This is a genomic window from Spirosoma migulaei (genome assembly GCF_054776855.1).
On record NZ_BAAHBG010000002.1, the window covers coordinates 51,494 to 109,164 of the forward strand.

Annotated in this window: 48 protein-coding genes (1 of these 48 cut by a window edge); 15 read left to right on the forward strand and 33 right to left on the reverse strand. The window is 47.7% G+C overall.

The annotated features are described in order from the left end of the window. Positions 1 to 1,322 (forward strand): c-type cytochrome (locus tag ACYVGO_RS01345; protein WP_460966988.1); only part of this gene is annotated, 1,322 nt, incomplete at its 5' end. 89 nt (positions 1,323 to 1,411) lie between these two features. On the opposite strand, the gene ACYVGO_RS01350 is transcribed toward ACYVGO_RS01345, so the two are convergent. From ACYVGO_RS01350 to ACYVGO_RS01360, 3 genes are read right to left on the reverse strand one after another with little or no spacing between them, the layout of a single operon-like run. After that, positions 1,412 to 1,996: a peptidylprolyl isomerase gene (locus ACYVGO_RS01350; protein ID WP_460966990.1), complete on the reverse strand. Its 585-nt coding sequence runs from the start codon at positions 1,994 to 1,996 to the stop codon at positions 1,412 to 1,414. Between the two features lie 24 nt (positions 1,997 to 2,020). After that, positions 2,021 to 2,230: a hypothetical protein gene (locus ACYVGO_RS01355; protein WP_460966991.1), complete on the reverse strand. Its 210-nt coding sequence runs from the start codon at positions 2,228 to 2,230 to the stop codon at positions 2,021 to 2,023. Position 2,231: 1 nt separating this feature from the next. Further along, on the reverse strand, positions 2,232 to 2,711 hold the full coding sequence (locus tag ACYVGO_RS01360; protein ID WP_460966993.1) for a DUF6932 family protein: 480 nt from the start codon (positions 2,709 to 2,711) through the stop codon (positions 2,232 to 2,234). A 138-nt stretch (positions 2,712 to 2,849) separates the two neighbouring features. On the opposite strand from ACYVGO_RS01360, the gene ACYVGO_RS01365 reads away from it, so the two are divergent. Beyond that, positions 2,850 to 8,942: an alpha-2-macroglobulin family protein gene (locus ACYVGO_RS01365; RefSeq protein ID WP_460966994.1), complete on the forward strand. Its 6,093-nt coding sequence runs from the start codon at positions 2,850 to 2,852 to the stop codon at positions 8,940 to 8,942. A gap of 90 nt (positions 8,943 to 9,032) precedes the next feature. Here ACYVGO_RS01365 and ACYVGO_RS01370 read toward each other — a convergent pair whose 3' ends face one another. The 18 genes from ACYVGO_RS01370 to ACYVGO_RS01455 all read right to left on the reverse strand — a co-directional run bounded on the left by ACYVGO_RS01370 (position 9,033) and on the right by ACYVGO_RS01455 (position 26,948). Next, positions 9,033 to 10,286, reverse strand: a complete 1,254-nt coding sequence (locus tag ACYVGO_RS01370; protein WP_460966996.1) for an OmpA family protein — start codon at positions 10,284 to 10,286, stop codon at positions 9,033 to 9,035. A 136-nt stretch (positions 10,287 to 10,422) separates the two neighbouring features. Further along, positions 10,423 to 12,747: an ATP-binding protein gene (locus ACYVGO_RS01375; RefSeq protein ID WP_460966998.1), complete on the reverse strand. Its 2,325-nt coding sequence runs from the start codon at positions 12,745 to 12,747 to the stop codon at positions 10,423 to 10,425. Between the two features lie 85 nt (positions 12,748 to 12,832). After that, complete coding sequence (locus tag ACYVGO_RS01380) at positions 12,833 to 13,207, reverse strand: RidA family protein (RefSeq protein ID WP_460967000.1); 375 nt, start codon at positions 13,205 to 13,207, stop codon at positions 12,833 to 12,835. 45 nt (positions 13,208 to 13,252) lie between these two features. Then, positions 13,253 to 14,611, reverse strand: coding sequence for a flavin monoamine oxidase family protein (locus ACYVGO_RS01385; RefSeq protein ID WP_460967002.1), 1,359 nt, complete (start codon positions 14,609 to 14,611; stop codon positions 13,253 to 13,255). Between the two features lie 118 nt (positions 14,612 to 14,729). After that, positions 14,730 to 15,065: a phage holin family protein gene (locus ACYVGO_RS01390; RefSeq protein WP_142776512.1), complete on the reverse strand. Its 336-nt coding sequence runs from the start codon at positions 15,063 to 15,065 to the stop codon at positions 14,730 to 14,732. Positions 15,066 to 15,151: 86 nt separating this feature from the next. Continuing rightward, complete coding sequence (hisIE, locus tag ACYVGO_RS01395; protein ID WP_460967005.1) at positions 15,152 to 15,778, reverse strand: bifunctional phosphoribosyl-AMP cyclohydrolase/phosphoribosyl-ATP diphosphatase HisIE; 627 nt, start codon at positions 15,776 to 15,778, stop codon at positions 15,152 to 15,154. Between the two features lie 17 nt (positions 15,779 to 15,795). Beyond that, complete coding sequence (gene trpA / locus ACYVGO_RS01400; protein ID WP_460967007.1) at positions 15,796 to 16,602, reverse strand: tryptophan synthase subunit alpha; 807 nt, start codon at positions 16,600 to 16,602, stop codon at positions 15,796 to 15,798. Between the two features lie 92 nt (positions 16,603 to 16,694). Further along, positions 16,695 to 17,894, reverse strand: coding sequence for a tryptophan synthase subunit beta (gene trpB, locus ACYVGO_RS01405; RefSeq protein ID WP_460967008.1), 1,200 nt, complete (start codon positions 17,892 to 17,894; stop codon positions 16,695 to 16,697). 5 nt (positions 17,895 to 17,899) lie between these two features. Further along, a complete protein-coding gene (locus ACYVGO_RS01410) occupies positions 17,900 to 18,292 on the reverse strand; it encodes a type II toxin-antitoxin system VapC family toxin (protein WP_460967010.1) in 393 nt (130 codons plus the stop codon). Next, entirely contained in the window at positions 18,289 to 18,507 is a 219-nt protein-coding gene (locus tag ACYVGO_RS01415; protein ID WP_142776517.1) for a hypothetical protein, read from the reverse strand. Before ACYVGO_RS01415 ends, ACYVGO_RS01410 begins: the two co-directional genes overlap by 4 nt. A 56-nt stretch (positions 18,508 to 18,563) precedes the next feature. Then, entirely contained in the window at positions 18,564 to 19,208 is a 645-nt protein-coding gene (locus ACYVGO_RS01420) for a phosphoribosylanthranilate isomerase (RefSeq protein WP_460967012.1), read from the reverse strand. Then, the gene (gene trpC, locus ACYVGO_RS01425) at positions 19,205 to 20,029 is read right to left on the reverse strand and encodes an indole-3-glycerol phosphate synthase TrpC (RefSeq protein ID WP_460967014.1); all 825 of its coding nucleotides are present in this window, start codon (positions 20,027 to 20,029) and stop codon (positions 19,205 to 19,207) included. The genes ACYVGO_RS01420 and trpC overlap by 4 nt, the downstream gene beginning before the upstream one ends. A 111-nt stretch (positions 20,030 to 20,140) precedes the next feature. Further along, positions 20,141 to 21,127, reverse strand: a complete 987-nt coding sequence (trpD, locus tag ACYVGO_RS01430; protein WP_460967016.1) for an anthranilate phosphoribosyltransferase — start codon at positions 21,125 to 21,127, stop codon at positions 20,141 to 20,143. Positions 21,128 to 21,140: 13 nt separating this feature from the next. Then, complete coding sequence (locus ACYVGO_RS01435) at positions 21,141 to 21,872, reverse strand: SAM-dependent methyltransferase (protein WP_460967017.1); 732 nt, start codon at positions 21,870 to 21,872, stop codon at positions 21,141 to 21,143. Continuing rightward, entirely contained in the window at positions 21,869 to 22,435 is a 567-nt protein-coding gene (locus ACYVGO_RS01440) for an anthranilate synthase component II (protein WP_460967018.1), read from the reverse strand. Before ACYVGO_RS01440 ends, ACYVGO_RS01435 begins: the two co-directional genes overlap by 4 nt. A gap of 102 nt (positions 22,436 to 22,537) precedes the next feature. After that, entirely contained in the window at positions 22,538 to 23,977 is a 1,440-nt protein-coding gene (locus ACYVGO_RS01445) for an anthranilate synthase component I family protein (RefSeq protein ID WP_460967020.1), read from the reverse strand. Positions 23,978 to 24,366: 389 nt separating this feature from the next. Beyond that, positions 24,367 to 24,879 (reverse strand): DUF2141 domain-containing protein, encoded by a 513-nt coding sequence (locus ACYVGO_RS01450; protein WP_460967022.1) that lies wholly within the window; start codon positions 24,877 to 24,879, stop codon positions 24,367 to 24,369. A gap of 155 nt (positions 24,880 to 25,034) precedes the next feature. After that, entirely contained in the window at positions 25,035 to 26,948 is a 1,914-nt protein-coding gene (locus ACYVGO_RS01455) for a RecQ family ATP-dependent DNA helicase (RefSeq protein ID WP_460967024.1), read from the reverse strand. 203 nt (positions 26,949 to 27,151) lie between these two features. Here ACYVGO_RS01455 and msrB point away from each other — a divergent pair, with 203 nt between their 5' ends. The 4 genes from msrB (at position 27,152) to ACYVGO_RS01475 (ending at position 32,629) form a co-directional block, all read left to right on the forward strand. Continuing rightward, entirely contained in the window at positions 27,152 to 27,559 is a 408-nt protein-coding gene (gene msrB, locus ACYVGO_RS01460; RefSeq protein ID WP_460967026.1) for a peptide-methionine (R)-S-oxide reductase MsrB, read from the forward strand. 166 nt (positions 27,560 to 27,725) lie between these two features. After that, the gene (locus tag ACYVGO_RS01465; protein ID WP_460967028.1) at positions 27,726 to 30,371 is read left to right on the forward strand and encodes a T9SS type A sorting domain-containing protein; all 2,646 of its coding nucleotides are present in this window, start codon (positions 27,726 to 27,728) and stop codon (positions 30,369 to 30,371) included. A gap of 17 nt (positions 30,372 to 30,388) precedes the next feature. Beyond that, a complete protein-coding gene (locus tag ACYVGO_RS01470) occupies positions 30,389 to 31,669 on the forward strand; it encodes a D-alanyl-D-alanine carboxypeptidase/D-alanyl-D-alanine-endopeptidase (protein WP_460967029.1) in 1,281 nt (426 codons plus the stop codon). A 159-nt stretch (positions 31,670 to 31,828) separates the two neighbouring features. Beyond that, positions 31,829 to 32,629 carry a hypothetical protein gene (locus ACYVGO_RS01475; RefSeq protein WP_460967031.1) on the forward strand — a complete coding sequence of 267 codons (801 nt, stop codon included), beginning with the start codon at positions 31,829 to 31,831 and terminating at the stop codon, positions 32,627 to 32,629. A gap of 37 nt (positions 32,630 to 32,666) precedes the next feature. Here ACYVGO_RS01475 and ACYVGO_RS01480 read toward each other — a convergent pair whose 3' ends face one another. Beyond that, positions 32,667 to 34,544 carry a heparinase II/III domain-containing protein gene (locus tag ACYVGO_RS01480; RefSeq protein WP_460967033.1) on the reverse strand — a complete coding sequence of 626 codons (1,878 nt, stop codon included), beginning with the start codon at positions 34,542 to 34,544 and terminating at the stop codon, positions 32,667 to 32,669. Positions 34,545 to 34,623: 79 nt separating this feature from the next. Beyond that, on the reverse strand, positions 34,624 to 35,928 hold the full coding sequence (locus ACYVGO_RS01485) for an APC family permease (RefSeq protein ID WP_460967781.1): 1,305 nt from the start codon (positions 35,926 to 35,928) through the stop codon (positions 34,624 to 34,626). 188 nt (positions 35,929 to 36,116) lie between these two features. Between ACYVGO_RS01485 and crcB the strand changes: the two genes are divergently transcribed. Next, a complete protein-coding gene (gene crcB, locus ACYVGO_RS01490) occupies positions 36,117 to 36,506 on the forward strand; it encodes a fluoride efflux transporter CrcB (RefSeq protein WP_142776531.1) in 390 nt (129 codons plus the stop codon). 16 nt (positions 36,507 to 36,522) lie between these two features. Beyond that, entirely contained in the window at positions 36,523 to 37,968 is a 1,446-nt protein-coding gene (locus tag ACYVGO_RS01495; protein ID WP_460967035.1) for a M14 family zinc carboxypeptidase, read from the forward strand. Positions 37,969 to 38,279: 311 nt separating this feature from the next. On the opposite strand, the gene ACYVGO_RS01500 is transcribed toward ACYVGO_RS01495, so the two are convergent. Next, positions 38,280 to 41,546 carry a TonB-dependent receptor gene (locus ACYVGO_RS01500; RefSeq protein WP_460967037.1) on the reverse strand — a complete coding sequence of 1,089 codons (3,267 nt, stop codon included), beginning with the start codon at positions 41,544 to 41,546 and terminating at the stop codon, positions 38,280 to 38,282. Positions 41,547 to 42,009: 463 nt separating this feature from the next. Between ACYVGO_RS01500 and ACYVGO_RS01505 the strand changes: the two genes are divergently transcribed. Further along, the gene (locus ACYVGO_RS01505; RefSeq protein WP_460967039.1) at positions 42,010 to 42,504 is read left to right on the forward strand and encodes an RrF2 family transcriptional regulator; all 495 of its coding nucleotides are present in this window, start codon (positions 42,010 to 42,012) and stop codon (positions 42,502 to 42,504) included. Positions 42,505 to 42,613: 109 nt separating this feature from the next. On the opposite strand, the gene ACYVGO_RS01510 is transcribed toward ACYVGO_RS01505, so the two are convergent. Then, the gene (locus ACYVGO_RS01510) at positions 42,614 to 44,125 is read right to left on the reverse strand and encodes a DUF4301 family protein (protein WP_460967041.1); all 1,512 of its coding nucleotides are present in this window, start codon (positions 44,123 to 44,125) and stop codon (positions 42,614 to 42,616) included. 167 nt (positions 44,126 to 44,292) lie between these two features. On the opposite strand from ACYVGO_RS01510, the gene ACYVGO_RS01515 reads away from it, so the two are divergent. Next, entirely contained in the window at positions 44,293 to 44,973 is a 681-nt protein-coding gene (locus ACYVGO_RS01515; RefSeq protein ID WP_460967043.1) for an HAD family hydrolase, read from the forward strand. On the opposite strand, the gene ACYVGO_RS01520 is transcribed toward ACYVGO_RS01515, so the two are convergent. From ACYVGO_RS01520 to ACYVGO_RS01555, 8 genes are all read right to left on the reverse strand, one after another. Beyond that, on the reverse strand, positions 44,970 to 45,659 hold the full coding sequence (locus ACYVGO_RS01520) for a hypothetical protein (RefSeq protein WP_460967045.1): 690 nt from the start codon (positions 45,657 to 45,659) through the stop codon (positions 44,970 to 44,972). The two genes, ACYVGO_RS01515 and ACYVGO_RS01520, sit on opposite strands and share 4 nt — an antisense overlap. A gap of 128 nt (positions 45,660 to 45,787) precedes the next feature. Next, positions 45,788 to 46,570 (reverse strand): amidohydrolase, encoded by a 783-nt coding sequence (locus ACYVGO_RS01525; protein WP_460967047.1) that lies wholly within the window; start codon positions 46,568 to 46,570, stop codon positions 45,788 to 45,790. A gap of 110 nt (positions 46,571 to 46,680) precedes the next feature. Beyond that, a complete protein-coding gene (gene def, locus ACYVGO_RS01530; protein WP_460967049.1) occupies positions 46,681 to 47,253 on the reverse strand; it encodes a peptide deformylase in 573 nt (190 codons plus the stop codon). Between the two features lie 78 nt (positions 47,254 to 47,331). Further along, on the reverse strand, positions 47,332 to 47,745 hold the full coding sequence (ruvX, locus tag ACYVGO_RS01535; protein WP_460967050.1) for a Holliday junction resolvase RuvX: 414 nt from the start codon (positions 47,743 to 47,745) through the stop codon (positions 47,332 to 47,334). 88 nt (positions 47,746 to 47,833) lie between these two features. Then, on the reverse strand, positions 47,834 to 48,466 hold the full coding sequence (locus ACYVGO_RS01540) for a nucleotidyltransferase family protein (RefSeq protein WP_460967052.1): 633 nt from the start codon (positions 48,464 to 48,466) through the stop codon (positions 47,834 to 47,836). A gap of 2 nt (positions 48,467 to 48,468) precedes the next feature. After that, entirely contained in the window at positions 48,469 to 49,647 is a 1,179-nt protein-coding gene (locus ACYVGO_RS01545) for an XdhC family protein (RefSeq protein ID WP_460967054.1), read from the reverse strand. Positions 49,648 to 49,738: 91 nt separating this feature from the next. Further along, entirely contained in the window at positions 49,739 to 51,928 is a 2,190-nt protein-coding gene (locus ACYVGO_RS01550; protein ID WP_460967056.1) for a molybdopterin cofactor-binding domain-containing protein, read from the reverse strand. Further along, entirely contained in the window at positions 51,925 to 52,431 is a 507-nt protein-coding gene (locus tag ACYVGO_RS01555) for a (2Fe-2S)-binding protein (RefSeq protein ID WP_460967057.1), read from the reverse strand. Before ACYVGO_RS01555 ends, ACYVGO_RS01550 begins: the two co-directional genes overlap by 4 nt. A gap of 180 nt (positions 52,432 to 52,611) precedes the next feature. On the opposite strand from ACYVGO_RS01555, the gene ACYVGO_RS01560 reads away from it, so the two are divergent. The 5 genes from ACYVGO_RS01560 to ACYVGO_RS01580 form a co-directional block, all read left to right on the forward strand. After that, entirely contained in the window at positions 52,612 to 53,376 is a 765-nt protein-coding gene (locus tag ACYVGO_RS01560) for an NUDIX hydrolase (RefSeq protein ID WP_460967059.1), read from the forward strand. Between the two features lie 201 nt (positions 53,377 to 53,577). Beyond that, the gene (locus ACYVGO_RS01565) at positions 53,578 to 53,979 is read left to right on the forward strand and encodes a nuclear transport factor 2 family protein (protein WP_460967060.1); all 402 of its coding nucleotides are present in this window, start codon (positions 53,578 to 53,580) and stop codon (positions 53,977 to 53,979) included. Between the two features lie 148 nt (positions 53,980 to 54,127). Continuing rightward, positions 54,128 to 54,739 carry a GNAT family N-acetyltransferase gene (locus tag ACYVGO_RS01570; protein ID WP_460967062.1) on the forward strand — a complete coding sequence of 204 codons (612 nt, stop codon included), beginning with the start codon at positions 54,128 to 54,130 and terminating at the stop codon, positions 54,737 to 54,739. Positions 54,740 to 54,826: 87 nt separating this feature from the next. Further along, positions 54,827 to 55,969, forward strand: coding sequence for a Gfo/Idh/MocA family protein (locus tag ACYVGO_RS01575; protein WP_460967064.1), 1,143 nt, complete (start codon positions 54,827 to 54,829; stop codon positions 55,967 to 55,969). Positions 55,970 to 56,097: 128 nt separating this feature from the next. After that, positions 56,098 to 57,671, forward strand: the 5' portion of a protein-coding gene (locus tag ACYVGO_RS01580; RefSeq protein WP_460967066.1) for a glucosamine-6-phosphate deaminase. Its footprint extends 400 nt past the window's final position; the window shows 1,574 of its 1,974 coding nt (coding positions 1-1,574); its start codon is at positions 56,098 to 56,100; its stop codon lies beyond the right edge, outside the window.

Genomic DNA, 57,671 nt, shown 5'->3' on the forward strand with positions numbered 1-57,671 from the left:
CAACTCCTTGGCTCACAGAACGACATGGCTACGATCCGACTTGTGCGGCTGTTCGGCGGGAGGTGGCGGTTGCCCTCCGTGACGTTCCGTATGAGGACTGCCGATTCATGTTGCTGAATTTAGTAAAAGGGTACGATGGACAGGATCGCTGGTATCTGAACGCACTAGGTGAGGCAGCCGATGGCAAAGAAGAAGCCCTGTTTTTCGACATTCGCCAAACCTTGCCCGAGAACCCCGCCGACTGGGACGCTCGAACGGCCAATCTTATCTGGGAACTGCACCCACCGTCGGCGGTACCGATGCTAAAGAAACGGGCTGAAGCAGCATCCCTTACAGCCGATGCCCGGAAACAGGCTATTGTAGCCTTAGGATTTATCAAAAGTACTCCTGCTGCTAAGGCCATGGTCGAGCTGTCCAGGTCCACAAATAAAGAAGTGGCCGATCAGGCAACCTATTGGCTGGGTTTCCGCAGAGGTAACGATTGGGCCAAGCTCCTGAACTGGGAGGAGGTGATGCCTACTAAAGTTTCGGAAGAAGAGCAGAAGATGCTGGCTAGCCGACAAGTGCTGTTGGATGAATACAAAACTGATGCTGAAAAACGGAAAGTTGCCTTAGAAATGGCCCGCGACCCCGAAGGTGGCAAAATTCTGATTGGGCTGGCAGCCGATAAAAAACTGTCGGATAAATTGATAAAAGCCGTAACGCCAACGATTCTGAAAAACCCTGATCAGACGGTTCGGACTATGGCGAAAGAATATTTTTCGACAAAACCAGAGGCTGCCGTCGTAAAAGAAGTTGCTGCTACTGAACCTACGCCAATACAAGCAGCCACATCGACACAAGCTCCTGTTGCTCCGGTTACCCTAGCTACAGCAAACAGTTCAGATCCTGCCATTGCGGAGGTTGCTATGTTAACGGGCAATGAACAAACAGGCCTGACTGTTTTCAAAACCAACTGTGCTACCTGCCATCGCCATGGGCAACTGGGTGCCGATATTGGGCCGGACTTGAGTCAAATTCATCAAAAATTCGATAAAAACGGCTTGCTGGATGCCATCATTCACCCTAGTGCGGGTATTGCGTTCGGCTATGAACCCTGGCTGATTACGACGAAAAAAGGGAACACCTACTATGGCTTCTTAGTGAGTGATAACGATCAGGCTGTGGTTATTAAGGGGATAAAAGGTCCTAAACATACAATTCCAGCGGATGCCGTTTTCTCGCGAAGACAGTATAAAACCAGTCTCATGCCCGACCCCACAGCGATGGGCTTAAACAATCAGCAACTGGCCGATCTAACAGCTTTTTTACTGAAACAGTGATTTTTCAACACAGCGGTACAGAAATTATAGCGTTTTGCCGAGATGTCGGTTATGAGTAACCGACATCTCGAAAACTCTGTGCTGAAACATTATTCCTTAGCTGAATAGCCCAACTTTTTTAGTTCGGTTGCTGTCAGGTTGAGCACATTTACGTCGATCTTGATAGGCGACAGGGGCGTATCGGTAGAATCGGTTTTAACGGCAACGATCGCGTCGACGGCGTCCATACCTTTAAACACCTGTCCAAAGACCGTGAATTTGTCGTCCAGACGATGTTCACCTTTCTTGTTTTGCACAATATAGAACTGGCAACCCGCCGACAGTTTTTCCGGGTTATCATCCCGACCTGCACCAACTGCTCCATAAATATGCCGGATGGTTGGTCGGAATTCGGGTTTTAGTAGATAAGGTGAATCCGCAAAGCCAGCGGGTGTATCAGGACAACCACCCTGAGCCACAAAGTTGTTAATAACCCGATTGAATGTTAATGTGTCCCAATACCCAGCTTTTGCCAGTTTGATAAAACTCGCTTTGTGAGTCGGTGTTTCGTCATATAGCCAGAAAAGTATGTCGCCTTTATTGGTTTTTATCTGACCTATCGGATAAGTTTTCTCCGGCTTTAAAGGTGCACCTAGTGAAAATAGATAGGCTAAAATCAATAGAAAGTTTGGCATCGTGTTGATGTGCAGTATAAAAAGTTAGGACGTCATATGCTCTGTAAAAAATAAGCTCAGGCTTAAATGCAGTTCTTTCAGTAGTTGCGTTCGACGGTTCTCATATTGCTTGAGCGATAAAGCCAATAATGCGTCCGACGGATGTTTTTCCTGCATCTGGCGATGTTTGTCAAGCAAACTATTTAACTCGCTGAGTTCAGCTACTAACGTATCAGGTTGACGAGGTTCTTGCATCTTAGTCAGCATCAATCAGTTCAATAATACCACGAGGATTATCTTGCCTATCCTTCATTAGAAAAGCTTGCCAATAGTTTATTGAGGGCAGTGTAATTGCTTCGTATCGCTCATCAGTTGGTGGATAAATGGCAATCAAATGCCCATCAACATAATACGTATCGCGGGAGCCACCAATTAATAAGTAAGGTATCAACGAGTCAATAGATTCTTCCAGACTTTCGTCGAATACAACCAAATTTACGCAATCTATGTCATTGGGGTTTACTTTGGCACTAATAAAACTACCTCCAAGCCATTGATGAATTGATTGATTCAAAAGATGCGTTAAATCGTTAACGTAGGATAAGTAATGGTTATGAAGAATTGGCCGTGCTGTTGACTCAGGAAAAGGGGCTACAAAGTATGTGAAAATATCAGATGGATTTAGACTAATGAGTGCATATGGGATTAGATTCCCATTGTAGTCGAAAGAGATCATAACCAAATGTATATAGAAAAGTATACTTAATCGTTGCCAGATTAAACCCTTTCTACTAAACCAGAGTCATAGTGACAAACGTTGTGGAAAAACAGCTTTCCATCCATCTATCCCAACGATTGTTTTCTATTACAAACTATGCATCCATTCCTGACACTTTTTATTGCCCTATTTACCTTGGCCGCACCAGAACAAACTAAGCCACCGACCGACTATGCCCGCGATTGGCGACGCGCCGACTCACTGGCGGCCAAAGGCTTACCAAAATCGGCCTTAGAAATCGCCAATCGGCTATACAAAGAGGCAAAAGCTCAGAAAAATTATCCTCAAGTGGCTAAAGCCGCTATGGCGCGAATGATTTTCCGGAGCTATTCGGACGAGAATGCCTATGTTGAACTAATTCGATCTTTACAGGACGACATTCGCGAAACACCCGAACCGGCGAAGTCGGTGCTGCAGTCGGTGCTGGGCGATGTGTATTGGCAGTATTTTCAGCAAAACCGCTACAAATTTTATAATCGCGCCACCGTAGGCATAACAAGCCCTGGAAATGCCTCACCCGAGAAGCCAACGTCTTCTGGTTCGACAAACGATTTCACAACCTGGGATGCCCAGCACTTGATGGAAGCAGTCACGTCGGCCTATCTGGCATCTGTTCAGTCGAAAGAGCTATTGCAGAAAACCCCCATAGCGGCCTATGATGCCCTCCTGGAAAAGGGTGATCCTGATGCCCGTTTGCTTCGCCCTACGCTGTATGACCTGCTGGCGCATCGCGCTATCAGTTTCTTTCAGAATACAGAGCTTGATTTGCTGAAGCCGGTTTTTCGGTTCGAGCTGAATCAGCCCGCCTACTTTGCTGGGCCAGATGTATTTACTAAACTGACGATTCAGAGCCGAGATTCGCTATCGGGGCGATATCAGGCCTTGAAACTCTATCAACAACTATTGGCATTTCATCTGCCAGATGCTACTCCAGATGCACTTGTTGACGACGACGTGTTGCGGTTAGCCTTTGTGCATCGATATAGTAGTTTACCTAAGCGCGATTCGCTCTATCGAAAAGCCCTTGAAACACAAATTGCCCAGTTTAAAAATCAGCCCGCCGAAGCGGTCTATACCTATCAATTAGCTGAATTTTTGACTAATTATGGTGTTCCGGTTCGACCATTGGACGATAGCGAAGAGTCAATGTTGGAGCCAACTAAGCCAAATCCATCCCGCTGGAACCACAAGCAAGCCGCTGACATTTGTCGCGATTTGATCAAACGATTTCCAAAAACAAGATCTGGCAAACAAGCAGCCCAACTGCTAAATCGCCTGTTGCTGCCTACTTATTCCGTGCAGGTAGAACAGGTCAATGCGCCTGAGCAGCCGTTCCGGGCGTTGGTGAATTACCAGAATGTTGGAAAGCTAACATATCGACTCGTTCGAGTGGCTGCTTCTGAAGCCCAAACATACCGAGACAACTACCCCAATGATGAACAGAAGAAAAAGTTATTCAGCGTGTGGATAAAGCGCCCTGTTGTGACAGAAAAGACTGTTACATTGCCTGATGACGGTGATCTGAATAACCATTCGGTTGAGATGCCGCTCATGGGTTTACCCATCGGGCATTATTTACTTCTGGCAACATCGGATGATAAGTTTCAGGAAAAAACGGAGTCGGCTCAATACGCGATCTTCACTGTATCGTCGCTTAGCTATCTAATCGCTCCACTTAGTACAGCGCAATCAAGACAGCTTACCACGCTATCCGTGACTAATCGGGTAACAGGAGAACCGGTCAAAACGGCCTCCGTACTCATCGTTGGAAACACCAAACTGCCGTCTATTAATGGAAAGCGGTTTATAACAGATGCTGACGGATGGGCGAAGATACTGCCAGGAGATATGCCTTCGCAGGCAAATTTTCAATATCTGATTGCAAAGGGTAATGATACGCTCTTGTCGGATCGGCAATATTTTTATAGATACGACAACGGACAACAAGATGAACAGGAGCAGACGTATGCCAAACTGTTCACCGATCGGGCAATCTACCGCCCTGGCCAGCCCGTTTATGTGAAGGGGCTTTTATATGGAGGTAAGGAGAATGTATTTGCTGCTCGGCCTAATCAAGACGTCACGCTCGATTTTCTGGATCAAAACGGCGAACGGATTGCTACGCAAACCGGTAAGACAAACGAGTTCGGTACATTTAACACCAGCTTTACGGCACCCGTTGGTCGACTAACGGGCATGATGACCGTACAGACTCCCTATGGCAGCACCAACATTCGAGTAGAAGAATACAAGCGCCCAACCTTTGAAGTGAAAACGCAGCCGATAAAACAATCATTTAAACTGGGACAAACGGTTTCTCTTTCCGCTGAAGTCAAAACCTTCTCAGGCGCGGTTGTCGATGGAGCAGACGTACGGTATCGGGTTGTTCGAAAGCTTCAATTACGGTGGGATTGGTGGTATCGACCGCGCAACACCAACCAGGCTGAAATTGCCAATGGAACAACTCAAACGGATGCACAAGGTAACGCAAGTGTTTCATTCACAGCTATTCCCGACCTTGATCAGGCGCGAGAAAACAATCCCATTTTTGATTTTGAGGTAACGATCGACGTCACTGACAAAGCGGGCGAAACGCGTAGTACGACCAAAACGTTACGCATCGGCTATTCGGCCCTACAAGTTAGTTTGGCCATTCCGGCGCAGGTAGAAAGCGATACCCCAGCAAGCTTTCCGGTTGGTATTACAAACCAATCGGGTGAGAAAGTACCGGCAACGGGTCAGTTGAAAATATACCGGCTTCAACCACCAACCAGACCGTTGCGGAATCGTTTGTGGAGCCGCCCCGACCGCCAATTGTTGAGCAAAGCCGAGTTCGAAAAGTTGTTCCCAAACGACTTATACGCTAACGAAAACGACCCACGTTCCTGGCAAAAGGGTGAAGTTGTGCAACAGCAAACGATCTCTAGTCCAGCTGATTCACTCATTAAGCCCAATCTGAGTCGGTACACTCCCGGCGAATATGTAGCCGAGCTAGTCGTTACGGATGCAAATGGCGAAACCACAAAAGAACGAGCCTTTTTTGCGGTTGTAAATGATAAACAGCCAACGGCTTCGGCACGTATTGATAACTGGGTGCAGGTTCGGAAAGCTATAGCTGAACCTGGACAGGAAGCCATCTTCTGGGTCGGAAATAGTCAGCCGGGTTGGGTGCTGATGACGGTGGAAGAAAATCAGAAAGTTACCCGGCAGGAGTGGCTGAAAACCGACGGTCGTCCACGGCGAGTGACCTTACCCGTTACCGAAAAGCAACGGGGTGGTTTTGCCGTGCAATTTGCTATGGTGCAAAACGGGCGACTTTACCAGAAATCGCAGGTCATTACGGTGCCATTTACCAACAAAGAACTCAAGATTGAAACGGAAACCTTTCGCAGCAAACTTAAACCCGGTGAGCGTGAAGAGTGGACGTTAAAAATCAGCGGGTTAGATAAAACACCTGCCGAACTAGTTGCTACACTATACGATGCTTCCCTGGATGTGTTCGACCGGCTCGACTGGCCAACATCGTTTTACCAGGTTTATTCGCCTGGTTTTTATGACTGGCAGTCGGGCAGTTTTGGTATTCAGTCGGCCAATACACTTTTCTATCGCAATCGATCAGAATTGTCGGTACCCGACCTTAAATATGATCGATTAACAGGAGGCTTTCGGAGGCAAGATGGAACCTATAACTATTTAGGGCGAGCGTCTGCTCCCGGTGTTGCCATCAGGGGCGGAGCTATGGCTAAAATGAGCGCGGCCATAGCGGCTCCAATGCAGGATGCAGCGGCTAATTTAAGAGCTAAGTCAGAAGAAACGAGTGTTATGGAATCGGTCCCCCAGCCAACTCAAGCCCCGATTATTAACCCACGTAAGAATTTCAACGAAACGGCCTTTTTCTTGCCCCAACTCAAAACCGATGAGCAGGGGAGGGTTGTCCTTAAATTCACGATGCCAGAAGCACTCACACGCTGGCGGTTGCTAGCCTTCGCGCATACGAAAGATTTAAAAACGGGTACGCTGGAGCGCGAAATTATTACGCAGAAAGAGTTAATGATTACGGCCAATGCCCCCCGATTCCTGCGCGAAGGCGATACGATTCGAATTTCGGCCCGTATCAATAACCTAAGCGAAAAAGCGTTGCCCGTTACCGCAAGCCTCACATTGCTGGATGCACTCACGGGCGAACCTATTAACCAAAAACTCAAACTCACTAATCTTCAAACAACGGTTAACATAGCTGCCGGACAAGGACAGGCGGTAGGCTGGACGCTAATTGTTCCGGCGGGCCTCGATGCTGTAACCTGCCGATTAACAGCGCAATCCGGTACGTTCACCGATGGTGAGGAGTTTACCGTTCCTGTGCTACCCAATCGAATGCTGGTGACTGATACGCAACCTTTTTGGGTGAACGGCCGGGAGACGAAAGAGTTTAAACTGAAGCCACTCACTGGTTTAAATCCAGAATTGCCTGTTCAACACGAGCGATTGGCGGTAGAAGTGACGAGTAATCCGAGTTGGTACGCGCTGCAATCACTGCCGTATCTGATGGAATACCGATACGAATGCGCCGAGCAGTTGTTCAGCCGGTTGTATGCTAATAGCCTGGGAACTCATATTGTGGGTAGCAAACCTGCATTTAAGCAAGTGATTGCCGAATGGCAGAAGTCGCCCCCCAAAAGCCCGCTTGAATCTAATCAGGAATTGAAAGCCGTGACCCTGGAAAATTCACCCTGGTTAGCCGATGCCCGCTCTGAAACGGAACGTCAGGCAAAACTGGGTCAACTGCTGGATGCCAATCGAATGGAAAGTGAACAGGGGCAGGCGTTTGAGAAGTTGCAGCAATTACAGGCAGAGGGTGGGGGCTTCCGATGGTTTGGGGGTATGGAGCCCAATCTATCAATGACGCTGCACATTTTGAGTGGATTCGGGCATCTGCAAAAACTGGGTGTTCGTTTCCCGGATGGTTTACAGGCGAAAGTGAGCGAAATGCAAACGAAAGCCATCCGATACGTCGATACCGAGATGAAGCGTTGGGTTGATGAACAGAAAAAGAATGATGCGGATCAAAAAAATAAGCGAGTGGCTCCGTGGTATTTCTCGGCGACACAGTATCTCTATGCCCGTAGTTTTTATTTGGATCAGCCCGTTGATAAAGCCGTGCTGGCCTATCTGAAACAGAGTCTAGTGAATGAGTGGCAGAAACAAAGTTTGCAAGGGCAGGCTTTGTCGGCAATGGCGCTCAATCGCTTTGGCGATACGAAAACCGCAGACGGTATTTTAGCGTCGTTGCGAGAACGGACCCGGAAAAGCGAAGAATTAGGCATGTACTGGCCTGATAATGAAAGCGGTTTATACTGGTATCAGACACCTATCGAAACGCAGGCGTACCTGATCGAAGCCTTTGGTGAAATCAATCCGGTTCAGGTCGAAATTGATGACATGAAGCGCTGGCTGCTTCGTCAGAAACAAACCCAGTCGTGGTCGTCGACTAAAGCAACTACAGAAGCTATTTATGCATTGTTGCTTCGGGGGAGCGACTGGCTCGGTACGGGCGTAACTACACAGGTTAGCTTGGGTGGCCAACCCATTGAAGGGCGTGTTACTAAAGCCGATGCCATTACGGGCTATGAGAAAGTAACGTATGCGGCTTCGGAAATTAAACCCGAAATGGGAACGATCCAGATCACGAAGAAAGGCGATGGGCCAGCCTGGGGCGCCCTTTACTGGCAGCATTTTGAGCCACTGGATAAAGTGATGCCTGGCAGCGCAGGGTTATCCGTTCAGAAAACGCTTTATGTACAACACGATTCACCGGGTGGTCCCACGATTTCGCCGATAACCGCTCAAACGAGCTTAAAACCTGGGGATCTGATCAAAGTTCGGCTGGTATTGAAAACGGATCGGGTAATGGAGTATGTCCACGTAAAAGACAGTCGGGCGTCGGGTTTTGAGCCAATAGCGGCTTTATCAGGCTATAAATATCAGAATGGACTGGGCTACTACGAATCGCCCCGTGACGCCAGTACCGATTTTTTTATGAGTTACCTGCCGGTTGGTACGCATGTATTTGAGTATGATCTGCGGGTAGCCCAAACCGGCGATTTCTCGGCGGGTGTCGCTACGGTGCAGTGCTTTTATTCGCCTGAGTTTTCGGCCCACTCCGCTGGCGAGCGCGTGAAGGTGAAATAGTACGGTCGGTCTGGTGTAACGCGGGTGGAAACCCGTGATTGGTAGAAATTTATAGCTATCAATCACGGGTTTTCTAATCCTTATTGCTACTTACAGTTTTACAAACTCAACCCGCCGATTTTGAGCTTTGCCTTCAAACGTAGTATTGTCGGCAATGGGTTTGGTTTCGCCATAGCCTTTGGCGGTCAGTCGATCTGAATCAACACCCATACTGACAAGTTGAGCTTTGACCGCTTCGGCTCGTTTCTGGGAGAGAGTAACATTGCTGGCATCCGAGCCATCAGCATCAGTATAACCACCCACTTCGAACTTAGAGCTGCTGTTCTCGTTCAGAAACTTGTAAATGGCATTGATTTCACCCATGCTTTCGGGTTTGATACTGGCTTTACCGTAATCGAAGTTGATCCCGTGAGAAATGTATTTGCCTTCGCCAAATTTTTGGCCAATCAGGTTCGCACCACCGCCTTCGGCAAACCGGACGTTCTTGAAAATAAGTGGTTCTTCCTGCGTAGCAATACCACCAAACATGACTCGGGTAGGTACCGCTGTATTTTGTGGTACGGTTAATACCCGGAACTGGTCGATATAGAGTTTTATGCTACGGCCTTTCAGGATAAAAGCAACATGGTGCCAGCGGTTATTAAAGTTTTCGAACTTTAGCTCCTCGGGCATAATACCAGCCAATGTTCTGGACTCGTCATTAACCATATACGTGGCCGATGCGCCATCGCGGTCAGCCTGGCACTTTATTACTTCACTGCCTTCTGTGTTTTCAAACCAAAAAAGTAAGCCGTAAGCGCCGGGCGTTTGATAATAGTCGTACTCCAGGGTGAATTCTTTGGGTAGGTAGTTTTTATCTTTCATCAAGGGCGCAACCTTGCCGTAGTTACCGTCGGTAATTTTCATCGCTAAACCATCGCCCAATTTATTAAGAACCGCCTGCCCGCCTAATAAATCCCAGTGTTCGGCAAACTCCCCATCCTGGTCGGTATGAAAATCGTCTTCAAAAATGATTTTGTTACCGGGTACAAAGTCGTAGTTAGCGTACGACCGCATACTCGCAGGTTTGGCTGGGTCTGGAACACTGCCCTTCTGACTGCCAGAAGCATTAGTTGTCTGGTCGTCTGGATTGGTGGTTGGAGCCTGAGTGCTTCCGCTTGTTTTTTTACCTCCATTCTTTACGCCCTCTTCAACTTTATCCAGACCTTTATTTATTCCCTGATCAATTTTTTGGTTAGCCCGATTGGTTGCGGCATTGGCGGCCCGGTCAATAATATTGCCAAATTGAGCGAAAGCCGGACTGATGGCTAAGGTGGCGATTAGTAGCGTTACTAACGTTTTCATTGCTGTTGAAAGGATGACTGAGTTGATAACCACAAACCTACTGGAAGAACCAGGGTGGCGCTAAACGCCCCTGTAACATTGTTTTGCTGGTATGTAACAGGGGCGAAAATCGCTTTATTTCAGACGTTTGGTGTGTCTAATTGATCAACCGGTTTGTGTAATCACTGGGCAATACCCCAAATTGCTCTTTGAAGCTTTTTGAGAAATAAGACAAACTCTCGAAGCCAACCCTAAAGGCTACTTCGGAAACCGTAGCTGAGCGGGATGCCAACAAATTAGCCGCTCGCTGCAAACGAACATGCCGTACAAACTCCGTTGCCGATTGATTAGTCAACGATTTCAGTTTCCGATGAAGCTGCATTCGGCTGAGGTTTAACTCATCGGCGAGTTGTTCCGTCGAAAACGAGCTTTCAGGTAAATGATTCTCAATAATTCGAATTGTATTTTGCAGAAAGACTTCCTCTGCCGATGAGACCTGAACATGAGTTGGCTTCAGGTATAATTCCCGGCTGAATCGTTCGCGAAGTTTTCTTCGTTGGGCCAGCAGGTTTTCAACACGAACAGACAGTTCGAGTGGGTTGAAAGGTTTAGCTACATACTCATCGGCCCCACCATTAAACCCTTCAATCCGGTTTTCAGTAGCTGCTTTAGCCGTGAGCATAATAACCGGAATATGATCGGTTGTTGATTGTGCTTTTAGAGTTTGGCAAAACACCATTCCATTCATTACGGGCATCATCCAGTCGCAGATGATAATGTCTGGAATAGCTTCGGTAGCCTTCGTTAAGCCATCCTGCCCCTCTCTCGCTTCGATTATCCGGTAGCTGGGAGCCATCAGTTGACGGATATAGTACCGTACATCGTCATTATCGTCGATAATCAATAGTAATGGTAATTCTGTCTGATTATCATTGGATGTTTCTGCTATATCGTCTGGCAGTTGATCTGGCACCATTGATTCCGCATTTTTGTGATTGCTAGTGCCAGACGTTTCCTGAAAAACAGCTGTAGTGCTACTTATTGTATTGATTGAAGCCCCCCATGCTTCGGCATCAACGGGAAGGATGACGGTAAACGTAGTCCCCTGTCCCTCCTGGCTGTCAACCGAAACTGAACCGTTTAGTACACTTACCAGCTCACGTACCAACGCCAGGCCAATTCCAGTTCCTTCTGCATTGGTTGATGAACTACCCACCATCGCATCGGCGGACCGCTGATAAAACCGTTCAAAAATTCGGGCCTGCTGATCTGCCGGAATTCCTATTCCTGTGTCCTGAACCTCAATCATGGCTTGTTTATCGGCCGACCCAGTTAATCGAACAAGCATTATCCCACCATTGGGCGTAAATTTCAGGGCATTCGCTACCAGGTTCGTAACTATTTTCTCGACCTTGTCGCGATCGAAATAAGCATACGAGAATAGGTCAGTTTCGGGTAAAAAGGATAGTTGAATAGATCGGCTATCGGCCAGGGATGAAAAAGAGCCCGTTAGTAATCGAAGCCATTCGGTGAGGTTGCCAGGTTTTATATCGGGCTGGAGTTGCCCCGCATCTAACTTGCTCAGGTCAAGCAACTGATTAACTAACGATAATAATCGCGATGCATTCCGATGCATAAGCTGATAGGTTTGCTGGGCGGGATTTTTTTGTAATAAATCCGTTAAAGGTCCCAGAATCAGCGTGAGTGGTGTACGAAATTCATGCGAGATATTTGTGAAGAAATGGGTTTTTAGCTGGGCTAACTCACGCTGTTCGCGCTCGCGGATGACTTCCTGTTCAATGGTAATTTTTTGGATTTCTGTTTGCTTGTTCTTATAGCTAAGCCCCAGCGAAAAGCAGAATAATTCAAGTAGAATACCAACGTTAAGGAAGAATATTGGACTAACTAATCTATTGTTATCGGCAAGTGAGGTAAAGGAGAGTGCCATCGACACCAGCCCGAAAATGAGTAACAGAGCGGACCCCGTTACAAAGTAATAAACTAGCTGACTCCGCTGGCTCCAGGCGGTTACTATACCGTATACCGATACCACAGCCACGCCAAGCCGCATGATAGAATGTACCCACTCATGAGTTGATGAATTTGTCCAGCTAGTGAAAAACAGGCAGGTAATTAGCTCTACAAACACATAAGCAAGTAGAACATACTCCATCCAGCGAAATAGCCAGAAGATGCGAGGGAGTAATCGGCGCAGATCTAAAAAGGCATCGGCGAAACGGTAATAAAAAACGTAGGCCAGCATCGGGAAGCCAATCCTGCCGAAGGGATGGATAACGGATTCGATCCGGGCATCCGTAAACGTCCACAGTACCCAGATAAAAAAGTAACTGATCCAGCAGAAAGCATAGGCAGCATAATAACGATAAGCGCGATCGCCGGTCATAATGGCCTGCGCCCCGATGTATAGCGTCATCATGCCTACACCGCCCATAAAAAGTAATAGGAACTCCTCGTAAGTCATACCGATTGGTGTACCATTAAACCTACGAAGAATCAGCTAGTTGCGATTAGGTTAATGGAATTTTAATCTGTTAGACAACAAGGAGTTAGATCGTTGCTATTGCCTCTAATTCAATAGATAACCCATAGTGCAACGGCCCAACTGGTACTACAGAGCGGGCTGGACGGTGATCACCAAAAAATTGAGTATACAGTTGATTGACTGTTCCCCAGGCACTGATGTCCGATACATAAACTGTTACTTTCAGAACGTTTGCTCGTTGACTGCCAGCGGCTTGCAGGATCGCGTCCAGATTGGCTAATATCTGCTCGGTTTGCTCGGCTATACTGGCCTCTGCCAGTTTCTGCCCAGATGCTGTAATAGGTAAAATACCTGATAGATAAACTAACCCATTATGGACTACTGCCTGTGAATAATGACCGCCCGGTGCAGGCGCATCTGGTGTTTGAATAAAGGTCATGTTCTAATACCGACCGTCCCGGTCGGCAGGGGAAATTAATAGCTGCTATAAATTTGATAGCACCTCCTTCACCGCCCGCTCTCCTGAGCGCACAGCCCCATCAATATAGCCATTCCAAATGTCTGATGTCTCGGTTCCTGCCCAGTGAATCTGACCAACAGGTTGACGTAAGGTAGTACCAAGGGTTGTCCAAACGCCCGGTCCCATTAGCCCTGCATAACAGCCACGCGACCATTCCTCATCCATAAAACTGTGATCGAGGTAACGGACAGGTTTGAGTGCTTCCTGACCAAAGAATGTGGCGAAAGAGTGAAGTGCCGATAGTTTACGATCTTCATCAGAAAGTCCCGAAAACTCTTTTGCCTGATTGCCAAGCACAAACCCCATCATCACGCCCTGGCTACCATCTTTAGGGGAGTTATCGAAGGTAACGGTAATGTGACCATCGGGCGTGGCGGCAAGACCGTTCAGACCCTGTTCGCGCCAGAATGGTTTTTCGTAAATGGCATAGCATTTCCAGACGGAACCCATCGGCATCCGCTGAATGAGTTGTGCTCGTTGGGCGGGGAGGAGTGGCTGAAAGTCGATTCGATTTTGAAGCGCGGGTGGAACGGTTACTATAACCCGTTTGGCCTGATAGGTTTTTGTTCCGGCTATGACAGTAACCAGATCGCCTTCTTGTACAATGGCTTTTACCGGTGCATTAAAAACAATTCGATCCCAAAACGTAGCCGCCATACGATCGGCAGTGGTTTGCGCACCGCCAACAAAACGCTCTTCCTGCGCCCCATTTTTTATGTTCATTAGGGTATCTAAATCCCGGCCCGATTTTGTGTAGAACAAGGCATGCAACATCGAAATTTCAGCTGGATCAGCTGCCCAGATGGCTTCTGCTGCAATCTTGAAAAACTGGCGTGCTACATCGAACCGCATCTGCTGATTCATCCAGGTTGCCAGTGTCATTGAATCGAACAGGGCCGCATTGGGAGTTTTCCAGGGCTCGGCGAGGTTAACTGTTTTCGATAGCTTGTTCATTTTCTTGATGGCGGCATCAAGGCTTAGCAGCGCGCCGATAGGCAGGGGAGGGATCAAGCCTTTATAGCGCTTTACCTGTCCGCGAAAAAACTGCGTACTTTTCCCCTCATCAAAGGTCCTGAATGTCTCAACGCTAAATTCCCGAGCCAGTGCATACAGGCGATCCTGCGTTGGCCCGACCCAGGCACCACCCAGATCAACGTAAGAACCATCGTCAAACCGCTTCGTCCAGACGCGCCCACCCACACGCTCACGGGCTTCCAGAAGTAGGACATTCTTTTCAGCTTTCCGGAGTTCGTGGGTTGCTGTCAGGCCCGCATAGCCCGCGCCAATAATAATGACATCGTAGGGTGGAGTCGCTTCGGACATACAAGTACAGGTCGAACGGTTTAGGCCGAAACCTACGGAAAAATGATGACCCTTAAAAATGCCAAATGCCGCAATCTGAAGTTGCGGCATTTGGCATTTTTAAGAACAAAACTATTGGTTACACAATCGCGTCGATCAGCGCCGTCACTATGGAGACTAAGAAGCTGAATAGCAAAGCGGCAATGAAACCCGAAACGTGAAAGTGCGGTACTAAATAAGCCGTGAGATAAACCATCAGTACGTTTAGCACCAGCAGAAAAATGCCGAGCGTAAGTATCGTAATTGGAATGGTCAAAACCGTTAAAATTGGCTTAATAAAAGCGTTCAGGAAGCCTAGCACAATGGCAACCATCAGATAGGTACCGGCTCCACCCGATACAGAAATACCCGGAATAAACTGACTGGCAATGTAAACGGCTACTGCGCTGATAAGGATACGAATAATCAGTCCCATGGAAAAGTGAGTGTTTGGTGAAAAACTATGCATAGACACCATTGTGATGCCCACCCGCGTTGAACAGACAAACCGCAAAGCCGAATCTATTGTTTGACGTGGCGTGCCTGCAACACGGCCACAATATCGTTTAAATCAATGTTTTTCTGCTCCAGCAGCACCAGAAAATGGAATAGTAGGTCAGCTGCTTCCCCTTTAAACAGGTCGTCGTTGTCGTCTTTAGCCTCAATCACGAGTTCGACAGCTTCCTCGCCAACCTTTTGGGCAATTTTATTAACCCCCCGATTAAACAGGGTAGTTGTGTATGATTTTTCGGATGGATTAACTTTCCGATCGTGGATAATGCCTTGTAAGTAATTCAGGAACTGGCCCCCGGCTGGAGTACCCCCGGCTGGATGGTTTACTTCATCAAAACAGGTATCGGCGCCCGTGTGGCAGGTTGGCCCGGCAGGATTGGCTTTAATCAATAGCGTATCGCCATCACAGTCTACTAAAATCTCCTGAACGTGCAGGAAATTGTTCGACGTTTCTCCCTTGGTCCAAAGCCGCTGTTTGCTACGGCTAAAAAAGGTTACGACATTTTCGGCAACAGTTTTATCGTAAGCCTCACGATTCATATAGCCCAGCATCAGGACTTTACCTGTTTCGGCATCCTGAATCACCGCCGGAATAAGCCCATCGGGCGATTTATCAAAATTAATCTCAGAATTCATGACACAAAGGTAAGCCGTTACACCCGAATCGTCTGCACAAACGCCCGGATGCTCTCGGCCGATGTTCCTTTTTCGGATAAATGGCGAATGAATGCACTGCCAACGATAGCACCATTGGCGTGCAGGCTGGCTTTGTCGAAGGTATCATGGTTATTGATGCCAAAGCCAATCAGGCGGGGATTGCGGAGCTTCATGGCTTCGATCCGCTCAAAATAGGCTTGCATCGTGTCGCTAACGCCTTTCACCGAACCTGTAATGCTTGATGACGAAACCATGTAAATAAATCCATTAGATTCTTCGTCGATAAACCGAATACGCGCTTCCGACGTCTGGGGCGTGATAAGATTGACATTTAGAATGCCGTACTCCTTAAAGATTGGAGCGTATTCTTCCAGGAACAAATCAAGCGGTAAATCGGGTAGAATAACACCGTCAACACCCACTTCCTGGCACTTCTGGCAAAAATTCTCTATGCCAAATTGTAAGACTGGGTTGATGTAGCCCATCAGCAAAATCGGCACCGTAACCGGTTCGCCATCCGTTCCTTGTCGGCAATCAGCCAATTGAGTAAACAGCGTTTTCAGCGACATGCCGTTATCCAGGGCCTTGTCATTGCTCTGCTGAATGGTTTCACCATCGGCAACGGGGTCTGAGTAAGGCATCCCGATTTCAACGATATCTACACCGGCTGCTTGTAAGCCGCGTAGAATAGACACCGTGTCATCAAGATTGGGAAAACCTGCGGTAAAATATACATTCAGCAACCGTTCGCTTTTGCGGTCGAACAGGTTCGTGATGCGGTTTTGAGTTAGTTCCTGAGTCATTTGGTGGTCATTTAGTAGTCATTCGTGGTCATGAGTTGTCATTTATTGTTACACTGAATGACAACTCATGACCACGAATAACAAGCTAATGGCTAAAGGTATTTGGAATATGTACTTAAATCTTTATCGCCACGGCCCGATAGGCACACCACGACGACATCGCTTGGCTTAAGGTTCATTTTCTCCAGTGCTGCCAGGGCGTGGGCCGATTCCAGCGCTGGAATAATACCTTCGAGCTTACTCAATTGAAAACCTGCCTGAAGTGCTTCATCATCCGTAATGGCGTAGAAATCACCCCGGCCCGATTCGAACAAATGAGCGTGCAAAGGGCCAATGCCCGGATAATCCAGACCCGCCGAAATGGAATAGGGCTCAATAACCTGGCCGTCTTCGGTTTGCATCAGAATAGTTCGGCTCCCGTGTAAAACTCCTGGTTTCCCAAGCGCAGTCGTAGCGGCCGAGTGCCCTGAGGAAACGCCTTGCCCGGCGGCTTCCGCAGCTACTAAACGAACTGATGGCTCGTTGAGATAATGATAGAAAGCACCGGCAGCATTGCTTCCGCCACCAACGCAGGCTACTACATAATCTGGATTTTTACTGCCCGTTTTCGCGAAGAGCTGTTTTTTGACTTCTTCTGAAATAACGGACTGAAACCGTGCTACCATATCCGGGTAGGGGTGAGGCCCAACTACCGAACCAATAATGTAGTGCGTATCGACTGGGTTATTAATCCAGTGCCGCATAGCTTCATTGGTGGCATCTTTAAGCGTCTGGCTGCCCGACGTGGCCGGAATGACCGTTGCGCCAAGCATCCGCATCCGGTCTACGTTGGGCTTTTGGCGTTCCATATCAATGCTGCCCATGTACACAATACATTCCAGTCCCATGAGAGCACAGACCGTAGCGGTGGCCACTCCATGCTGCCCGGCGCCTGTTTCGGCCACAATCCGTTTTTTGCCAAGTCGCTGTGCGACTAAAATCTGGCCAATTGTATTATTTACTTTATGCGCTCCGGTATGGCAAAGGTCTTCCCGCTTGAGGTAAATTGTTCCACCAACTTTCTCCGACAGTCGTTTTGCTAGAAACAGAGGAGTAGGCCTGCCGACGTAGTCTTCGAGCAACTGCCAGAATTCAGCCTGAAACGCAGGATCGGCTATAATGTTGAGGTAGTTCTGTCGTAATTCTTCGACATTTGGGTAGAGCATTTCGGGAATGAACGCTCCACCGAAGTGGCCATAAAAGCCTTTATCTGATACCTCAAATGAGGTTTGGGGTTCTAGGGTTGTTTGCATGCTAATTAGTGCTTAACCAAGCGTAATCCTAAAGCTGGGAGATGATCGAAATCATTGTCTGTAGTATGTAATTCCATATCTAAATACAGCGCTGTAGCCGCTATCCAGATGTCATTTTTGCCCATGTTGCGGGCTGAAGAGTTAAGAGGTGCCGTTTGGAGCTTTCCTTGACTGAAGGCATCAATTTGTGCATATACAGGAATAACATCAGATTCAATATCAGCAATGGGATATCTATCAATTAGATACCGCATAAAATCAATCTTCTGAGCACCCCAGTCTGCTTTTAAGGAAAATGCTTCTAATTCACCTACAACTACGATCGGGATAACCGTTTGAATAATTGGCAGACTACGTTTGCGAATATGACCAATTAGGAGATTCGTATCATAAATCATACGGCACCTCTATCTCCTTCTGTCAATAATTCGTCCATCCGCCGGTTTTCATCTTCTGTAAATTCAGGAAATTTCAGTAGGAAAGGTTCATGAACAGCCGTTTCTTCTAAGAAACGTTCAACGCCCCAACGCTTAATGTCACTTGGTTTATAGGTATTTAGTTGCCCCTTCTTCATTGGCGGAATCTCATCCTCAATATGCTTCGTCGTTTCCATTAGCGTTGTTGTTTAGGCGTTTAACAAGATTAGCGTTGGAAAAATTTACTCCAGCATTACACTGTCTCTTCCTCTTCAACAGGCCGCACACGGTCGATCAACTCTTTCACTTTGGCCACATCTTTCACGCCCGGTGCTAGTTCAACCTGGCTGTTTACATCTACGCCGTAGAGCTTCATGCCTTTCAGCGTGGCTAACAGATCCAGATTATCTAAGCCGATGCCACCGCTGATGAAAAAAGGCTTTTCATTATCATATCGGTTCAGGATGCTCCAGTCGAACGTGTGTCCGTTACCACCAGGTTGATCGCCTTTGGCATCGAAAAGGAAAAAATCGCACTGGGCTTTGTAGTTGTTGAGCATCGAAAAATTGAACGACTCATCGACCCGGAATGCCTTAATGATGTTGATCCCCCGGTTACGTAAGCTCCGGCAATATTCGGGCGTTTCGTTACCGTGTAACTGGATATACTGAAAGTCGTATTTCTTTACCGACCGCAGAATATAATCCGGACTGGCGTTTACAAATACGCCTACTTTTCGTATTGACCGTGGTATGGCTTTTACAACTGCTTCGTCTAAGTCTTCACCCACAAAACGGGGTGACTGATCGTAGAAAATAAACCCAATAAAATCTGGATTCAGAGCGGCAATCTCTTTCAGGTTGTCGGCGTCGCGTAGACCGCACACTTTGATTTTCATGAGCTGTACAAGTTTGAAGAAGTGAGCATGCGTGAAGTAAAATCAGTGACTAACGTTTGTAAAGCTGCGGCTGGATCGGCCGTTTTCATGAACGCTTCGCCAATCAGGAAGCCATCGAAACCCGCCCGGAACAGGGTCAGCATCGTTTCGGCATCGTGTAGGCCACTTTCGGTGATCTTGGCAAATGTATCCGGAATCCGTTCAACTAACCGAAGGGAGGTATCCACTGACGTTGTAAACGTTTTAAGATTCCGGTTGTTAACGCCCACCAAATCAATATCATGGTTTAGGCATCGATCCAACTCTTCCTCATCATGAACTTCTAGCAGCACCTGCATACTCAAATCGTGGGCCTGAAGGCTAAGCTCCGCGACTTCTTCAGCGGTTAAACAGGCGGCAATGAGCAGGACCAGATCAGCACCCCAGGCCTTGGCTTCAAGTAGTTGATAGCGGTCGATCACGAAATCCTTGCGAAGAATCGGGGTTTCTGGATTGGCTAGCCGTGCCGCCTGTAAATCGGCAGGTGTGCCGCCAAAAAATGGCTCATCCGTAAGGACCGATAACACCGCAGCTCCAGACCGAACATACCCCTGGATAGTTTCGGCTACGTCCGCTTTATCGTTGATAATTCCTTTAGAGGGCGATTTACGTTTGAACTCAGCAATGATACCTGTGGAGCGTAAGTCCTGAATCGCGTCGCGCGCTGAGAGGCATTGACGTTTGAAGTCAGGTAGTTGTTCCAGATCGGAGATCGAAGTAGCTTCTTTTCGCTGGGCTACCTCAATTCGTTTTTGTGCAATTATTTCGTCTAGAATCGTCATTTTTTGTACGTCATTTTCGCCATTTAGTGATCATTTAGTGGTCATATATCGTCTTTGAACAGAACAATGGATGACCACTAAATGACAAGTAATGACTATGAATGACTCTCTCTAATTTATCAACTTCTTAAAACATGCCAGTGCCCGTTTGCTTTCCAATGACTCTCGGGCCAGGGCTACAGCTTCTTCGCGGGTAGCCGCCTTATCAGCCGCCAGTAGCGCCATCGCTGAGTTGGCCAGAACGGCCTGCTTTTGGGCTGAGGTCGCTTCGTCGTTGAGTACGTTCAGGAAAATCTGAGCTGATTCATCCAACGTTTGCCCCCCTGCCAGCGATTCAGCCGTTTGGATATCAAGGCCTAACTGCGCTGGCTCCAACACCTGTTCGGTCTGATTACTAATGACTTTGAATGGTCCCGTTAGTGAAATCTCATCATAGCCATCCAGCGCATGCAGAATCATAAACCGCTTGTCTGTTTGCTGATAAAGGTACGCATATAATCGCGCCAATTCAAGGTTAAAGACGCCAACAAGCTGTTTTCTAGGCTTGGCTGGATTTATCATCGGACCGAGTACATTAAAAAATGTCTTTACACCTAAATCCTTTCGGATTGGGGCCACATTCTTCATAGCCGGGTGAAACAGTGGGGCATGCAGGAAGCAAATACCGGCTGTCTCCATCTTACGCTGCAACTCGCCTACATCGTTGGTAAACTGATACCCTAGCCGTTCCATTACGGTTGATGATCCAACCAGCGACGAAACGCCGTGGTTACCATGCTTGGCTACACACTGTCCCGCCCCCGCAACGACGAATGATGATAACGTTGATATATTAAACGTGTCTTTGCCATCACCTCCAGTACCACACAAGTCCATAGGGTCATAAGCGGCAAGGTCGACGGGCAGGCAGAGTTCCAGCATGGCGTCGCGGAAACCTTCTAGTTCTTCCAGACGCAGACTGCGCATCATATAAACCGTTAGAAATGAGGCAATCTGTGCCGGATTATATTCACCCCGCCCAATACCCAACAGAACTTCCCGTGCTTGGTCTTTGGTGAGGTGCTTGTATTCAAAAAGGTGGTTTAAAATAGCTTTCATTAGGGTTTATTTTTTATTGTAGAGACGCAATACCTTGCGTCTCCTTATCCGGATGGTTCTTTATCCGAATGGTTTTGGCTAGGCGTAGCATTTGATGCGCGCCTTTTTGAAAATGATAATCAATAGGAGCTACTTCTACCTGAATCCCTTTTTCTTGACAGGCTGTTAAAACCCTGTTTAGATAAGGTGATGGTTGGCCATTCAAAGCGATTATCGGGAAAATACGAACCTCGCTGGCTACACGGAGTAGCTCGTGTATCGACTCAAGATGAAACGCTGCCGACAGTTGTTCCGAATACAGAAATAGAAAATGCGAACACAGCGCCAAATCAAATGACTGATCTGGAAATGGCAATTTGGGTAATGCGGTGGCCTGATAGCGGCCCTGTTGTCGGCCAGCCTCGTAATCATCCAGAAATTGTTTCATTGCCTTCATGCGTTCGTTGCCTACTTCATCGGGATCACGAAATGTTGTCCAGTTATACTGATCTGCGTTTTTGTGCAGTTGGCCGATGACAATGTCGTACGTCTCCCGAATACGTTCTGTTAATTCATGAGCCGAAAAAGTGTAAATCGGATCGATAGATACTACCGAATTGCCAACGGCTTTCATTTCGACGTTGAAACTGGCAGGGCCATCACCGACGCCCAATATTTGTTTGGTCAGGTCGTCATCTGTTAAGCGAAACATCTGTCGATACTCGGCCAACGTTCGACCCCAGGGAACAACTTCATTCAGTTTCATGCCTTCAACCAGTTCTCAATCATCTTGACACCGTTTTCTGTTAGGACCGATTCTGGGTGGAATTGCAGCCCTTTCACATCGAAGCGCGTATGCGAAAGGCCCATAACGCGACCCTGCTCATCGACGGCTGTAATCCGTAAATCAGCGGGCATCGAATCGGGTACGACTGTCCAGGAGTGATACCGGCCAACCGTTAGCTCGTCGGGAATATCAGCGAATAGTCGTTCGGAGCGGTCTGTTACGGTGGCTTTATGGGCCACGCCATGCAAAACGTCGCCAAGATTTTCGAGTGAGGCACCGTATACTTCGCCAATACCCTGATGGCCAAGGCAAATGCCCAGAATGCTTTTGGTTGGGCCATACTCTCGAACCAAATCCTGCATAATACCCGCTTCGGACGGAATGCCCGGGCCGGGTGAGAGCATAATTTTGTCGTACTGCCCAACGGCTTCCAGGTCAATCTTGTTATTCCGGATCACATCGGGTTTCAGCCCTAGCTCTCGTAGAATATAGACGAGATTGTAGGTGAACGAATCGTAGTTATCTAAGACTAAAAGTTTCATAAAAAAGGGAGGAGTGGGAGGAAGGAGGAGAGGGAGAAGGAATTAAACGTATCTGTATGTAACAATCCTTCGTCCCTCTCGTCCCGTTCCTCCTTTCTCCTTTTAAATTGTTTTTGCTTGTTCAAGGGCTGTCCGTAAGGCGGCCAGTTTGTTGTGTACTTCCTGTAATTCGCTTTCAACGACCGACTTAGCTACAATGCCAGCTCCGGCCTGATAATAAAGCGTGTTGTCTTTACTCATGAAGGTTCGAATCATAATAGCGTGGTTGAACTCGCCATCGAAGCCCATATAGCCAATGCTACCCGAGTAAAAACTGCGGCTAAGATTTTCATAGCGATCAATCAATTGCATCGCGTTGTGCTTGGGCGCGCCCGAGAGCGTGCCAGCGGGGAACGTTTCGGCCACGATTTGTAAAGGATCGGCATGTTCGGTCAAGTCGCCAACCACTTTAGAAACCAGGTGAATCACGTGCGAATAGTACTGCACTTCTTTGAACGTCTCAACTTTTACAACGTCGCAGTTGCGGCTGAGGTCGTTGCGGGCCAGATCGACCAGCATCACGTGTTCTGCCGATTCTTTTGGGTCATCGTAGAGTTTCTGGGCGAGTTCGGCATCGTGGAGGTCGTCGCCGGTGCGCCGGAAGGTTCCGGCAATCGGGTAGATTGTGGCCTGACGGTTCTTGACAACAATCTGTGATTCGGGCGAAGAGCCGAAAATTTTGTAATTGCCGTAATCGAAGTAAAATAAATAAGGGGAGGGGTTCAGCGACCGTAACGCCCGGTATACATTGAATTCGTCGCCCGTGAAGGGTGTCGAAAACCGGCGGGATAATACAATCTGGAATACATCACCCCGCTGGCAGTGATCTTTCCCTTTTTGAATAACTGCTCGAAACTCATCGTCGGTGAAGTTCGACTGTTCGGGTCCGGCTGTGCTGAATGAGTAAGTAGGGTAGTTGCGACTGGTAATCAGATCACTGATGTAGTCAAGTGTGCTTTCAGGCTCGGTGTCGCCGTCGCGGAGATAACTGTGCTCAAACAAATACAGCTCATCTTTGAAATGGTTGATGGCGAGTACATAGCGATATACCGTGAAGACCGCTGCCGGAATCTGATTTTCGGTTGGTACAGGCGCATGAAGGGTAATATCCTCGAAGCTCTGCACCGCCGGATAGCCAAAATAGCCAAACAAGCCGTTGGTAATGAAAGGAAACGGTGCCTTCTCGTGTTTGAAACTATCCTTGAATTCTTGCAGGGCAGCCCGCATTTTGTGGACAGGCAACGTTTGAGTTTGTTCGGTTTCGCCCGGTAACTGAACCGTAAGCTGATTCCCTTCGTACGAAAACCGTGAAACAGGGTCGAAGGCGATGTACGAGAAACTATTATCGTTGCCGTGATAATCAGAGCTTTCGAGCAGAATACTGTTCAGAAAGCGATCGCGGATACGCAGGTAAATGCTTACGGGCGTGATAATATCGGCCAGCATCCGTTTATGGCGGCTGACAACGCGGTAGAATGTGGTTGGCGAAAGGGTAGTAGTCATTTGATAGTCATTAAGTGGTCATTTATCGTCATTGGTTGTCATTGCGCTTGTAATTAGTGACCACGAATGATCAACTAATGACTAGAAATGACAAAAAATAAGGCTCACCGGGATGACGGTGAGCCTTAGGAAATTTGTTGAAAAACAACAATAGCGGCAACCTTCATCCCTGTTGAGAAGAATGCCACCACCAAATCATGTTGTTAATCGTATTATTCATGAGTGTTTAACTCGTTTTGTCAGATTTTACGTTGATGCCACAACTGGAAGGTCACAACCTCTACATTCCAGGCGCTGCACGCTACAGCCCGTATTGGGCCACAAATATAAAACGTTTGTTTTGTACCAATCAAGGCTTTATCAGTTTTTTCTTGATGAACGAAGTTTCATCACATCTCAAGGACTCGGATCCGAATGCTTTTATTCTCCGTCAGGTCAAAGGAAGACTGATCAAAATCGGGTGGTCCCATCATCATGGTAACATTCGAGAAGCCGAACGGCTCAGCGGGCATCTGCCCTGAAAAATCCATCTTCTGGTTCCCATTCAAGTCCTGGAAAAGCCGGACTGCATATCTGCCGGGCGTCAGGCCTTCAAAAACGGCCGTAATTTCGCCTGAAGCTGGCACATCAATTGTTTTCTGCTGGATAGATTGGCCCGTAAAACTTTCCTTACTATTGCCCAAGCCCACATACAGTTTACCGGATCGGGTATTCACATTGTGTATGACAACCGTAAGCGAATAGGTTGCCCCAACGGATGTTGCCCCAACGGATGTTGCCCCAACGGATGTTGCCCCAACGGACGTTGAGGTAGCGGTCGTTGACTGTTGGCCTAAACAAGGCTTGGCAAGGTTAACAATCAGTAAGGCAAAGATGATGACCGTGGTGATGATCGTTTTCATGAGTTGTACTGGTTTATGTTCGTTTGGTTCGACAGTACAAACATAGAGACCATCAATCGACACCTCCAACTGAAAGGGATGAACAGCACGGTTATGGGACAAATTGCAATCCTTGAGTCTTTTCGTAAGGTTATAGGGACGTTTGGGATGCCTGATTAGCCCAAATTTAATGTCAGATTGCCGTTTTTGTTATACCGGATTTCTTCTTCGGCCAGCATCTGTTTTACAATTTGGGCAAGTGAATCAGCATCCGTTTGGGCGAAATGATGCGCTAGTTGTTTAGGCGATACGCCTGGCCCATTGGCGAGTGCGACATACTCCCGCACCTGATCCCGAACAACGGTTGTGACCGTTTCTGCCGATTTCTTCTTTTTGATACAGTTGTCGCAAATGCCACAGGCATCCCCCGGTTTTTCACCGAAATACGCCTGGAGTAGCCGGGTTCGGCACTGGGTGACATGTTCGGTATACAGGATAGCTGCCTGTACTTTTCGCATGGCCAACTCCTTTCTCCGGTTTAGCTCCTGCATGTTTACGGGCAGTGAGGGGGCGTCGAAGCGGGGAGTCAGAAACGTGAGTTGCGGCTTGTCTTTCTGCTTTTCGTAAATGACCACATTACGCTGATGCAACTGGGTTAATAGTTGCTCAATTTCGCTTTGGTTAATCAAAAAGGTTCGCGCCAGATTGGATTCGGAGATAGTGATAAAATCCGTAAACAACTCACCACCATATACCCGTAATAGTAATTTTAGAAACGAGTCGAAACGCGGGTTCAGTACCTGAAATTCATACAATTGCCTGTTATCCAGTGTAATAGTTAGCCGTGAGGGATGGAAATAGTTTTCGTTTAACTGGATAAATCCCTCTAGTTGAAGCTGTTTAAGCGCGTAATGAGTTTCCTGTGGGGGCAGGCTAAATGTAGCTGCAAACGCGCCCAGATCGAAGTCGTAACTGCTAAACTCACCCCCGCCAACGGGTACAGCCGTATAATTGGCCAGCGCCTGATACACCCGGCGTAGCATCTCAATGGGTTGATAAAGCTGCTCGGTTCGGAAACGCAGACTTTCCAGATCGCCGGGCGTGTAAAGCATTACCGCATAGGCCTTCAAACCATCGCGGCCTGCCCTGCCCGCTTCCTGGTAATACGCTTCGAGTGAATCGGGAACGTCTAGATGGACCACTACACGTACATCGGGTTTGTCGATGCCCATACCAAATGCATTGGTGGATACCATGACGCGGGTCTGATCCTGAATCCAGGCATCCTGCTTTTCGGACCGTTGCTGAGTGGTTAATCCGGCGTGGTAAAAATCTGCCGAAATTCCCTGCTTTAGGAGCCACTGCGCCACTTTTTGCGTTTGCCTACGGCTACGAACATAAACAACGGCGCAACCCGGTACATTCTGCAAAATCTTTAAGAGTCGTGCTTCTTTGTTTTCTTCCAGCACAGCAGAATACGACAGGTTGGGGCGGGCAAAGGTTTGCCGGAAAACGGCAGGCTCTTTTAGCTTTAATTTGTCCAGAATATCGGCCTGAACATCGGGTGTTGCCGAAGCCGTAAGCGCAATAATCGGTGTATCGGGAATGAGCTCCCTGAATTCAGCAATTTGCAGATAAGGCGGCCGGAAATCGTATCCCCAGGACGAAATGCAGTGTGCTTCATCAATCGCCAGCAGGCAAACCGTCATCTGTTTGACACGCTCAATAACGATTTCAGTCCGTAGTCGCTCCGGTGAAACGTACAGAAATTTGGTGTTGCCGTAAATACAGTTATCGAGCGTGGTATCAATCTCACGGGAGTTCATTCCCGAATAAATGGCCGCTGCTGGAATACCTCGTTTACGAAGTTGCTCGACCTGGTCTTTCATCAGCGCAATGAGGGGCGTTACCACAATGCACACCCCTTTCATGGCCAGGGTGGGTACCTGAAAGCAAATGGACTTGCCTCCGCCTGTAGGCATCAGTACGAGGGTATCCTGCCGCGCTAGTACCGCATTGACAACATCTTCCTGCATAGGTCGGAAGTTGGTGTATCCCCAAAACTGCTGTAATAGTTGCCGGACGGTCAATGTAATTATGGTTTACGATTTACGGTATTCGGTTTAGGGTTTTCCGAGAGTTCACGCGTTCGTGCATGAGTCAGCCCTCCGGATACCGTGAACCGAATACTGTAAACCACTTACTTTGGGCGAATTTACGGTTTGAAAACACAAATCGGTGAGATGGAGTTTTACGTTTATTGGTAAATACACAATCAGCAGCCAGAACGACTATGATTCAGAAAGTTATTAAATCCGACGAAGAGTGGCAGAAAATCCTGACGCCGGAACAATATCGGGTAGCTCGGGGGAAAGGTACCGAACGGGCTTTTTCTGGCGAGTATTGCGAGGCTCATGATCCTGGAATCTATGCCTGTGTCTGTTGCGGTACGGAGTTATTCGAGTCGACAACTAAGTTTGAGTCGGGTACCGGCTGGCCGAGTTTTACAGAACCCATTGAGGAAGAGCGGATTCGACGGGAAAAAGATTTTAGTTACGGAATGTTTCGGGTTGAAGTGTTGTGCAATGTGTGCGATGCACACCTCGGCCATGTATTCAACGATGGCCCTCCGCCTACTGGGATGCGGTATTGCCTGAACTCTGTATCGCTCGTGCTGAAACGAACAGCAGATGCTGAATAGGGATAGTTAGGTAGATTTTGATTCTATGGATTCTTTTAAATTCTGCTGACTGTCAGTGCGTTAGGGTTGACAGGATTCGTGGAATCAAAATTTCCTGACCGTGTGTAGCTTATTAATACTCGTTTTGACCTGAAATTTGTATCAGATGAATCCTTATTAGTTTTATATGAATCGTGGGAAGTGGCTGGTGTTGCTGTTTGCAGTTGGGTTGCTGGCAAATCCGGCACTTGCTCAGAAAACAGATTTACCTACGTCGAACATACAGAGGAGCTATCCACTCAGCCTGTCCGTGACGGGCTCTAAAATCAAGTACTATAAAGACGATCGGGATGCATTTTCAAAGGTGCCTCCTCCGGCCGTTTTTCTGAATAAGAAAAGCCCTTCGGGGCGTCTGGCGGCTCCAACGGCTCAGTTTATCGTTACCTATTCGAACTTTACCCCTCAGGCACAGAAGGCTTTTCAATATGCTGTAGACATTTGGTCTACGTTGATTGTGTCCTCAGTGCCCATCCGAATTCAGGCCAATTGGGTTTCAGATGTGCCGAATTTGTTGGGGTCGGCCGGCCCCACTTCCTATCGCTATAACTTTGATGGTGCACAAAAAGCAACCGCTTTTTATCCAATTGCGCTGGCCGAAAAAATTGCCCGACGAGAATTGAACAGTCCTGCCGAAGCCGATATTGTAGCCGATTTCAACCGAAATAATGAATGGTACTTTGGAACGGATGGCCTAACGCCAACAGGGCAAACCGATATGGTTACGGCAGTATTACATGAGTTGGCGCATGGGTTGGGTTTTATTGGCTTTTTTAATACTAAAGGGGAAGAAGGTAGCCCGAAGTTTGGCGAATATCTGGCTGATCTGCCTTCGATCTACGATTGCTTTATTGAAACAGGGGGAGGTGGTGGCCCCAAAAGACGCCTGGTCACCTCGCAAGACGATTTTCCAAATAACTCGCTGGCATTAAACCAGCAACTAACAGGAAATGACCTGTTTCTGAATGGAAAGGTTTTACAGCAAACGACAGGAGTAAAACTTAGGCTTCATGCTAAAGCTCTGTTTTCTCGTGCCTCCAGTATTTATCACTTAGATGAAGATACCTATCCGCCGGGCAATATTAACTCGTTAATGACGCCAAAGCTGGGATTGGCCGAGTCGATTCATTCGCCGGGAGAGCCTATTATGCGGTTTTTCTCCGATCTGGAATGGAAAACAACATCCGTTCTGCATGATCCGATCCTGAATACAGAAGATACCAGAGATCTGCTGCTTAGCACCCGCATCATAAGTGATACTACCTTGATTGCAGGTTCAATGCGCCTGGTGTATCGAAAAACACTGCCAACTACAAAAGATACAGTCGGTACAACGGTAAATCTAAGCCGGGTTGGTACTACGGATGTGTATCAGTATACCTTGCCTGCTGCCCAGGCGCAGGGCGATGTCTGGTATTATTTTCAGGCACAGGATGCATCAGGGCGAACATTTACAAATCCGGGTAAGCAACTGGGAGGAGCACAGGTTTGGAATCATGTTCAGATGGGTCCAGATAATGTTCCGCCAACCATTCGATACGCGCCTGCTAAAATAAGTATTTTCTCCACGGCTCTTGCCGACAGTTTACCAATCTACGCCCGCATTTCCGACGACCGCGCTGGTATTTCCAGTGCCTATGTCGAGTATCAGATTAATGGCGTAGCTCAACCAACACGCCCACTAAGCTATAATCGACTAACTGTTGGCAATTATACGTACGACAGTATTTACGTTAACCAGCTTAATTTTCCCGCTAATTCGCTCAAAACGGGAGACAAGATCACGTACCGTATTGTTGCCCAGGATGGGTCCCGCGCAAAAAATCAGGCTGTTAATCCATCATCTGGTTTCTATCAACTTACAGTTGTGGCTACACAAACTGTGCGTGACCAGTACGTCAATCTATTTAATGATGTTACAACGGCACGTGATTTTGCCGGGAATGGATTTAGTATCACAACTCCGTCTAGTTTCGGTGATGGCGCTATCCATTCGGAACACCCGTATCGGAATGGGAGTGATTTCCAATCACAGAGCAGTAACGAGTATGTATTGTTGGCACCGATTCGAATAAAAGCGAACCCGGATAGCGCGTTTATTCGGTTCGATGAAATCGTGCTGGTTGAGCCGGGTACGGTGGGGAGCCATCCGGGCGATGCTAATTTTTACGATTACGTAGTGGTTGAAGGTTCCAGCAACAATGGTCAAACCTGGAAACCATTACTAGATGCCTATAGCGCAAATACGCGTCCCGAGTGGTTAACAGCGTATACTAGTGATTTGGTAACCGGAGTATACGGCGAGCGAAACTCAAAAGCTAGCGGTTTTCCGAGCATGTACCGACGACGGGAAATACCGCTTCTCGGCCAGGGAAGTGCCTTCCGGGCGGGGGATCAGATTCTGATCCGCTTTCGCCTGGTGGCTGATCAATTCTCGTACGGATGGGGTTGGGCTATTGATAACCTACTCGTACAGGCACTACCCCCAGTCTTAGCCGAAGAGCCTATTCGTGAAGGCTCATTTAAACTTTACCCCAATCCCATTAGCAATGGTGTTGTGCGGGTAGAAGCGGAATTTATAAAGCCGATTACTGAAGTAGGTGTGACGGTTAGGAGCTTGACTGGGCAAGCGTTGCGAAACGTAACGCTGAAAGCAGTAGGTGGGAAGTTGCTGAGCCAGGAATTCGATTTAAGTGAGTTGCCAACGGGTTTGTATCTGATGCAGGTAAAAGCAGGGGAATCAATACTGACGAAGAAGGTTATTATTGCGAAGTAATTCACATAAGCTTGTGTATGAAAGCATTGTTTCCGCTTGTCTTCGTCTGTTTTGTTCTTGGTTGTTCACCTGCCCGACGCATCACCCGCGATCTGCATACGAATCCAATCTATACCGACCACTTTACGGGTGTCGCACTTTATGATCCTGCGCGGCAAAAGTCTCTGATTCAGTACAATGCGGATAAGCCTTTTACACCCGCATCGAATACCAAATTGTTTAGTTTCTATACGGGACTGCTGTCATTGCATGACTCACTCCCCGTATTGCGCTATGTTACGAATGGCGATTCACTGATTTTCTGGGGAACCGGAAATCCATTATTGCTTCACCCTGATCTGCCGGATACAACCGCGCTATCTTTTCTGCGAAAACGCCCGGAACGGCTATTTTTCTCCGCAGCAAATTATACCGGTCCCCGTTTCGGGCCGGGTTGGGCCTGGGATGATTACAATGACGATTACTCCCCAGAGTTAGCGTCACTACCCATTTATGGTAACGTAGTCCGCTTTCGAAATGGGCTTCCGTCCGTCGTTACGGCGAGTCCCCACCGATTTGTGGATAGCATTCATATTTCTGCCGATGGCAAGGCAGTTAACGGTGTTAAACGATCTGAGTTTAGTAATCAATTTACGTATTCAGCCAGTAGCAAATCAGCACGACAAGATGTGCCATTTCGATGGTCGGCAGAGTTGGCAGCCCAGTTACTAGCCGACACGTTGCACCGAACTATTGGTATTGTAAACCATCCCCTAACACCGAATGCCCGATTGATACGGGGCTCATCGACAGACTCACTTTACAAACGAATGCTATATGTAAGTGATAATCAATTTGCCGAACAGGTGTTGTTTATGGCTTCGGCAGAGCGAGGAGGTTCAACCCTCATACCAACTACAGAGATACGCCGAATGGTGGATAGTGTATTGCACCTACCCGTGGGGGCAGCCCGGTGGGTTGATGGTTCTGGGCTGTCGCGTTACAATGTGTTTACGCCGAACGTGCTAATTGATTTACTCCGCCTGATTTATGCCAAAGTACCTCAGCAACGCCTGTTTGCGTTGTTGCCCGCAGCCGGGCAATCGGGAACGTTACGGAGCCTGGCTATGGATGGGAAACCCTACATTTTTGCTAAATCAGGCTCTATGACCGGGGTATATAACTTAAGTGGCTATGTATTAACCAAATCTGGGAAGGTGCTATATTTCAGTATCATGCACAATAATTTTACGCAGACTGTCAGTGAAATGCGTCGACGAACGGGCGAGTTGTTGAAGGAGATCCATGAACGGTTCTGAGTGTGGTAACTTACCAAACTCAGAACCTTACTTCGCTCATTAAGAATGAACTGTACCGATAGATAAATTTGAACAAAAACATGTAGATGCTTCGATGGACATGTGGGTGAATAGTATTTTTTTTGAGAAGCGATTATCTCACTCAACACATTTACCTGTATGCGTACCTCTATCACACCTCTTGTAATTGCATTAGGCTTTTTGGTAAGCCTGTTCGCCTGTTCCGACCACCGCTTGGGTGGATCTTTATCTCCTGTTCGTCTTCGCCTAAAAACCGTTGCAGGCGGTGGACTTAATACGACCTACACCTACGATAGCCAGAACAGGCTGGCTTCTATTTCTAAAGCAGATGGTAGTCTGGGCATTATTTCCTATGGTGACCCTGACCATAAATACTCCGCGAACGGTTTAGACAACACGTTATTCGTTCAGCTCCCTAACCCGGCTGACCAGACAACTGGTGCAATAACCCTATATCCCCGTAATCTGGATGGCACTACGTTTTCAGCCACAAAGTATAGCCTGGTCAACTCAAGGCCCGGTAATTACCGTTTCCAGAACTATCAGTATACTTTTGATGCAAACAGGCATATCAGTACTATATACAGTGTAGATCCCAACGTTAACCCGTCAGGCGATTTTTTTACATTTACCTATACGGGAGAAAATATTACAAGAGGGGCTTACTCGTACGTGGGAGGGCATTTTAACGCGGGCGTATTTGCGTATGAGTATGATGATAAAATTAACCCGTTCTTTGGGCTGCTAGACCCTGATATCGACCCCTTAGATCGATTCAGCCGCAATAATAGAGTTAAAAGTTCGAGCAGTTCATTTAGTAATACGCCGGTTACTACGTATGAATATGAATACAGTTCGCAAGGATTGCCTACAAAGCGTACTACAAAACAAGATGGGACAATTGTAAGTGTTCTTACCTATACTTACGAATCGTATTAAGGCCTCTCGGGGAATTTTGTAGCCTTAAAGTACCCTTTTAGTGCGGCCATTGTGATAATGGCCGCACGTTTTGTTGGGATTTATTCACTGATTTTTCGGGCGTTAAACGAACGGTAAATGCCGATTTGGTATTGGCGGGTAGTGTTACCTCAAACCCAACCAGCAATGTGCCCGGATTGGGGGCGTCGTAGTCGTGGGGTGGATTGGTTGGCCAGGTTTTTAGTTCTATACGGGCGGGTTCGTCAACTTGTAGAAAGAGCTTTTTACCGTCTTTCGTCAATTCGGCTTTGTTTCCAGTTAGGATAACTGTTGCGGGGGTCAGCATCGTCCAGCGTATCGTTGTTTCTGTCGCTGTCGTTTCGATCTCATCCCGTACCACAACCTGCTCTTTGTTCAGAATGGCTACGCCCCGGTTAATTTTTTTCACTGATTCCTGATAGACATCCGTTAAGTCCGTTGTGGCATTCATGAACAGGGGTGTGTTCGAGTAACTCGTAATGGCGGCTTTCCCAATAACTCGTTGCAAGCTATTGTTCACCGTGAGGGTGTTATGGACAAAATTATTGTATCGGAAAATCTGCCAGCGTTGCGAGTCCTGCTTGCTGTTCCATAAATCTACCCCTTTTGATTCCAACGATTCGTACTCCTGCATCCCAAAATCCATCGCCCAACGAACGCCATCGGCTTCCATCACAAAAGAGCCAATATCCATGTGTGCGTGATTGACTGACGGACTTCCGGCTTTCAATCCCACAAAAATTGCTGCCGGATTGGACCAGGAGGTACGCATGAGCGCCACCGGATTGCGCCCTTCACCAACCCAGATGGTGCTTTTGGGGTCACCAATAGCATTCATACCCACGCCATTACTCCAGAGCATAATGGCCGGAAGCAGCCGATTTCGAATATGCTTCTTCGGGTCATCAGCCTGTAAGCGACTACGTTCTACCCATAATAACGATGGGTCTTTTGATTTTTGAGAAAACCAGAACATGGCTGGCTGTAACTCGCCACTTAATCCCGAATCAGAATAGTTAAACGCGTTGCCTGATGGACCAGTCATGTTTTCCAGGTAACCGGCTGTTTTTAAAAAGCCGGGGCGGTCCGTCAGCCCGAAATCCGTGCCGAACGCTTTGCCAATGGCACTGATGAGCATCACGTTAAAACTGGTACCATAGCCCCAGTAACTATATCCCTCCGGATAAGCTCCGTTAGGGCTATAATCGCCCATTGGTAATACCACCGACTCAATGGCTCGGTTAATAGTGCTTTTGGCCAATGTTGGTTGGTCTTCATAAATAGCCAATGCCCCATAGACCATACCCGCGTTGCAAACTTGGTTCCAATTGTGCGTTGCTTTAAGCCAACTGTTGTATTTCGTATCTAGTGAGGGCTCAATTCCCTTTTTTAAAATGGCTTCCTTTATAATGGCCCGCGACTGCTCTGATAAATCAGTATACAGCCAGTCGTAGCCAATCGACACAGCCATCGTCATTTCGGCTACGTCCAGAAAATGGGTGGGGTTCCAGTCCTCAAACGCTGCTAAGGCTAACAGCTCTTTTTCGGCCCGTTTCAGGTATTTGTCCTGATGGGTGAGTCGCCAGGCGTAGGATAAATAAAACACCCGGCGTAGGCCTTCCCGTGATTTATCAAGCAGACGTCGCCCGATTTTAATACGTTCCAGGGGAGCCGCATCAATCAGCGCATCGCACGCTGTCAGAATAGCCTGATGCAGGTTTCCCCAGGTTTTATCGGCACCAATGGTACGTTTGATGGCTTCTTCTTCTCCTTTCAGCAACAACAACCGGGGATGATCAGGCAGCTTATTAAATGTGGCCAAATGATCCACTTGCGCGATAGCAAGTGAATGGACCAGAAAAAAGAGACCTGTAAATCGAAGGAGTAAGGAATTCATAACAACCTATGCGTTTGAGTAAGGAACGAACCTAAACGCATAAGCCAAAGAAATGGCCACTTTACCCACTGACGAATGCTTATCGCTTGATTAACAAATACACCGGATAGCTCACCGCTATGAATCCAACCGCATATAAGCTACTCGAAAAATCGCCGATAATAACTCCTAGTAGAAAAGCGAGCGAGGCAATGAGCAGGACCCAAGTAGTAAAAGGGTACCCCCACGCCCGCACAGGCCGGGGGAGTTCGGGTTCTGTTTGACGGAGCCGAAGTAGTGCAGCAAAAGCTGATGCGTAACAGAGTACGAAAAAGAACGTAGCAATGTCGGAGAGTTTACTGTATGTATTGGTCAGGATCATTAAGGTGGAAGCTCCTGCCGTGAGGATGGTCGCGTACGTGGGTGTACCTCCTGAGTTCACATGCGTAACGAACCGAAAAAATAACCCATCACGACCCATGGCGAATATGGTTCTCGGGTTAAACATGATCTGTGCGTTGATAATGCCCATGATCGAGATCATCAGCATGAACGTGACGACCTGGGCACTGCCTGGACCAAACAGTACCTGAACGGCATCGGCAGCGGGTAGTTTCGAACCCGCCAGCGTCTCCACAGGAAGAACATAGAGCAGGGCGAGGTTGACCAGGATATAAATACCAATGATCAATAAAACCCCGCTAATCATTGAACGGGGTAGGTTTCTGCTCGGGTCTACGTCCTCCTCAGTGAAATAAGCCGCGGTGTGCCAGCCATCGTACGTATAAAAAACGGATTGGAGAGCAGCCAGAATTCCTAACCAGACGCCCCCTTCGGCCAGCGGCCTTATGTTGCTGGTCGAAACAGCTACAGGTTGACCGGGTGTTATAATAAAGCAAACAAGCACAAACACCAGCAAACCAACGCCTTTCAGTACGCTCATTACCTCCTGTGCCCGGCTGGCAAACTGCACCCCAATGGAGTGAAAAGCCACAAAAATTACTAAAATTCCTATAGCTATGGTTTTTTGATACGCAACGAGCGATGGGGAAAGCAAACCCATATATTCGCTCATGACCGCTGCTCCGAACGCCATAGCCGATACACTGCCAAGCCAACTGCTAATGCCAATGATAAAACCGGCATAATTGCCAAACGCCCTGCGTGCATATACGTACCAGCCTCCTGCTTTGGGTAGCATGGTGCCCAGTTCCATTACCGATAATGAACCGGCTAAGGCATACACACCAACAATCAGCCAAACGGCTATAATAAGGGTTGGATTTCCAATGTCCTGGGCAATAGGGCCAGGCTTCCGAAGGATACCCGTACCAATAGTGCCACCAATAGTAACGGCTACGCCAAAACCGACGCCTAACAATTTTTTGAGTTGATTCTGGGCCATAGTCCGGCAAGTAGGAGGGAGCTGGTATTGTACAATAATAGCGAAAAAGTCGCTTGCTAGCAGGATTGGCTTGCAGATGACGCCGATACAATGGATTTGCGCGAATAAAATCCGGTGAAAATCCGATGTATCCATGTCGTCTGCATGCCAACTCTGTCGAATTAGCGTTTTTTCGTAAGTTTGCCCATATGAGAATCCTGCTGATGCATCCCTATGTGCTAGTCTTCGTAGGTGGAGGAGTTGGTAGTTTGGCGCGTTACGTTGCTGGGCGTTTGATTCCAGCCACGCTCACCGGGTCGCTCTTTCCCAATGCTATTCTGTTTGTCAATGTATTGGCCAGCTTTATATTGGGAGCGGTGGTAGGGTGGGTACTTAATCGGTCGGCGGGTGAGGAAGCTCGTTTATTGATTGGCGTAGGATTCTGTGGCGGACTTAGTACCTTTTCAAGTTTCAGCTATGATACGGTTGTACTCTTACAAAATGGTCGTATTGGCGCGGCCTTATTGAATATCGGCTTAAACGTGCTACTCTGTTTATTGGCTTCGACGGGTGGACTTTGGCTTGGACGAGGTTTATAAGTTTGTTCAATAAACTATGAAATACATACATGTAGTTTTACTGCTTACACTAGTAATGAGTTTACCCCTTCAAGCCCAGGATTTATCACGTCAGTTGCATGACGCACACGAGACGTTTAAAGAGAAAAGCTTTACACACCGTCGATTCAAGCATAAAGATATTCTGTCGTTGCTAAATGCGCTGGGTGGCCCGCTCGCCGTCAGTCAGGTGGGAGAGTCATTGGAGAAACGGTCGATCCACCAGGTAAAAGCTGGAACAGGTCAAACCAAGGTGTTGCTCTGGAGCCAGATGCATGGTGATGAAGCCACGGCGACGATGGCGATGTTCGATATCTTTAACTTTCTTCAGGCAAAAAACGATGGTTTCGATGAGCTAAGGCAGACAATATTAGCTAACACAAGCCTGTATTTCGTCCCGATGCTCAATCCTGATGGAGCTGAGCGCTTTCAGAGAAGAACGGCTACGGATATCGACATGAACCGGGATGCCCTGCGTCTGCAAACCCCCGAAGGAGCGCTCCTGAAAAATCTACAACAAACGCTTAAACCGCTGGTGGGCTTTAATCTGCACGACCAAAATCCACGCTACGGTGTAGGTAAAACCGGGAAACAGGCGGTGGTGTCGTTTCTGGCAACCGCCTACGATGAAGAGCGAAACATTAACGACGTTCGGCAGCGTTCCATGCAGCTCATTGTAGGCATGAATCGGGCGTTACAACAGTTTGTGCCTGGGCAAGTTGCCCGCTATGACGATGAGTTTGAGCCACGCGCTTTCGGCGACAATATTCAGAAATGGGGTACTACGCTGATCCTGATTGAGTCGGGTGGCTTTAAAGGCGATCCAGAAAAGATGACCATTCGAAAACTAAATTTTGTTGCCATTCTGACCGCTCTGAAAGCCATCGCCGATGGATCCTACAAGCAGGAAAATAGTACAGATTATCAGGCTATTCCCGAAAATGGCCGTGCGCTGTTCGACGTACTTATTCGTAATGCAACCGTCATCCGGGAAGGCCGACCTGTTATTGTGGATATTGGGATCAATCATAATGAAGTCAATAGTAAATCCGCAAGCGCATTTTACTACAAGAGCAGTGTTGACGATATTGGCGATCTGTCAACGTTTTACGGGCTGGAAGAAATCGACGCCACCGGTTTAACCCTGGTTCCGGCTTATATGTACCCAGATACACTCGATTCGGCAGCTGACCTCGCTAAGCTCGATTTGCCAGCCCTCCGACGCGATGGTATTGTGGTGTTTAACGTTCGAAAGGCACAGAAAGAAAATCTCCCGACTCAGGCTGTTCATCTACTGAGTGAAGGCGTATTGCCCGCCCAACCGCTTGAGTTAGAACAAATCCCAACATTCTTATTGAAAAAAGGCAATAAAATTCAGTACCAATTTGTCAATGGTTTTTGGAAAGAGAACCAAAGCGCTCCGCAAAACGGGGTGATTGATTAGGTATAACGCAAGCGTAATAATGGCGTAACATTCATATAATACCAGGCGATTACCTTTGTTAGAAATAGTCTTGCACAAACAGGCAAACTGTCTCTAATTCTTCATATTGGTGTCGCACGAAAGACCAGAGCCTTGTTCTGGTTTTTTCTTTTGTGGAGAATCCCAATAGCTCAAGGTAAATCTCTAGTTTACTCATAACGTTCACGCTTGGCGAAGCCAAGCGTGAACAGTAACAACAGAAAATAGTCATATCACAAATCGCCCGACTATTCAGCCGGGCGATTTGTGATAACAAGAAAGTGAAACTAGGTTTAGAACGTATACCGCGCGCCAATCTGCATCTGCCAGCGTGAACCAAGCGGATCAATTGAATAGGGAGCCGCCGGAGCTGACCAGGTAAAGGTTGGGTCGCCGGTTGTCGGGTTGTTTGTCCGAGAGAGACCAATCGATGCCGTCGAGTTGAATGTGTTGGGAGAGAAATAAGAATAGCCCAGTTTTTTGTCCAGCAGATTCAGGAAATTAATAATGTCGTAGCTGATCTGAATCGACTGACGGCCTTTCAATTTGAACTCATGCAGAAACCGCAGATCCATCGTATTGTTCCAGGGTGTACGTCCACCGTTACGCTCGGTAAAGGTTCCTTTACGTGTTTTTAGATACGAATCTGACTCCACAAAGGCCATAAAGTCAGTTGCTTGTGTTCCTGTTGGTAAAAGCTTCTGCGCTTCGGTCAGGTCTTTAGGAATATAGGCTAAGCTATTGGCCTGTCCTGTTCCATCAACAGTTGAGTTGATATAGCCCCACGAAAATGGTGTGCCCGATTGTAAGGCGTAGAACAACGTAACGGTAGTCGCATTCCGTGGATTCCATAGCTTACGGTAGTTGATCGTACCCACAATGCGGTTCCGAATATCGAAATTTGAGTAAGCTAGCTGGGGATTGTTTGGGTTCAATGACTGGTTCAACTGCCAGTTCGATTCCATTGAATTTCGGATACCGTTTGTCAGGTCATACGATTTTCCGTAGGTATAAGCTGTTGAAAACCCGAAGCCAGCAGCGTAGTTCTTTTGGATCTGAGCCGTAATACTGTACCGATACCCTTTATTGGTGTTCGATAACAGGTAAGCGTTCGCAAAATTATTATCGATCCGCTGAGCACCCGCCGATCCGTTTGCGGCTACATAAATTGGCTGCTGTTGTTGCGTATCATAGCTGTAATACCGAACTACATCTTTGGTATTTACCTGCTGAAACTTCAGGTCCTGAATCACTTTCGTGTACAAACCTTCAACGGTAAGCTTATAGCCATTTACTGTATAATCGACGGCGATGTTGTTGCGGAACATCTGAGGCATTTTGAAATTATTGTCAATCAGGTCGACCTGAGTCCGGGTTACACCGCCGTTGGCTGGGTTATTATTGATCAGTAATCCGCCGTTCGGAACAAGTGGGTCGCCTACCAGTTTGGTGGTTGCCGTGGCGTTGTTATTAAAGTCATACGCACCGTAGCCTACGCCATTGTTGTAGAACGCATAGCCTAACCAGGCAAATGGAATCCGACCGGTAAACAGGCCCGTTCCACCCCGAATAACTACGCTTTTGTCGCCCTTTACATCGAAGTTAAAGCCTAAGCGAGGGGAAATCTGAACATTATTCAAAAAGCTATTGGTAATTTGGTTTAGGGGTGTGAAGCTATAGGTAGTACCCATATTCGTTGGATCACCAGCCGACCCCGTTACCTGTGAGCTAAGCGTTGGCTTGTTTGGCAGGCCTGAGTAATCGAAACGAACACCAGGAGAAAGCTTCAGACGGTCGCTAAGCTGAATATCATCCTGAACGTAGAAACTCATCAGGTTGACATTGAAGTGTGCATATGGATTGTTGAATTGCGTATCCAGGTTGTTCGTGGCATCACCAAAGGGGTAGGAGCCTCGAACCCGGTTCGGTAATTTGAGGAAGAAATTATCCAAACCACTTCGGGCAGGCGTATTCGAAGCGGCAATAGCTCCTGTACCTGCGTAAGAAATCCGTCCGTTAGGCGAATTGACAAACCCGTAGTCGATCGTGTAAAATTCGTTGTGTGTACCAACCGTAAAGGTATTTTTTCCCAGATAGAAGGTAAAGTTATCGGTTACCTCAAAGGTCTTCTGACGCAGGTTGAATACCGATGCTTCCCGGTCATTTCCTAAAAATATGGTACCGCCATTATAGGCAATCTCAACTTGTGGAAAGGTCCTGACATTGGATAAGGTGTTTCGGAAATCATGAACGTTTGAATAACCCAGGATCAAACTGTTTGACGCCCGACCACCAAACTGACTTTTTAACTCAGCAACTGTGCTACTTTGATTGTTGGTCTGTTTAAAGTTGATACTACCAAACCGGAAATTTTGTGCATCCCGTTCCAGGTTCGTTGCTTCTGAAAACACCGTATTGTTACGGATACTCAACTGGTTTTTGTCATTAATATTCCAGTCAATACGGTTGAATAACTTCGTGCTTTTAGCATAAATCGAGTAGTCGCCATACGAACCAGCATCAAGGCCATAGTTTGTTTTGACAAAATCGCTGATTTGCTGGGCAACGGCAACGTCTTTAATCAAGGAGCTGGGTGAACCAGCCTGAAACTGGACGGGGTCCTGCCTACGGGTAATTTCTTCGTTGGTGAAGAAAAAGAGTTTATTTTTGATAAGCGGAAGCCCTACCCGGACGCCTGTTTGATACTCGTAAAATGTACTGGGCAGCTTTTCTTTGGCATCCGATGCACCATTCCATGAGCCGGTTAAGCTGGCATTTCGGGTAAATCCATAAACGGAACCTGTTACTTCATTGGTGCCACTGCGTGTTACTGCATTGACCGATCCACCCAAAAAGTTACCCAGGCGTACATCAAACGGTGCCACGGCAACCTGAATATCCTGAATGGCATCGAGGCTAATTGGATTTGTACGTGTACTCGAACCCGGTTGGCCTGATGTGCCGGTTGATCCGCCTAGCGAGGGACTAAAACCAATGGCGTCGTTATTGATCGCGCCATCTACGGTTACATTATTATACCGGAAGTTCGTACCCGCAAATGAGTTGTTATTATTAACCTGTGGCGATAAACGCGTCATATCGGTCAGGCTCCGCGAAATAGTGGGTAACCGGCGGATGGTTTCTCCACTCACGCTGAGACCTGCTCCCTGCCGTTCTGCTTCCCGATTGGCTTTCACGACAACTTCGCTTAGTTGTGTGCTGGCATCCTGAAGGGTAAAGTTAAGATTAGTTGTTTCGCCCAGTTGAAGTACAACATCATTACGACTGGCGGTTTGATAACTTACATAGGTGACAACGACTTCGTAAGGACCACCTGCATTCATATTATTAATACGGTATCGCCCGTCAATATCTGTAACAGCGGCATATTTGGTGCCAGTTGGCGTGTAAACTGCTTGTACCGTTGCTCCAACCAGGGCTTCTTTCTTGGCATCGGTAATATGTCCACTAAGCCCGCTGGTCGTTACTTGTGCCCAGGTGGCCAATGGGGCTATAAAAAGGATAAGTGCAACTAGTACAGAAGGAACAAGTAATTTCATTTCAAACTATATTGGTGATTTCCAGTGCAAAATTCATGGAAAACCACACTGGGCCTGTTAGCTGTATGTTATGAAAGAGGTATGTATAATTAAGAAATTGTTAAGGACGGGTATTTGTGTATAATCTATTGGTAATAGAGGCCGTTTGGTAAATGAGTTGCGATTTTTTAATGGTTGATCTTACCTTGTTCGCTTGCAGATGCGTTACGTCAAAATCACCTTTTCGCTCAGTACCCAAGTAAGTCGATGAACTTTTAGGATATTTGTGAATGTTCGGCATTAAACTTGTAGAAGTGGAGATATAAGTCAAGAAAATGTTCCTTTATTTGAAACATTTTCCACGGAAGCCTAATAAGTTTTGGCTGAATGTGAAGTACTTACTAATTTGCCCACATGCATTCAAGTAGTACCTGCCAAACTACAGGCATTACCATTTACTATAACACCCTTAGTCACCGTAACAATGATCTCTAAGAAAGCGAAGTATGCCATTAAGGCGCTTAAGGTTTTGACTGAAGAGTACGGGAAAGGTCCCGTCCTGATTTCGTACATTTCAGCGAAAGAAAATATCCCCAAAAAATTCTTAGAGGCTATCCTCCTGGAACTTCGTAACCACGGTATTCTGCAGAGTCAGAAGGGGAAAGGCGGTGGTTATCTGTTACGTGTTGATCCGGGTCGGGTAAATCTGGCGCAGGTACTTCGCGTAATTGATGGGCCCATTGCACCAACTCCCTGCGTATCGTTTAACTTCTATGTGAAGTGTGATGACTGCAACGACGAAGTCACTTGCGCACTACGACCTATTATGGAGCGGGTGCGGGATGCGAACCTCGGGGTATATGAAAATACAACCTTGCTAACGTTCCAGAATCCGGCTTCACTCGAAACGAAAGAAATTCCCATAGGCACTAATACCGCCGAATTGGTTGAATCGTCAGCGAATCGAATGACTGCCTAAGGTAAGTTATTAGTTAAAAGTGAAGTAGGTGTAGTAAGTGGCTGACGCGATTGTATTGCTTTTCGCGTCAGCCACTTACTACACCTACTTCACTTTTAACTAATCGACTTTACGCTGGTTGGTGTTCTTTCCGTAGCAGATCATTAACCGTTTTTACCGGATTGAACGTAATAAGGGGTACTTCTACGAAAATCGTATTCCAGTCGGCCATAGCGCCGTTCCATAGGCCGGGCAACTCCTGCGCCTTGAGATCTTTTCCATCTTTCGATTTAGCTGTAATGAAGCCCGTTAGTGGATCACGATAAGCAGGAAGATCATATTTGCGTCCGTTATGGTCTTTCAGTCCACAAACTAAATCAACTGGATTGAAGTGGGTAGCCTCATCAAAAATGGCTTTTTGGGCTGGGTTTGCTAAGTCAATTTGAGCTGACTCAACCACCTGTAACGAAACGGAACCATCCTGATTTCTGGCCCAGAATGGCCCACCACCTGGTTCGCCAACGTTTTTTACCATCCCGCAGGCACGTACAGGCCGATCCAGTTTCCGACGGAAGTAACCTACCTTCTCCTCTTTCGACAAGTCCTCGAAGCCCTCTGGAGGTAGCGTAAATAGGGTACGGCGGAAAAGCTCGTCGGCTTCGGCCAGGTAACCATCACTCACCTCTTCGCTGTCCAGCAAACCCTGTATCCGGGCAATCTGTTGCTGAGCATCGAGCAATACGGCTGCCAGCACTTTCTTGTAGGTTACAGTTGGCTCTTTAATCTCATCAGGAACAACATTGTCAATGTTTTTAATAAAAACGATGTCAGCCTGAATATCATTAAGATTCTCGATCAGTGCACCATGACCCGCCGGACGGAATAATAGTGATCCATCAGCGTTACGGAAAGGCGAATTGTCCAGGTTTACCGAAATGGTATCCGTCGATTTTTTCTGTTCAGAGAACGTAATATCGAAGGTAACACCCAGCCAGGCTTCGTAATCGGCTTTCTGTTCGTCAATTAGTGTCTCAAACCGGTCGCGGTGTTCGGGCGAGACGGTGAAATGGATTTTAACCAATCCATCCGAATTGGCGTAGGCGGCTCCTTCTACCAAATGCTCTTCTACCGGTGTACGAGGACCGTCAATGTATTGGTGGAATTTAAGTAAGCCTTTGGGCAAACTGCCGTACTCCAGACCTTCGTCAGTCAGTAAAAACTGTAAAACGGTTTTCCTCTCATTTTCGGCAACGGCTTTGTCCAAATCTTGGCCCTTGGCTGCCATTGCGGCTTTCAAGTCTTCATAAAAAGCAAAGTCGGTCAGTCGGGCAAACACTTCATCGACCGATTTGTCTGATTTGCCATCCATGGCGGCAAACAGCGATTTAAACATTCGGGTCGCGGCTCCCGAAGCCGGCACGAATTTGACCAGATCACGCTCATGAGCAGCCGCATCGAAGCGGTGAATGTAGGCCGGTATCTGGTCTTCCTCAATTCGAACGATACCATCGCCAATAGTAGCGGCTTTGATGACGTTTAGGAATGGGAAGCCGTGAACGAAATAGTTTATCTGTTGGTCAATCTGGTCGAGCGATACGCCCTGTACCAGAATCTGGTCCTGATCCTGCTCAGTAAATGCCATATTGATAATAAAGGTATAATAGCGTTAGGAACGGGTGGCAAATTGGGTATTTCAGCAATATGACGCAAATCAAATTAAGGTAAAATCAGTAGGAAAGGTTAATACCAATTACCTGATTCTGGATTCTGCCCTTACTTTTGCCTAGTTCCAAATGCCAACACTTTGTTATGAAACTAATTGCGTTTGATGCCGACGACACGCTATGGGTTAACGAACCAAACTATGTAGATGTTAAAGAGAAATTATGTGAACTGCTGTCGCACCACATCGATCAGGAGACACTTGCCCTGCGATTTTATGATGCGCAGATCAGGAACCTGAACATATTTGGATATGGGGCCAAGAGTTTCATTCTCTCAATGATTGAAACGGCAATAGAGTTAACAAACGGAGCCATCACAGGTACTGAGATTCAGCAAATTATCGACATTGGGCGACGGTTAATCGACTTCCCGATTGAGGTGTTCGATGGTGTGCCCGAGGTATTGGAAATGCTCTCTAAACGATTTGACCTAATGGTGCTGACCAAAGGTGATCTCTTCGATCAGGAAAGCAAGATAGCCCGCTCAGGCTTAGGCCATTATTTTAAGCATGTTGAAATCGTCAGTGAAAAAAACGAACAGGCTTATCTGCGAATATTACAACGATATACTATTCAACCGGCTGATTTTCTGATGATTGGCAACTCACTTAAGTCGGATATACTGCCCGTGGTTCACATTGGTGGACGAGCGATCCATATACCCTACTCGATCACCTGGGCGCATGAGCAGGTTGCCGATGAGCAGCTAGCTGGTAAATCGTTTACAACGCTGGAGCATATGCGCGAGTTACTGGACCTGCTCTAGTGAGTTAGGCTGACTAATCGTTTATCGTATTGGATTAGTGCTTCAACTAAAACTTGGTCAGTTAGTTCGTGGGAAGCAATAAAGTTGGCGAAGTCCGATCCCATACTGGGCAAAAAGCGGCTGAGCGAGTATTCAGTAGGAATGATGAACTTAGGCCGTTCCCCTTCTTTCTGAATGTATAGGTCGCCTGTTAAAATGTATTCTGCAGCAAAGCGATCTTCAGGCAGAACTCGAGAGGTATATAATTTCCAATCAATAGGTCTGAGCCGTTTTGTCCATCGACGAACTAACTTAGTCTTACCATCATATAAGACCTCGAAATAAGTTACTCGCTTCACCTTTACTACTTTATACTGATCGGCAATAAATCGTCGACCTTCGAACGTAAATTCGTCAGGTAAAGCCTGCACGACATCCGTAGAATCGTTCAGACGCCAATATATCTGATCAAAAACAATATTATAGGCAATCTGGGCGGGTACCTCCTGCTGGTTTCTATAAATTAAATAACCCTGATGCCAGACAATATCTCCTAAATACGGACTCCCCAGATAGGTAATTCCTTTACTTGTATCTGTAGTAACTAACCGCCCCTTTTTATCGTAAATGATAGTACGCTGTCCAAAACAGGAATTGTACACAAATACATTAGAGATAATGACTAATAGAAAGGTGGGGATTTTCATGATATAGGATTTATTAGCTTTATAATGCGAATAAACCTATTTTCATAGATTTTGCCCAGTAGGATTGATAAATTAATCAGTTTTTAAGTGCCTGTTAAAGAGGAAATTGGCAAGTTAAATAGCCGGCCTTATACCACTGTAAAACTATCAGCATCCAGATTTGCCGGAAACTTCGTCCGAAACGCCCGCAGCTCATCCAGCGAGAGTGTTTGCTGATGGACTATTTCTGTGTCAGAGTGTCGAAAAAGCACATCTCCCTTGAAGTCAACTACGGCTGAGTCCCCTGAATAGAGATGGCCCGTATGGTCTGTACCTACCCGGTTGACCCCCGCCACATAGCTTAAATTCTCAATAGCGCGAGCTTGCAGAAGTATATTCCATGGATTACGTCGGACGGATGGCCAGTTCGCCACGTAAAGCAGTAAATCGTACTCGAAATCGGTAGAATCGGCCTGGCGGTTACGACTCCAGACCGGGAAGCGCAGATCGTAACAAACGAGTGGGCAAATACGCCAGCCTTTCCATTCTTTTATAATTCGGCGAGTTCCAGCCGTATAGACCTTGTCTTCGCCAGCCATCCGAAACAGATGACGTTTGTCGTACGTATCGAACTGACCATCAGGCTGCATCCAGATCAGTCGATTGAAATAACCCCTTTTTTCCTGTACTACATAGCTACCCGTTACTACCGCGCCCGTTTGTGCCGCCATTTGCTTCATCCAACGGAACGTTGTCAGATTCATAGGCTCAGCTACGGCCTGTGCCTCCATGGTAAAACCCGTTGTAAACATCTCGGGCAAAACAATCAGATCCGTTGGCTCGGCTAAATTAAAAATACGCTCCTCCAGCATAGCCCGATTTGCTACGGGGTCGTGCCAGTAAAGTTCAGTTTGGAGGAGGGTGATGTTCATTGGAAGGAGGAAAGGGAGGAAAGGGAGGAAAGGGAGGAAAGGGAGGAAAGGGAGGAAAGGGAGGAGTTGTTAATCCTTCGTCCCTTTACTCCCTCTCCTCCTTTCTCCCTTTATTTAGGAAACTTCATTTTATACTCGGCGTCCGTTTTGCCTTTCGAGATGTCGGCTAGTTTTTTCTTGATAAGCGTCCGGCGGAGGGTAGGTAGGTAATCGGTGAAGAGCTTACCATCGAGGTGGTCGTATTCATGCTGAATGATACGGGCAGCCATGCCTTCATATTCTTCTTCATGCTCCTTCCAGTCGATATCGAAGTAGCGAATTACGATAATCTCGGGTCGGAACACTTCGCCCCGAATGCCCGGAATACTCAGGCAACCTTCTTCAAATCCCCAATCGTCGCCCGCTTCTTCAATGATTTCGGGGTTGATAAATACTTTTTTGAAACCGATCAGCGTAGGATCAATATCTTCTTCTGGCTCGTCTTCATTCAGCGGTTCACCATCTACTACAAACATTCGAATACTTTGTCCAATCTGTGGTGCTGCCAGACCCACGCCCGATGCGGCATACATCGTTTCGAACATATTCTCACTCAGCGTTTTCACGTCGAGGCTATTGGGTTCAATATCTTTGGCTCGCTTCCGTAAAACCGGGTCGCCGTAGGCAATAATTGGGAGAATCATAATTTTAATGAATAATGAATAATGTAAGGTGGATAATGACATAGCGAACATTGTGCATTATCCATCTTACATTATTCATTATCGTTTACTTTCCATATATGACTGAAGAATAATGGCCGCGCTTACTTTGTCAATATTTCCTTTCACTCGCCGGTCTTTTTTGGTACTTCCACCTGCAATCATCGCTTGTAGTGCCATGACAGACGTAAATCGTTCATCATGCCAATAAACCGGAATGTCGGGCAAAGCGTTCTGCAAGTGCGTCACGAACTTCCTGACACGGGGGGTGTTATCCGTATCCAGACCATCCAGTCCCTTGGGTAATCCAACAATAAAAGCTTCAACGGGCTCTCGCAAGACGTAGGCTTTCAGGAACTTCAGAACTTCATGCGAAGGAACTGTTTCCAGCGCCGATGCAATGAGCTGTAAAGGGTCCGTAACGGCGATGCCCGTACGTTTCATGCCGTAGTCGATTGATAAGAGTCGCGCCATTTTGGTAACAAAGGTACGAAGGGTGGGGGAAGGGGCAAAGAGCAGGGTGCGTAGAGCACGGAGCTGGATGGAAAAAATGCCTGATGCCCTAGCTTTTAGGCCGAGTTCCCGGCTCCGCGCTCCCTGCACCCTGCATCTGGCCCCAGGCGTCTACATCCTGCCAGGTATCCAGATCAATGGCGGCTAACGGGAATGGAATCTCAGCACAGTCGCCAGCGTATTGCTTGATGAGTTTGCGAGCACCTATATCGCCCGACAGTTGCATAAATTCGGAACCGTAGCGAATATCGAATAAAGCAGGAACACCCAGATGACCAGCTTCTCCGTAACGGCAGGCAACAATACCCCGACCTGTCTGTTGCTGAGTTGTGATTAACTCTTGTAGAAGATCGGTAGTAACATAAGGCTGGTCGGTCAGAACAACCAAAAAAGCATCGACAGGTTCATCGGTCAGTGCCTTTAAGCCGACTTTGAGAGATGACGCCATCCCTTCAGGCCAGTTGGGGTTTAGTACAACCTGGAGGGGTAGATCAGCAAGTTCGGGTTGGATTTGTTCATAGTTCGAGCCCAGAATGGCAATCACTGGACCTGATTGTAGCGATAAAGCAGCATCGGCAATCTGCCGAATGAGTGTTTTTCCGTTATGAGTGAGCAACTGCTTAGGTTGACCGCCCAGTCGGGTTGAAGCACCCGCGGCTAAAATGATCGTGGCAATAGGCATGCTTAGATCGTATCTACACCGATGCTGTCAGAATCAATAGGATCTGCCTGCCGGCCATGATTTGCCGAGTTGCCAGAAAGTCGCTCGTGAATGGGACCGGTTTTGTCTTTGAGAAAACCACCAGCACCTTTCGTAAAAAAGGCTTTGATCTCGGCCATAATCGATAAGGCAATTTCATCCGGCGTTTCGGCGCCAAGGTCAAGCCCAATAGGGGCGTGAACGCGATTGAGGGAGGCATTACTAAACTGTAGCCCATCTTTTTTAAATTCCTCCTGCATCTTATCGAACCGTTTGCGTGGTCCCAGCATACCAATATAGAGCACATCGGTAGTCAGCAGCTTTTCCAGTACAGCCTTATCGTAATTGAAATTGTGCGACATCAGCACGGCGGCTGTTCGGTTCGTAATCGTCAACTGATCAATAACCACTTCCCGACCCGCATAGAGCACACAGGTAGCCGCCGGAAATCGTTTGGGCGACAGGTGCGCAATGCAATCATCGGTAACGGTAACCTGCCAGCCGAGTTCGCGGGCAAGTTTAGCTACAGGAATGACATCGTAACCTGCTCCAAAAATGACCAGTTCAATACCTGGATCGATTCGCTCAATGAATATCTCCGCACTTCCCGACAATACAGAATAGGAACGAGTCAACGGCTTACCTGTATTGAATACGCCCTGCATATCGTCGTGTAGCCAGGCGGGTATCGATTCGGTTGTTTGCTCCGTGAGCATAAACCGATTACCCGGAGCCAGCCCTGTAAATTCATCGCTTTTCAAGACTGTGGCCAGAGACCGAACGTCGCGTTTCTGCGTGAACTCTTTGAGTAAGGCAATTGGATTTTGTGAGCTAATGGGGTCAATTGGCTCAATCAGCACGTCGATAATGCCATTACACCCCAGCCCAACGCCAAAGCTGTTGGCGCCATCGTCCATCGTATCGTAGGTAACAACAATCGGTTCTCCATCGAGCATTACCTGCCGCGCTTTGCGTAATGCATCGCCTTCCAGACAGCCGCCACTAATGGCTCCTTCCCAACGACCGTCGTCGGTAATAAGCATACGAGCACCCGGCCGACGGTACGACGAACCTTCGACCCACACAACCGTGGCCAGAGCGGCTTTCCGTTGCGAAAAGTCAATCTGTTCAAAAACGTCAACGATACGGGTTATTTCTTTCATGACTATTGGGTTTGAAATTTGAGGTTCGTAGTTTGAAGTTGCTGACGCACATAGAACTTCAAACTACGAACCTCAAACTTCAAACTAAAAATTACACCTTTTCTAAATCAAACGGCAACCGACGAACACGTTTACCGGTTGCTGCAAAAACGGCGTTTGCCAGAGCGGGTGCTAACGGTGGTAAACCCGGTTCGCCAACTCCTTTTATGGTTGGACCGCCTTCTGCCAAAATATGCACCTCAACTTCCGGCATTTCGTTAATGCGCACCATCCGGTTGGCATCAAAATTTTTCTGAACGGCACGGCCATTTTCAAACGTGATGCCGTCCTTCGTTGCGGCTGTTAAGGCCATGGCAATGGCACCTTCAACCTGCGCCTTTACGGTGTCGGGGTTAACGACGGTGCCGAGGTCAATTACGCAATAAACCTTATCAACCGTAACACCGCCAGTCTTGTTTTTCGATACTTCGACAACCTGACCCGCCAGACCTGCGAAAAATTCCCATTGGGCAACGCCCCGCCCTTTGCCAGCCGGAAGCGGTTTGTCCCAACCAGATACTTCTTTCAGTTTCGTGAGTACCCGTTTGGCATCGGTATCTTTCGTGAGCATTGCCAGTCGGAACGCCAATGGGTCCTGGCCTGCTTTGTGAGCCATTTCGTCTATGAAACACTCATGCGCAAACGCCAGGGTCGAGCTGGTTACTGATCGCCAGTAGGTTAGTGGTACGTGGGTTTCGGCGTGAACATAGCGGGTGTTCAGGTTTGGGATCTCGTATTTCTGCTCGTTGGTTCCTTCAAGCATAGTCCCGTCGGGCTTGGTTTTATCGTACTTCTCGTTCATTGTCGCGTCGATAGACGGCGAAATGACCTTGTGCTGAAAGGCAATGGCTTTCCCATCGGCCGATAACGCCCCTCGCATGGCGGAGAACGTCATGGGCCGGAATGGCCCCAATTGGGTATCGTCTTCGCGGGACCAGATAACTTTAACCGGTTTGCCAATGGTTTTCGACAAAAGTGCGGCTTCAGTCGCGAAGTCCTGCGTAAGCCGCCGACCAAACCCTCCGCCATTGAACAGAACGTGCACCGTGATGTTATCAACAGGAACTTTCAACACCTTGGCGACTTCGTCTCGGACTAAATCACCCCCTTGCGACGATACCCATAGTTCGACCTTTTCACCCGGTTGATAGTGCGCCAGTGCGTTCATCGGTTCCATGGTCGAGTGACTCACGATTGGCGTTTCGTAGAACGCATCGAGTTGGGTCGGCGCATCAGCGAAGGTTTTGTCAAAATCGCCCGAGTTGTGACCAACTACACCATCTGTTTTGGCCAGCTCACGGAGGGTTTTCTCAAAAGCAACCGAATTGAACGTGTCATGACCCTGATGATCCCATTTTACTTTGAGCGCTTTACGGCCTTGCATAGCAGCCCAGTAGTTATCGGCGATAATGGCTACACCTTCGTAGCGATTCTTACCAACTACGCGCTCCACCTTCACCACCTGCCGAACGCCTTTGACTTTCAGCGACTGGGCCGCATCGAAACTTACCAGCTTACTGCCAAACACGGGGCAGCGTTCAATCGACGCATAAACCATGCCCGGCACTTTGGCATCCATACCAAATGTAGCCTGTCCGGCCACTTTCAGCGGGACATCGGGACGGGGCATCGACTTGCCCAGCATGGTAAACTGTTTCGGATCTTTCAGCTTGGGCTCTTTCGGAACCGGTAATTTTGCTGCTGGTTCGGCTAGTTGGCCGTAGGTTAATGTTTTACCCGTTGGTTTATGAATAACGGTGGCGTTGGCGGCAAAACACTCGTCGACGGGTACGCTCCATTGATCGCTGGCGGCTTTAACGAGCATTTCGCGGGCGGAGGCCCCTACTTTGCGCATCTGCGTATAGCCACCCCGAATGGAGCCGCTACCACCTACTGCCTGCGACCACATCCCTCCGTATTTGCTCTCACCCCCAGTTTGCCGAATAACGACTTTGTCTAACGATACTTCGAGTTCTTCCGCAATTAGGGCTGGAACCGACTGATACGTACCCTGACCAATTTCGGGCCGGGGATTCATAAGAATAATTCGCCCCGATTTTTCAATAATAATGTAAGGCGTTAGCTCAACCGATTCAGGTAGGGAGCTAAGGTTCAATATGGGGCTGGCCAGGCTTTCAATCGAAGGAAGGCCCAGCGCAAAAGCGGCTCCCGTCAGGCCAGCCGCTTTCAGAAAAGTCCGACGGGACGTGCCGATCTCATTAGCTATAGGTTTCTGGCTCATCGCTTACCGATTTTAGGGGTGGATTTCGGTGATTTAGGGGGAGCGGCCATCTCGGCTGATGCCGTGTGAATGGCTTGCCGAATGCGGCCATACGTACCACAACGGCAAATATTCCCTTGCATAGCCATATCAATATCGGCGTCAGTCGGCTTGGGTGTTTGCTTCAATAGCGCCACCGCCGACATAATTTGTCCGGACTGACAGTAACCGCACTGGGGCACCTGATGCTCAATCCAGGCTTTCTGAACCGGGTGATCGGCGTTTTTAGAAAGTCCTTCTATGGTGGTTATTTTCTGGCCAACCACCGCCGAAACGGGAACACTGCATGAACGGGTAGGATTGCCATCTACGTGCACCGTGCAGGCTCCGCATTGGGCAATACCACAACCAAATTTGGTGCCTGTGAGGCCCACTACATCGCGGATTGCCCATAGCAGTGGCATGTCGGGGTCCACGTCGACGATATGCGCCTGATTGTTAATTGTTAATTTTAGGGATGCCATGTCCAATTACGGATAAAAATCAGCGGTCTATTATACTGGGAAAGATACGGTTTTTACAGTATTTATCCGCGGGTTACTGTTTACTAGAGCATGTAGTTGTTTGTAAACCGTAAATTATACATACTGAGGGCATGGTATAATCAGCCATAAAATGACGTATAGAAAATTTTATATTTCCGCATGAGTTATACAGATCAACTGCTGGCGTACTATGAACGCGTAACGGAAGAATGCGTATCGGGCCTATCGCTCGATTGTGTTATTTTCGGATTTCATGATACACGATTGAAAGTGCTTTTACTCCGCTGGAAAGACACCAATGAGTGGAGCCTGCCAGGTGGGTTTATCTATAAGGCCGAATCGGTAGACACGGCGGCCGGGCGTGTACTTCGTGAACGTACAGGGCTGGATCAACTATTTCTGCAACAGTTTCACTTGTTCGGCGATGCGGTTCGATATGATACCGACGATACGTGGCAACGGTTAAAAATGCCCATGAAGTTTGGGGTGAATTGGCCCACTCGGACAATATCCATGGGTTATTACGCTTTAGTCGACTATACCAAAGTAACGCCCACCGTTGATTTTATGTCGGACGAATGCCGCTGGTGGGATGTTGGCGATTTGCCCTCACTGCTCTATGACCATCGACACATCATTGATGTGGCCCTGAAAACACTTCGGCTCCAGTTAAACTGGCAACCGATTGGGCTGAATCTGATGCCCGAAAAATTCACGATACCCGAATTACAACGCCTTTACGAAGCGGTACTGGATCGACCATTGGACGCCCGCAACTTTCATAAAAAAATAACAGGATTGAACATCCTGACTCGCCTGGACGAACGCCGGACGGGCGGGGCGCATAAATCGCCTTATCTCTATCAGTTCGATGAGGTGAACTACCAGAAAGCCTTGATTAACGGAAACCTGAATTTTGTTTGAGTTCGTCTCGCGAAGGCAGATTTGAGAATTTTTCTAGTGAGGTTTCTCAAAACCGAATTGTATGAACCGCTCGGTTTTGAGAAACCTCACTAGGGTCAGATTTGAGAATCTGACCCCACAAAAACCGCTCTGTGCTCTTTGTGTTTCTGTGTTCAATAAATAATGTTGTCTGACAACTTATCTTTGCTGAAAACGCTTTTTATGACTGCTCTCGATACTGTTTTAACCTATTACGACGCCTTTAATCGCAAAGATTGGGAAGGCATGCTCAACCTGCTCCACCCAAATGTTCAACATGACAGCAATCAGGGAGCTACCCGTTTCGGTAAAGAGATATTCAGCCAGTTCCTCCAGCATATGGACGATTGCTACGATGAAACCCTGACCGATATTGTCATTATGACGGAACCAACGGGGACTCGTGCGGCCTGCGAATTCGTGGTGAATGGTGTGTACAAAAAAACGGATGGCGATTTGCCAGCCGCAATGGGCCAAACCTATGTACTGCCCGCCGGTTCGTTCCTGGAGGTTGCCGATGGACTCATTACCCGTGTTACAACTTATTATAACCTACCGCTCTGGGAGTCGTTGGTTTTGGGGTAGTTGGGTGGACTCTGGCGCGGGTATTTACCCATGCCTTTTAATGAAGTCAGCATTTGCTGATGCATGAATAGCCAGTGGGCCAGCGAATGCTGGCTATAGTAAAAAGTACGGGTAAATGCCTGCGCCAGACACTCTAATCACATCTCCATTGCCAAGTATCTCCCCCTCTTCACTCACCTTTCTTAAGCTAACAGGATTAGCTATTCAAACGGTTTTCGACGATTTAGCGGCCTTACGGATCGCGGTCTTTTACGACTTCCCGTATTTGTACGAAGGCTCGGTTGAGTACGAGAAAACTTATCTGGAAACTTATGCCCGTGCTGAACGGTCATTTCTATTTGCCGTTTACGATGGTGATCGGATGGTTGGGGCTACAACCGCTTTGCCATTACGTGACGAAACGGGCGAAGTGCAGGCCCCTTTCCTGAAAGCAGGCTACGATCTGGATACGATTTTCTATTTCGGCGAAAGTATTCTGCTTCCCGCTTATCGGGGGCTTGGTCTCGGACATCAATTTTTTTCTGAGCGGGAAGCCCATGCTCAACAATTTGGTCAGTATAAAATGACTTGCTTTTGCGCTGTAAAACGTCCCGCTGATCATCCACTTCGCCCCGCTGATTATCAACCCCTCGATAACTTCTGGACAAAACGAGGCTATCAACGTGATGAAAGTCTGCAAAGCGAATTCGTCTGGCCCGACCGAAACGAGACTCTCGAAACCGCTAAACCAATGATTTATTGGACACGATTACTCCCCTAATCTGCCTACTGAACTCGTTCGCCAGTCTCTTTTTCCTAACATAAACCCTTTCCGGCAGTTGTTTTTGTGAATACAACACATAATACTATGAAAACAACCTCATCGGAAGATCGCACAATTGGGCTGGGAGTTATTGGTATGGGGGGCTTCGGGCTGTTCGCTGTTCAGCAGTTTTTGCAAACGCCCAACACAAAATTAGTCGCCATTGCTGGCTCGAAACGGGAGGAGTCTATTGTGGCTGCCAAACGATTTGGTGCCGAGACCTTGGGAAGTATTGATGAATTGGTCAATCACCCAGGTATTGACCTGATCTACATTGCAACTCCTCCGTTCATGCACTACGAGCAAGCTATGCTGGCCCTGAATGCAGGCAAACACGTTATCTGCGAAAAACCGCTGGCCATGAATCCTGAACAGGGTCGCGAAATGATCGAAACAGCGCGAGAAAAAGGGTTACTGATGGTTACTAACCTGATGCAGCGCTACAACCCAATGTTTGCTCGTGTCAAGCACCTGATCGACAAAAACCTACTTGGTGATTTTTTGCACGGATATTTTGAGAATTACGCGGGTGATGAGGGCCTCTCGCCCGAACACTGGTTCTGGGATCGTACGAAATCGGGCGGCATATTTATCGAGCACGGCGTTCACTTCTTCGACATGTTTACGGGCTGGTTTGGTGATGGAACGCTAAAAGCATCACAGGTTGTAAAACGCCCGAACAGTAATGATATTGAGGATCAGGTTCAGGCCACGGTTGAATATGGCGACGATACAAAGGGAAAGAAACTGGTTAATTTCTACCACGGTTTTACGCAAACGGGCCGGATGGACCGGCAGGAAATGCGGCTGTTATTTGAGCGGGGTGACATCACCTTGTTCGAGTGGGTGCCCACCCGAATGATTATGCGCTGCGTTGTTGATGAAGAAACCACCCGTGCGCTGATGGAGCTATTTCCGGGGGCTCAACTGAATGTAACAGCCAACATCGGCGGGAAAGACCGAACCTTAGGCGGACGCCACAAAAAGTTCGACGCTTATCAGCAAATTGAGCTTCGATTTGGCTTTGGTGATGAGAAACAGCACATCTACAGCGAATTACTTCGACTTATGTTCCGGGACCAAGTTAGAGCGATCCATTACCCCGAATCGCATCGAATAATTACGGAACAGAATGGACTCAATTCATTGCTACTGGCAACAGAAGCAGATCAATTAGCGCGTAGCTAGGGAAGTAGATAGAGGAGACGAGTTAATAAAAAAATTTAAAATAGTAGGTCGGGTCATTAAAATACCTGAAAACTAGCCGATTTTTTTCGACCTTTGTGGCTTCTCATCTTATCTCCGCATAGCGCATCATGATTACGGAGTCTACTCTACTCGACAACCCAGACGGACAATTGTCAGCAGCATTACCCACTGGTGGCCCTATTCAATCGGCCATCACCTACGAAAAAATTCCGACCCACATTTACGCCGACGCCAAAGATGCATCGCGGGCTGTGGCCCAGGAACTAGCCGATCTGATCCGTCAGAAACAAAGTGAAGGAAAGTCCTGCGTTCTCGGGCTAGCAACCGGCTCATCGCCTAAAACGGTGTATGCTGAACTGATTCGGATGCACCGCGAAGAAGGATTAAGCTTCCACAACGTTGTTTCGTTCAATCTGGACGAATATTACCCAATGGAACCCGACTCGCTGCAAAGCTACTGGCGGTTCATGCGGGAGCAGTTGTTCGATCATGTTGATATTCCAGAAGGTAATTACCATGTTCCCGATGGTACCGTTCGTACGGATAAGGTCGCTGAATTCTCCAAGAAATACGAGGCTGAAATTGAAGCCGCTGGTGGACTGGATTTTCAATTGCTGGGTATTGGTGGAAATGGCCACATCGGGTTCAACGAACCAGGCTCGCTGATCAACTCACATACGCGTTTGATGATGCTCGATAACTCGACGCGGGCTGCTGCCTCCGTTGATTTTGGGGGCTTACCCAAAACACCACGCAAAGCCATTACGATGGGAGTTTCGAGTATTCTAAGCGCCCGACGCGTGGTTCTGTTGGCCTGGGGTGAGCGGAAAGCGCCTGTTATTCGTGGAGCGGTAGAAGGACTGGTTACAGAATTAAATCCGGCTTCCTACCTGCAAACGCACCCAAACGCGTTGTTTGTAATTGACGAAGCGGCTGCCTCTGAGTTGACCCGTATGAAAACACCCTGGCTGGTGGATTCTGTGGTTTGGGACAACAAAATGAAGAAAAAGGCCGTCACGCATTTGTCACGGACACTTGGTAAGCCCGTTTTAAAACTAACCGACCGGGATTATAACGACAATGGTATGAGCGATTTGCTTGCTCAATACGGTCAGGCGTATGATATTAACATTGATGTTTTCAATCAACTTCAGCATACCATTACCGGCTGGCCGGGCGGCAAGCCAAACGCCGATGATACCAATCGGCCTGAGCGGGCATTGCCTGTTCAGAAACGCTGCCTGATTTTCAGCCCGCACCCCGACGATGACATCATCTCGATGGGGGGCACATTCCAGCGTTTGCGTGATCAGGGCCACGAAGTGCACGTCGGTTATCAAACGTCGGGTAACATTGCCGTTGCCGACGATGAAGCCTTGCGTTTTGCTGACTACGTAGTCGACTTCAATACGAAGTTTGGGATCAAAAGTCCCGAAGCAACCCGGATTTTCCAGGATGCAGCCGCTTCATTACGGGAGAAAAAAGACTCCGAAATGGACACCATGGAAGTGCGTTACGTGAAAGGACTGATTCGGATGGGGGAAGCCAAATCGACCTGCCGGTTTGTTGGAATTCCTGTTGAGAATGCTCACTTCATGAACATGCCGTTCTACGAAACAGGTACCGTGGACAAGAAGCCGCTCAGCGAAGAAGATATTAAGATTACCATGGCGTTGATTGA

Excerpts from the sequence above, each read along its gene's own strand:
- ACYVGO_RS01350 (WP_460966990.1), bottom strand. The coding sequence starts at position 1,996 with ATGCCAAACTTTCTATTGATTTTAGCCTATCTATTTTCACTAGGTGCA.
- ACYVGO_RS01355 (WP_460966991.1), bottom strand. The coding sequence starts at position 2,230 with ATGCAAGAACCTCGTCAACCTGATACGTTAGTAGCTGAACTCAGCGAG.
- ACYVGO_RS01360 (WP_460966993.1), bottom strand. The coding sequence starts at position 2,711 with ATGATCTCTTTCGACTACAATGGGAATCTAATCCCATATGCACTCATT.
- ACYVGO_RS01365 (WP_460966994.1), top strand. The coding sequence starts at position 2,850 with ATGCATCCATTCCTGACACTTTTTATTGCCCTATTTACCTTGGCCGCA.
- ACYVGO_RS01370 (WP_460966996.1), bottom strand. The coding sequence starts at position 10,286 with ATGAAAACGTTAGTAACGCTACTAATCGCCACCTTAGCCATCAGTCCG.
- ACYVGO_RS01375 (WP_460966998.1), bottom strand. The coding sequence starts at position 12,747 with ATGACTTACGAGGAGTTCCTATTACTTTTTATGGGCGGTGTAGGCATG.
- ACYVGO_RS01380 (WP_460967000.1), bottom strand. The coding sequence starts at position 13,207 with ATGACCTTTATTCAAACACCAGATGCGCCTGCACCGGGCGGTCATTAT.
- ACYVGO_RS01385 (WP_460967002.1), bottom strand. The coding sequence starts at position 14,611 with ATGTCCGAAGCGACTCCACCCTACGATGTCATTATTATTGGCGCGGGC.
- ACYVGO_RS01390 (WP_142776512.1), bottom strand. The coding sequence starts at position 15,065 with ATGGGACTGATTATTCGTATCCTTATCAGCGCAGTAGCCGTTTACATT.
- hisIE (WP_460967005.1), bottom strand. The coding sequence starts at position 15,778 with ATGAATTCTGAGATTAATTTTGATAAATCGCCCGATGGGCTTATTCCG.
- trpA (WP_460967007.1), bottom strand. The coding sequence starts at position 16,602 with ATGACTCAGGAACTAACTCAAAACCGCATCACGAACCTGTTCGACCGC.
- trpB (WP_460967008.1), bottom strand. The coding sequence starts at position 17,894 with ATGCAAACAACCCTAGAACCCCAAACCTCATTTGAGGTATCAGATAAA.
- ACYVGO_RS01410 (WP_460967010.1), bottom strand. The coding sequence starts at position 18,292 with ATGATTTATGATACGAATCTCCTAATTGGTCATATTCGCAAACGTAGT.
- ACYVGO_RS01415 (WP_142776517.1), bottom strand. The coding sequence starts at position 18,507 with ATGGAAACGACGAAGCATATTGAGGATGAGATTCCGCCAATGAAGAAG.
- ACYVGO_RS01420 (WP_460967012.1), bottom strand. The coding sequence starts at position 19,208 with ATGAAAATCAAAGTGTGCGGTCTACGCGACGCCGACAACCTGAAAGAG.
- trpC (WP_460967014.1), bottom strand. The coding sequence starts at position 20,029 with ATGACGATTCTAGACGAAATAATTGCACAAAAACGAATTGAGGTAGCC.
- trpD (WP_460967016.1), bottom strand. The coding sequence starts at position 21,127 with ATGAAAGCTATTTTAAACCACCTTTTTGAATACAAGCACCTCACCAAA.
- ACYVGO_RS01435 (WP_460967017.1), bottom strand. The coding sequence starts at position 21,872 with ATGAAACTGAATGAAGTTGTTCCCTGGGGTCGAACGTTGGCCGAGTAT.
- ACYVGO_RS01440 (WP_460967018.1), bottom strand. The coding sequence starts at position 22,435 with ATGAAACTTTTAGTCTTAGATAACTACGATTCGTTCACCTACAATCTC.
- ACYVGO_RS01445 (WP_460967020.1), bottom strand. The coding sequence starts at position 23,977 with ATGACTACTACCCTTTCGCCAACCACATTCTACCGCGTTGTCAGCCGC.
- ACYVGO_RS01450 (WP_460967022.1), bottom strand. The coding sequence starts at position 24,879 with ATGAAAACGATCATCACCACGGTCATCATCTTTGCCTTACTGATTGTT.
- msrB (WP_460967026.1), top strand. The coding sequence starts at position 27,152 with ATGATTCAGAAAGTTATTAAATCCGACGAAGAGTGGCAGAAAATCCTG.
- ACYVGO_RS01465 (WP_460967028.1), top strand. The coding sequence starts at position 27,726 with ATGAATCGTGGGAAGTGGCTGGTGTTGCTGTTTGCAGTTGGGTTGCTG.
- ACYVGO_RS01470 (WP_460967029.1), top strand. The coding sequence starts at position 30,389 with ATGAAAGCATTGTTTCCGCTTGTCTTCGTCTGTTTTGTTCTTGGTTGT.
- ACYVGO_RS01475 (WP_460967031.1), top strand. The coding sequence starts at position 31,829 with ATGCGTACCTCTATCACACCTCTTGTAATTGCATTAGGCTTTTTGGTA.
- ACYVGO_RS01480 (WP_460967033.1), bottom strand. The coding sequence starts at position 34,544 with ATGAATTCCTTACTCCTTCGATTTACAGGTCTCTTTTTTCTGGTCCAT.
- ACYVGO_RS01485 (WP_460967781.1), bottom strand. The coding sequence starts at position 35,928 with ATGGCCCAGAATCAACTCAAAAAATTGTTAGGCGTCGGTTTTGGCGTA.
- crcB (WP_142776531.1), top strand. The coding sequence starts at position 36,117 with ATGAGAATCCTGCTGATGCATCCCTATGTGCTAGTCTTCGTAGGTGGA.
- ACYVGO_RS01495 (WP_460967035.1), top strand. The coding sequence starts at position 36,523 with ATGAAATACATACATGTAGTTTTACTGCTTACACTAGTAATGAGTTTA.
- ACYVGO_RS01500 (WP_460967037.1), bottom strand. The coding sequence starts at position 41,546 with ATGAAATTACTTGTTCCTTCTGTACTAGTTGCACTTATCCTTTTTATA.
- ACYVGO_RS01505 (WP_460967039.1), top strand. The coding sequence starts at position 42,010 with ATGATCTCTAAGAAAGCGAAGTATGCCATTAAGGCGCTTAAGGTTTTG.
- ACYVGO_RS01510 (WP_460967041.1), bottom strand. The coding sequence starts at position 44,125 with ATGGCATTTACTGAGCAGGATCAGGACCAGATTCTGGTACAGGGCGTA.
- ACYVGO_RS01515 (WP_460967043.1), top strand. The coding sequence starts at position 44,293 with ATGAAACTAATTGCGTTTGATGCCGACGACACGCTATGGGTTAACGAA.
- ACYVGO_RS01520 (WP_460967045.1), bottom strand. The coding sequence starts at position 45,659 with ATGAAAATCCCCACCTTTCTATTAGTCATTATCTCTAATGTATTTGTG.
- ACYVGO_RS01525 (WP_460967047.1), bottom strand. The coding sequence starts at position 46,570 with ATGAACATCACCCTCCTCCAAACTGAACTTTACTGGCACGACCCCGTA.
- def (WP_460967049.1), bottom strand. The coding sequence starts at position 47,253 with ATGATTCTCCCAATTATTGCCTACGGCGACCCGGTTTTACGGAAGCGA.
- ruvX (WP_460967050.1), bottom strand. The coding sequence starts at position 47,745 with ATGGCGCGACTCTTATCAATCGACTACGGCATGAAACGTACGGGCATC.
- ACYVGO_RS01540 (WP_460967052.1), bottom strand. The coding sequence starts at position 48,466 with ATGCCTATTGCCACGATCATTTTAGCCGCGGGTGCTTCAACCCGACTG.
- ACYVGO_RS01545 (WP_460967054.1), bottom strand. The coding sequence starts at position 49,647 with ATGAAAGAAATAACCCGTATCGTTGACGTTTTTGAACAGATTGACTTT.
- ACYVGO_RS01550 (WP_460967056.1), bottom strand. The coding sequence starts at position 51,928 with ATGAGCCAGAAACCTATAGCTAATGAGATCGGCACGTCCCGTCGGACT.
- ACYVGO_RS01555 (WP_460967057.1), bottom strand. The coding sequence starts at position 52,431 with ATGGCATCCCTAAAATTAACAATTAACAATCAGGCGCATATCGTCGAC.
- ACYVGO_RS01560 (WP_460967059.1), top strand. The coding sequence starts at position 52,612 with ATGAGTTATACAGATCAACTGCTGGCGTACTATGAACGCGTAACGGAA.
- ACYVGO_RS01565 (WP_460967060.1), top strand. The coding sequence starts at position 53,578 with ATGACTGCTCTCGATACTGTTTTAACCTATTACGACGCCTTTAATCGC.
- ACYVGO_RS01575 (WP_460967064.1), top strand. The coding sequence starts at position 54,827 with ATGAAAACAACCTCATCGGAAGATCGCACAATTGGGCTGGGAGTTATT.